Genomic DNA, 57,671 nt, shown 5'->3' with positions numbered 1-57,671 from the left:
GCATCGAGCGAAATCGGGTTGGCGCGGGCCGACGAGCCCGGCAGGCCCGAGGTGCCGCCCTGTCCGCCCAGCGAGGGCGAAAAGCCGATGGCGTCGTTGTTCACGGCCCCGTCGAGCGTGATGTTGTTGTAGCGAAACGACGAGCCCGCGAACGAACCGTTTGAGTTGCGCGGGTCGAGGCGCGTAAAGTCCTGAATGCTACGCGAAATGGTAGGTAGCTGCTGAATAGACTCCTTGCCCACGTTGGTGCCCGCGCCGGTTTTGGTGGCCTGTGTGTTGCCCGTAATCACGACCTCATTCAGCGCCTGCGCCTCGGCGGCCAGCGTAAAGTTGAGGCGCGTAGTGTTGCCCAGCGTCAGGTATATATTGTTGACCGTCTGCGGCTTGTAACCTACGTAAGTTACCGTAACGGAATAAGGTCCGCCGGGGGCCAGGTTGGGGATGCTGAAGCGGCCATCCAGTTCGGTGGCGGTGCCGCGCTTGGTGCCGGTGGGCACGTTGGTAGCCACGACGGTAACGCCGATGAGCTCTTCATTTTTGTCGGAAACGACCTTGCCGCCTATCGACGAGGTCGTAACCTGGGCCGCGCCCAGGCGGGCCAGCAACAGCAGAAAAAACAAGGCGACCAGCCGCGTTGCGGGTTGGCCAGGGGTAAGAGTTCGCATAAGAAGGGGTTAAGCCAATGCTGGTGCAAAGTTCCCCCGGTTAAGTGCCAGCGTTGGTTACCGAATTATTGGTAGTCGGTTATGGAATTGTTGGCGGCTGGTTACTGAATTGTTGGCGCGCCGTTCATCGTGTAACATTGGCATAATGCAAGGGCGCGGCGGCCCCGAGCACCCGCCGGCCGGGTCGCGGGCGGGTAGGGGCGCAGTGGGCCGCGCCATTCGGCCAGTTGAAAGCCGCGTTAAGCCGCCAAATACCCGCGCCCGTCGCCAATGCCCGGCGGGGGGTAGTTTTACCGCTCACCTTTGTATCACCTAACCGCTGCGCCAGTGCCGCCGGTGCCCGCAGCTCTGTTACTATGTTACTCTCCATGACTGGCTTTGGCCAGGCCCACCGCGAAACCGAGCGCTACACCGCCACCATCGAGCTGCGCTCGCTCAATTCCAAAACCCTTGACCTGAGTCTGCGCCTGCCGCGCTTTCTGCAAAACCACGAGCTCGAAATTCGTCAGCAAATCACCAAAGCCCTGCTGCGCGGCAAAGTCAATTTCAGTCTCGACTTCGTGCGCTCGGCCGCCGCGCCGGCCGCCGCCGCCACCTTCAGCCGCGAGGCGCTGCTGGCCGCCTACCGCGAGCTGCAAGCCGTAGCCGAGTCGCTGGGCATCCACCCCGGCGAGGACACGCTGCTGGCCGCCCTGCGCCTGCCCGGCGTAGTGCCCACGGCCTCCGAGCAGGCGCAGGCCGCCCAGGCCGATGCCCCCGACGAGCCCACCTGGGCCGAGCTTCAGCCGCTGTTGACCGAGGCGCTGGCCGCTATGCAGCAGTTCCGGCACGACGAAGGCCAGACCTTGCAGGCCGAGATACTGGGCTACATCGCCACCATCCGGCAGCAGCTGGCGGCCGTGGAGCTGCACGACCCGCAGCGCATCGCGCACGTGCGCCAGCGCCTAGCCGCCCACCTCGCCGAGCTTACCCAGCACGAGCAGTTCAATGCCACGCGCTTCGAGCAGGAGGTACTGTATTATATAGAGAAGCTCGACATCGCCGAGGAGAAAGTGCGCCTGGCCGCGCACCTCAACTACTTCGAGCAGGCCATCGGCCAGCCCGACGAGGCCGTGGGCAAAAAGCTGGGCTTCCTGGCCCAGGAAATTGGCCGCGAAATCAACACGATAGGCTCGAAGGCCAACGATGCCACCGTGCAGCACCTGGTAGTGGGTATGAAGGAAGAGTTGGAGAAGATTAAAGAGCAGCTTAACAATATTTTGTAGGCCGCGAAATATTTTCAAAAATAATTACTGCATCTTTTAGGCTAAGTTTTGTATTAATCCAATAATTAAGGTTTGGCGGGTAGTGTAAAAATTGGCTTGATTCATGAATTAGTTATTTTGATTATTATAGGTAAATTACTTATAGTGTGAATAGTAAATAAAATTGCTGTCGCGTTAAATTTTGATTTTGCCAGTATATAGTACCATTTATTGGCTCGCATTGCGGGTTGGATTTTAGGCGTAACTTCGATTCAACAAAAGCAAGCCCCCTATTTCAGCGCTCACTTTTACCTCTTACTCAGTTATGAAGTCTCTTTTACTAACGCTGCTCGTTTCCTTGTCGGGCCTGCTGATGGCCGCCCGCCCTGCCTCCGAGATTGAGCTGATTAAGAAGCGCGTGCTGAGCGAGCGCGTGGAGGTGCTGATTCCGAAGGGCTTTGAGCTGATGACCGAGCAGCAGATGGATTTCATCTACTCGCACGCCAGCAGCCGCCCCAGCGTGGTCTTCACCAACAACAACCTGGTGACGCTGTCCTTCAACTACTCCGACAACGAGGCCGACCAGGACATGGTGGACGTGTACCAAACCAACTTCTCGAAAACCTACCACAAGCAGTACAAGCAAACCACCTGGTTTGGCGAGGGCGTGAAGGAGGTTTCGGGCCGCAAAGTGGGCTACCTCGAATTTATGAAGCCCGAAATGGGCCACGAGGTGTACACGCTCGTGTTCTTTACCGACGTGCAGGGCAAGCTGCTCATCTGCACCTTCAACTGCGCCGACCGCCAGAAGCCCGAGTGGGAGCCGCTGGCCAAGAAGATTCTGAATTCGCTGAAAGCCAATAGCTAAGCCAAGTAATAAGTGGGGGATACTGGTGACTGATTGTTAGTGAGTTAAATTAAGCTAAACGCAGTGTATAGGTAGTTGTTAGGAAAAAGTAAAACTCCGGAAGCCCCGGCCGATTAGCGGCCGGGGCTTTTTGCTTTCTGCGAAGCATGGCGTGCACTACGCCGCTTTAGGCTAAGGCTGGCGGCCCATCTGCCCATCCAGAAAGTCGCGCACCAGCCCAAATGCCCCCGCAAAACCGGCCAGCGAGAGCGCGGCCGGTTGGTCGTTCACGTCGTGGTAGGCAGTGCTGCCGCCGCGCGTGTAGAGAAAAAACGCGGGCACGCCGGCCTCGGAGAAAGGAAAGTGGTCGGAGTTGGCGGCCCGGCCGCGGGCGGTGAGGCGCGACAGGTAGTGGTGGGCGTCGTTGAGGGCGGTAAGGCGCTGGTAGGCGGGCGCGAATACTCTGCCGTTGACGACGGTGGCGCCCTCTTCGCCAGTGCCGAGTAGGTCGAGATTTACCAGGAACTTGATGCGCGGCAGCGGCACCAGCGGGTGCGCCACGAAGTAGCGCGAGCCCACCAGCCCCGCCTCCTCGGCCCCGAACAGCAAAAACACGACCGAGCAGGCGGGTTGGTTTTCGGGGCGGGCGTAGTGGGCGGCCAGCTCCAGCAGCAGCGCAACGCCGCTGGCATTGTCGTTGGCCCCGGGGAAGTAGGTGGCGCGGCCCATCATGCCCAGGTGGTCGTAGTGCGCCGACACTACCAGGAAGCTGTCGGGCTGAATTTTGCCGCGCACCACGGCGGCGAGGTTCTGGGTCTGGTAGTTGCGCAGGAGCTGGGCGTCGAGCTGAATATCAACCGTTTCGTTTGGAAAAGCCGGGATGGCTGTGCCATGACTGCTTACCTGCTCGGGCTTGTAGACAAGCGGAGTCAGTAGTTCTATCTCCACCCGCTGAAGCTGCTCGCCCGCCAGCGAACCGGTAAGCTTGGGCACACACTTGAGCCAGACTTTAGCTGCATTGAGGTGCTGTTGCAGCGGCAGCGGTAGCGTGCTGAATCGAGCGGCATCGCGGCCGGTTAGTAGCAGGGCTCTATCAGCAAGAGCAATGGCGGCCAAACGCTGCTGGCTGGCCTGGTTGGTGAAGGCAGTGGTATCAAATAGCAGCACGGGTAGCTTTCGGTAATTGCCACCCCCTGAGGCGGGCGCGGCGATGTAGTCGCGCCCGGCTTCACCAAACTGGCGTGCGAGTAATTGCCCTTGTCCGTAATTAAATTTTAGACTCAACTCGCCCGGAAACGTATTCACGTCCAGCCCGAAAGGCTGCGTATAATCGGGCACGAGCGGCTGCACGCCCAGCTGCCGCAGCCGCCCGCGCAGGTAGGTGGCGGCCAGGTGCTCGCCGCCCTGCACGTAGCCGCGGCCGTGCATTTTGGGCGAAGCTAGTTCCTCAATGGTGCGGCGGGCGCGGGTGAGGTCGGGCGCTTGCGCCTGGGCGCGGGGGGCAAAAAAAAGGCTGCTACCGAGGAGTAGCAGCACTAGGAGCAACGGCGTGGCCAGCTGGCGGCGCTGCCACCAGCGCCAGCCGCCGCGCACGAGTAGCAGCGCCAGGGCCGCGCCCACGCTGTCGCCGACCAGGTCGGTCCATTCGGCATTGCGGCCCAGGTGCATGGCGTACTGCGCTACCTCAATGAGGGCCCCAAACACTACGCAGCCCACCAGCACCACCAAGCTGGCGCGCCGCGCCAGCGCAGGCCAGCGCCGCTGCCGGCTCAAGGAAAACCAGCTCAGCGCGGCCAGCACGGCGAACACGCCCGCGTGCGCGGCCGTGTCAAACGACAGGAATTTCCACTCAGGCGTCTCGGGCAGGTTTTTCGACGGGGTGAGGGTGAGCCACAGCATGATGAGCGTCCAGGCGATGGGTAGGGCGGCGTAGGCACGGCGCGGCGCGGGCGAAGTCGTTTGCATAAAAAAGAAAAAAGACCGCACAAAAACGCCATGCCCGCAGCCGGGCATGGCGTTTTCAGGCAAAAGAAAAAACCTAGGCGCCGATGAGCTCGCCGTAGGCTTCGGCCGTCATCAGGCCCTCGATTTCCGACGGGTTGCCGACCGACATCTTGATAATCCAGCCGTCGCCGTAGGGGTCCGAGTTCACGGTTTCGGGGGCGTCGGCCAGCTTGGCGTTCACTTCCAGCACGGTGCCGCTGATGGGGCTGAACAGGTCGGAAACCGTCTTCACGGCCTCTACCGTGCCGAATACGTCGTGCTGGGCAATCTCTTTGTCAACCGTGTCAACGTCCACGTACACGATATCACCAAGCTCACGCTGGGCGTGGTCGGTGATGCCGATGTACGCCACGTCGCCTTCCAGGCGCAGCCATTCGTGGTCCTTGGTGTAGTGCAGAGTGGTAGGGAGCGTCATGTTTAGTTGGATGAGTGGTTTTTTGGATGAGTGAATTCGCCAGGCAGCAAGTGCGCGAATGAAGCCGCCGCAAAAGTACAGCGCAACCGCGCGTAGCACCTATGTTAAAAGCTCCATTCGCTCATCCACTCATCCCAAAACCACTCATCCACTCATCGACCTATTGCAGGCTGTAGCGCAGCTGAATGCCGCCCTCGCTGGTCGAGTTGCGGAAGGCGTTGCTGACGCGGGGCTGGGTGATGGTTTGGGTGAAGTAAAACTGGAGGTTGAGGCGCGAGTTGAGCAGGTAGTCGACGGTGGGGCGCAACTGCACTTGCAGCGAGCCGTTGGTAATCTGCGAGGTAGCGGTGCCCACGTCGCCATTCACCGGGGCCGTGTTGCTGCCCTGGGGCCGCAGGTCGGGGATGGGGTCGGTCGAGTTGAGGATGCTGCGCTGAATGGTAACGTTGTCGCGGATGCTCAAATCGAGGCGGGCTTGCAGGTTGTTTTTGAGGGTGCGCTGCTCGCCGCCTACCCGGAAGGGCAGCTTGAGGCCGGTGGCCGCGTAGCCCAGCCCGATGGTGATGTCGGAGGTGTGCAGCTCGGTTACCTGGGCGTTGGTAGTATTCAGGGCCACGGCGCGGCTGGTGCTGTATTGCAGGCGGCCAGTCACGTTGTTCACGGTCTGGAAGTTGACGCCCAGCAGCGGCGTCAGGCTTTCCAGGAAGCTCACCTGGCCCACCACGTAGTAGGGCACGTACTGCCCGGTAGCGTTGTAAGTGAAGGGTATGCTGCTGTTAAAATCGGGCTCACCGCGCGAATACTGCGTATTCTTGGTATAAGCGCCCAGCGTGTACACCGACGAGTACACGTGGTTGATGGTGAACGAGCGGAACACCTCGCGGATGCCCGGCAAATCGGCAAAGCTGTTGTACTCGATGCGCCAGTTGGGCAGCGGTATCACGCCGAAGGGGTTGAATTTCTTGGCCGTGTAGCCGTCCGACGACTTGCCGTGGTAGGCATCCAGGAAGCTCTGAATCAGCACTTCCTGCGAGTTGTAGCTGTAGAGGCCGGCCGTGGTGTTGGTGTTCGAAGGAGTAGCCGGGTTAGCGGCTTGCAGGCGTTGCTGCACCGCCGCCCGGTTTTGCACGAAGCGCTCGAAGGCCTTGCTGGTTTCGCCGTTGTTGCCCAGGTCGCCAAACATCGTCTTGATGGTAATGGTGGTGGTGCTGAACGTGCCCGTGCCCACTATCTGGGGAGTTATCGGTAGGCTTAGGTTTGGCGATAAGTAGCCGAAGTCGCGGTAGGCCGCCGTGGTCGTATCAATAGCATTGCGGTAGTACGACTCGTCGTTTTTGGTGCGCTGCCAGCGCGCGTCGAGCTGGATGTTGAAGCCCCGGAACGGCTCCAGCGTGGTGCGGGCCGAGATATTATCGGTCAGCAGCGAGCTCAGCGCCGTGTTCAGGTACTGGCTATTGGGGGTGTACCAGTTGCTGGCCACCGCCTGCTGGTACAGCGCTTCGAGGTCGTACTGCCGGCCCAGCACGAAGGGAATGCCGGGGGCTAGCCCATCGAAATTATCGCCCCCAGTGAGCCCGAAAAAGCGGGTTTTGGGCAGGTAGCCCGGTAGCAGCGTGCCGTTGGAGTGGGCGTAGGTGAAGTTGATGGAGCGCGCCGTCATAATGGCGCGCAACGCGGCCTTCACGAAGCGCAGCGGGTCTTTCTTAGCTGTGTCGGGCGCGGCCTCCACCTTGGGTAGGCGCGCGCCCACGGGCGTGCCGGCGGCGGGCAGGGCCGGGCGGGGGCGGGGCTTGGGCTGGGCGTTATTGATGATGTTCAGAAACTTCACTTTGTTGTACAGCTTCACCAGGTCAATCTTGCCGTTGGCCGTAAACTCGGCGTTGTTCTGTATCGTGTTGCCCAGGTTGATAACCACCGTCGAGGTGTCGGTAGGGTCGGGGCTGCCGTCGGGTAGGCGGCGCGGAGTGTAGTTGGGGTTGGGCGTGCGCAGGGCCGTGGAGGCCGCCTGCCAGGTGTAGTGCGCCGCGTAGCGCAGGTCGGCTTGCAGCCAGTCGGTGAGCGGAAACTTGTCAAGCGGCAGCCGGTAGGTGGCCGCAATGGTCTGGTCGAAGTTGGTGGTGCGCCCGCCCAGCAGCAGGTTTTTGCGCAGCAGCTCGCGGTTGGCCTGGGCCACGTCGCTGGTGCCGATAGAGCGGCCCGCGCCCTCATCTACCACGCCGCGGTTGTTGGCCGTGTAGTCGAGAGCCAGCGATTTGAAGATGTCCCAGCGCAGGTCGTACACGCGGTTCACGAAAAACGACTTGTAGAATACGCCCGGAATATCCCGGGTGGTGGGCAGCGTGCCGGGCTCCAGCACGCGCTGCAAAAACCGCTCGTTGTAGCGCCGGTCGAGGTCCATGCGGAACGAAAAGCGCGTGGGCAGCGGCGAGATATTGACTTCTTTGAAAATCTTGAGGTAGGGGTTATCCAGCAGCTTCACGCCGCTGAAGGGCGTGAGGCTGCGCGGCTTGGTCTGGTACACGTAGGCCAGCGCCGCCGTGTACGAGCGCGAGTAGTCGCTCTGGGTGTTGATGTCGGAGTGCTGGCGCTCGGTGATGGCGTAGCTCACGGCCACGTTTTCGATGTCCCAGGGGTGCACCTTGGTTTGGGTGGGGCCGCGCTCCTTGCGCACGTTCAGCACCGAGATGCTGCGGCTGGTGGTGCGGTCTACCACCAGCTTCTGGTATTCGGCCTTGGCCTCCGGGGTCTGAAATTTGCGCAGGCTCTGCTCCAGCTTGGTGTCGGGGTCGAGCGGGTCGTATTGCGGCGTGATGGTCTGGGTGCTGGCCTGCACCAGCACGGGCACCTTCAGGCGCAGGGCCGGGGGCAAGAACTTGTCGACGGCCACCGTGGCGTTGAGGTCGCCGCGCAGCACGTCGCTCGTCGAGCGGGCCTGGGCTTTGTCCTGCAAGCCCCCGAAGCCTACGCCGATAAACGAGCCCGTGGCCGTGATGTTGGCCAGGTCGGCCAGCTTCACGTTCAGGCGGGCGTTGGCGGCCCAGCCGCCCTGGCTTTCAAAGTCAAACACGCGTAGCTCGTCGGCCCACATGCACAAGGTTTTGGCGCGCTTGTCGTCGCCGGGGTTGTCGGTGGTGCCGAGCGGGTTCAGCATGCCAATCATGCAGCCCTGCACCGCCGAAAAGTCGGGGTTGCCCACCACCGTGATGGTGTTGCCGTTGGGCAGCGTCACGGTGTAGGGCTGGTTGAGGCTCGCGGTGCCCGTCGCCAAGGCAATATTACGGGCCGACTTGGCATCGATAAAATCCTGGAACGCCACGTCGATGCGGTTGGCTTCGGGCCATATCTGGTCTACGCCGGTGTCGCCGTTCTTAGTCAGGATGAGCGGCAGCGAATATTGGTAGTAGTTCTGGGTGTAGTCGGTGCCGATGCGGATAAACGCCTGCACGTCCCGGTCCTTGGTGTTGGGGTCCTGCGTGTCGGCGTGCAGGTACATGCGCAGGCGCTTGTAGCGCAGCAGGTTGATGGTGATGTTCTTGTAAGCCGCCTTGGCGTAGCCGTCGGTCAGGTTTTCCACGCACAGGCGCAGGCTCTGCTCGTTTTGCTGGCGCGACACCGACGTGGAGCCGTACTCCACGTCGCGCGTGATGCCCGGCGGCTGCACGTAGGGGATGCCGCCGCCGTTCGACAGGCCGTTTTCTTCCAGGCTCACCGTCGAGATGTTGAAGGCCGTGGCGTCAGTCACCTGCTGGCCCACCGTGAGGGCGGGGTCGGTGATGCGCGTGAGGTAGCGGCGCCACTGGTTGGCCACGAACTGCGGCTGCACCAGGCGCAGCACCACCGGCTGCTGCCAGCCCGTGAGGTACATCCGCATAAAGCGAATGTTCTTGAAGCCGCTGGGCTGGCCCTGCACCGCCGAGGGCTCGCGCACCGGAATGCGGAACTGGTACCACGTCACGTCGTCGCCGTTTATCTTGTTCGTCACCTGGTCGATGACGTAGTTCTGGCCCACGGCCAGGCCGCCCGGCCGCAGGTTCATGGCGTACTCGTAGTAGTTCTCGCTGTCCTGCACTACGTTGTCGCGGTTCAGGTCTTCCTTGTCGGGGTAGGCCGTGGCGCTCAGCTGCGAGCCCTCGGGCGAGTTGCCCTCGTAGTTGTCGTAGTCTTTGTAGCGCCCGATAATCTGGGTATTATTCTGGTCAAACGACGGGTCGAGGTGGTGGCGGAAGTCGTCGCCCGAGGGGTCGGCCAGGGTGCTGAACACGGGTGCGACCCCCGCGTTGGCCGGGGTGTAGAAAGCCTGCTCGTCGATATTTACCAGCCCTTCCAGCCCGATGTCCTGGCTGGCGCGGGCCCCCGGAGCCGCGTTAAAGGCATCGGTCAGGAACTGCTGCGTGGTCACGCGGCCCCATATGGTAGATGCGGTCAGAAGCGCCGGATTAGAGTCGGCGGGCGTCGGCAGGCCGTTTTCAAACTCGTGCTGGTTGCCATCTTTCAGCACGTCCTCGCTCACGTTGCCCAGGTTCAGAATAAGCTGCCCGCCGGTGCTGTTGTCCGTGTAGGGCGGCGTGCCAGCCGGGTTGGCCGTGCCAGGGTCCTTATTCAAGGCATCAGCCAGCCCGTTGGCTCCCTTGATGAAAGGGTCCATCATCCAAAACTCCAGGTACTCAACGTTAGCGTTATCAAAGTCAGTATCGAAGGTGATGGCCCGCGACACGCCCGCGAAGCGCCGCTGCAAGCCCAGCGCTGTGTTGGAGCTGTTGGTAAAACGCCGCCCGTCGCTGCTGACGTCGGGCGAGTAGTTATAAGGCCCGCGCTCGCTGGGGAAGTAGGCCATGTCAAACGAGTACTCGAAGCCGTTGCCGGTCGCGCCCAGGTCTTTGTTAGGGAAAACCTCGTTGCGCTGAATGCCCCGTGTGTAGTGGTTGTTGAGCGTGGCAGTCGAGATGTTGGCCGACACCGCCGAGCCGCCCGTGTAGTAGCTCTGGTCGACGGTGTACCAAGCCAGCTTGCCGCGCTGGAAATTGGTCGCCAGCCCCTGCGTAGCCCCTACAATAGGTGCCGGCGTGGCCGCCAGCCGCCACGCCGGCACCGAGGCCAGCCCGTAGAGCGTGTAGGGCGTGCGGGCATTTTCAAAGTCGTCGATGTAGCTCACGCCGTTTTCGCCGCGCCCGAGCTGTGCCTGGCCCGCGATGAGCTTGGCCACCTCGCCCGTAAATGACACCGTTGAAATCTCCTTGGTCGACACGATGGGCAGCGCATCGACCAGCTTGGTGAGCACCCGGCTGTCCTTGCGGAAGCTCATGTCGGCGCCCAGGATGGTGTTATTGGCCGGCTCGTCGCCCACGTTCACGCGGTTGATGCCGGGGGCCTGGTTTTCCAGAATGTGCATGGCCGTGAAGCCAAACAGCGCGTCCTTGTTCACGGCGTAGTCGAGGCGGGTGCCCAGCAGCTTGCGCGGCTGCACCTGCACCAGGGCATTTTTCTCGAAGGCCACCCGCAGCTCGTTGGCCGCGTTCAGGTAGGCCGTGTTCAGGATTTTAACCTTGGCCTGGTCGTAGAAAACCTGGTAGTCGACGCCCTCCGTCAGCAGCGTGCTGCCCGAGTACACCTTCACCGAGCCCTGCGCCACCCCAATGCCAGGCAGGCTTATCTCATCGGCCCCGGCCGCCCCCTGGAAGCGCCCGCGAATGAAAAACTTGTCTTTGGTCTGGACTTGCTGCGCGTCGCTCTGGGTTTGCGTGTACAGCTCGGGGTACACGTATTTCTGCACCAGCAGCAGCTCGCTGGCCGCGATAGCCGGCGTCACGGGCGGCAGCGGCGGGTTGGTAGTGGCCCCCCGGGGGGTAGTATCAAACTGTTGTTGCAAGTACGAGCCAAACGGCTGCACGCTCGGAAAAATAATCTTGCCCAGCTCGGGGTCGATGGTCACGCCCGGAAAGTAGTCGAAGTTGCCGTCGGCGTTGCGGTCGTTGTTGGCGTTCACGCGGTCGAGCCCCAGCACCTGAATCAGCGGCAGGTTCGTAATGCGGTTGCCCTCCTTCAGCGAAATCAAGTCCACGCCCGTCGCGTCGTCCTTGTAAATAATCTGAAGGTTGAAGTTGTCGCGGTTGAGCTGCGAGGCGTTCAGGGAGTAGATGTTTTTCATCATCAAATCCCAGGTCGGCGAGTTGCCCAGCGTTTGGTACGCTTGGTTCACGTTTTGGAGCGTGGCGCTCACCACGCCCACGCCGGGGTTGGTGGCTTTCAGCAGCTTCAGGAAGATAACCTGGTCGGGCTGCACGCTGCCGTACTCGTTCACGGTTTCGCCCACCGTGTAGGTGCGGCCGTTGTAGATGTACGAGTAGCTCACGCCCAGCACCTGGTCGGGTAGCAGGGCCGTGTTCAGGTTGATGTAGCCGAGCTGGGCGTTGAAGGTGTACTCGCTGGTAGTGAGCTTGCGCGCCCGGATGCGCTCGTAGTCCAGGTTCTTAACCAGGTTCACGGTGCCGGTGCCCCCGCCCAGCGCCAGGTTCAGGTTGCCCAGCGTTTGCTCTATCTGTAGGTTGTCGCGGCTGCTAGTGCCGCTGTTGATAATGCTGTTGTAGAGATAGTTGGCAATATTGCGGGCCGGTGTTTTTACCGTGGGCGCCGTGGCTGGGTTGTAAAGGGCCGTCCGCAAAATGCGCTCCTGGCGCGGCTCGCCCAGGTCTTGCAGGGCCACCACGTTGCGCAGATTGTCGGTGGTGCGGTTGTCGTTGGTCACGTACACCTCGAGGCGGGTGATGGTGATGCCGCTCTGCACCGTGGGCAGGGTGCGCAGGTTCTGGTCGTAGTTGTCGCGGAAGTATTGCGACAAAAAGTAGTGCCGGTCGCGCTCGTACTGGCTGGCTTTCAGCTCGAAGGTGCGGCTCTGGGCACCATTCTGCACCCGCACCTCGTCGGCCGAGCCGCGCAGGGTAGCCGCCACCGCCGTCACGCCCAGCCGCCCAAATTGCAGCTGGGTTTTGATGCCAAACAGGTTCGAGCCGCCTGTTATCAGCGAGTTGTTCAGCGGCATGCTCACGTTGCCGAGGTCCAGCTTGCGCAGGATATCGGTGGGCTGCCCGGCGTAGTCAAACTTCATTTGGTTGTCGAAGTCAAACGCCGCCTTGGTGTCGTAGTTAAACGTGAGCTTGAGCTTGGTGCCCACCGTGCCGCTCAAGTTCAAATTCAGGTTCTGGTCAAAAATAAAGTCGCCCACGCTCTGCTGGCGCAGCGTGAGGGCGGGGTTGCGGTTCACGTTCTGGCGCCAGCCCAGCTTGAGCGTGAGCGCGCCCGCCGGCCGCATGTCGATGTAGCGCCCGCCAAAAATGCGGTCGGCCACCGGCCCCAGGTCGATTTTCGGAATCAGGCGCTGCGCCTGCGCCGAGCCCGGCTGCGCGCCCGGTCCCGCCACGCCGCCCTGGCTCTTCAGGCGGTAGTAGTCGCTGATGGCCTGCCGCTCCTGAAAGCGCAGCAACTCCTCACGCGAGATTTCGGTAGGGTCGCGGTAGTCGACCTCGTTGCCCACCGTTTCGCGCACCTGGTAGCGCTTGCTGCTATCGTCGGGCGTCACGTTCAGCTGCACGCTCTTGGGCAGGGGCAGCACCAGCGGCGAGCGCCGCCGCTGCGGCGAAAAGCGGCTGCCCGCCCGGTCGCGCGTCCGCACCTTGGGGCGGCGGCTGGGGCGGTAGCGGCCCGTATCGGCCGGCACGCCCTGCTGCGGCAACCCCAGGCCGCCCGACCACGTAAACGTCCCAAACGGAGTGCGCGCCCGGCCGGCCGGGCCGGCAGCACCTGCCCACGCGGCCGCCATAAATACCGACGAGACAAACGCCGTCGTCAATATTGTGGCAGGGCTAAGCAGTTTATAACCAGCAGAAAGTAGAGACTTCAAGCAGATGCAAAGGTGCGGCGGCCCCGCGGCCGAGCCGCAGGTTGCCGGGTTTAACTAAGTGAATTTTCAAAGCCTGGGCGACCCTAAAAGCCGCCCAAACCCGGTAAGTGTAGCTGCACGTGCGGCCGATTGCCTAGTGCGACTTGAGGGCAAATTTGATGAGCTCTTCCACGCTCAGGTCGTTGCCGTGCTTGTGCTGAATCTGGTCGAGGGTCTTCTCGGCCGCCGCCCGCGCAAAGCCTAGCATTACCAGGGCCTGCAACGCTTCCTGGCGCTGGGTATTGTGCTGGCGGGCCAGGGGCACGGTGTCCACGCCGGCCTTGGCCAGCAGCTCGTCTTTGCGCAATTTGTCTTTAAGGTCGAGTATGACGCGCTGCGCCGTTTTGGGGCCCACACCTTTAATGCTCTGGATGGCGCGCACGTCCTCGTTCACGATGGCCTGGCGGATTTCGCCCACGCCCATGCTGCTCACCATGATGATGCCCGTGCCCGGCCCGATGCCCGACACCGAAATCAAGTGCAGAAACAGCGCCTTCTCGTTGGGGTCGAGAAAGCCGTACAGCGTCTGCCCATCTTCCTTGATGTGCTGGTAGGTATACACCTTAACCTTCTGGTCTTCAGCGGGCAGCTTGGAATAAGTAGCCAGCGATATTTTAACTTCGTAGCCCACGCCGCCGGTGTCAATAATGGCTTGGGTGGGGTCTTTATAGGCGAGTTTACCGTCGAGGTAGGCAATCATTGAAAGAGGAATTAGGAAGCGCGGGCCGGCCCAAAATGCCCGGTGCAGGCAATTGCCAAATGGGCGGGCGGTTCGCGGCTTTATACTTTCCAAAAATAAGCCCGACCCGCCGAAACTCAAGGCCGCCCGTCAGGTGCCTCCCGGAATCTTACTACGGCGGCGGGTAGCAGCGACGGGCTGGCGTGGCCTGGCTCGCTAGAATACAACTTCACAAGAGCCTAATGAGCGTGAATTTCAGCCTGAACCGGCCGGGCGATGTGTCACCTCAGCCTAGCTCGACCAAACGCGGGGGCAATGCGCGCATTGCCATTCTTTTCAGAAAAGCGCTTGGGCTGAAAGCTCAACCGCCTACCTTTGCCTTGTTTTTAATCGTTCTAAATAAGGTATGCGGAAGTTTTCCCCGTTGTTTTTGCTGTTTTTTCTATTAAATCTGGTTGCCTTCGGGCAGGAAAGCTTGCCGGCCGGCACGGTGCAAGGCACGGTAAAAGACCCCGCTGGCGCGGCGCTGCCCGGCGTGAGCATCGTGGTGGAAGGCACTACCCAGGGCACCACCACCGACGCCGCCGGTCACTATGAATTGCAGCTGGCTGCTGGCCAGACGTATAAGCTGCGGCTGACTTGCGTGGGCTTCGAACCGCACACTCATACTGTGGCGCTGCCCGCCGCCCACGGCCTGCGCGTGGCCTTTACGCTGCAAAGCGCCCACCAAGCCTTGCAGCAGGTGGAGGTGCTGGGCCGCAAGGAAACCACCTACCGCACCAAAGCCACCTTCATCGGCAGTAAGTCGGAAACCGATATCAAGGATTTGCCGCAGTCGGTGGCCTACGCCAGCAAGGAGCTCATCGCCGACCAGGGCCTGATGCGGGTGGGCGAGGTAGTCAAAAATTTCAGCGGCGTCACCCAGTTTTCGTTTTACGACGACATCGTGATTCGGGGCTTTCGCATAAATGGCCAGAGCAATACGCAGCTACTCAACGGCCTGCGCACTAGCACCGGCTTCTGGAAGCAGCCGCTGGCCAACTACCTCGAGCGGGTAGAAGTGCTGAAAGGGCCGTCGTCGGCCTTGTTTGGTAACGCCAGCCCTGGCGGCGTGCTCAACCGCGTCACCAAGAAGCCGCTGGCCGAAAGCCGCAAGTCGCTCAGCTTTTCGCTGGGCAGCTTCCAGAATTTCCGGGCGCTGGCCGACTTCACCGGCCCGCTCAGCAAGGACAGCACCTTGCTCTACCGCCTCAACCTGGGCTACGAAGACGCGCAGTCGTTCCGCGACTTGCAGTTCGACCGCAATATTGTGGTAGCGCCGTCCTTCTCGTTTCTGCCCTCGCCCCGCACCCGGCTCAATTTCGACGTGGTGTACAACAGCTCAAACAGCCGCCTTGACCGGGGCCAAACCACCCGCAAAAACGACCTGTACTCGACGCCCACCTCGCTGTCCCTGGCCACCGGCAACGACTACCTCAACGAGCAAACCTACAATCTCACGGCCTCGCTGAGCCATCAGTTTGCGCCCGGCCTCACGGCCAACGTGGCCTACATCAAAACCGGCTATACCGAAGACCTTTACGAGCACCGCAATGCCAACGTGTACGCCCAAAACGCGGCCGGCCAGGACATTGACAGCAAAGTCGCCATGCAGGTATTTGCCCGCAAGCGCCGCCGCTACATCGACAACCTGTCGGCGTTCGTCAACTACGACCTCACCACCGGGCCAGTGGGTCACCGCTTGGTGCTGGGCTACGACTTCGCCAGCGAAACCCTGCCGCCCGGCGCCTCGCAGCTCACGGCTGGCGGCTACCGCAACGCCGCCAACACCGGCACCATCGCCACTTACGTGGCGGCCAACCGCACCCGCTACCTGCTCGACGCCAGCGGCAACCCCGTGCCCAACGTACCCCATTTCGACCTCACCGACGTGCTGGGCTCGCAGCGGATGCAGGACGACAGCAAGCTCTTCTTCGCGCCCCGCGCCTTCGACCCCACTTACTACCACCTGCACGCTGGCTACGTGCAAGACCAGCTGCGGCTGGGCCGCTTTCAGGCGCTGCTCGGGCTGCGCTACGAGCGCTACACCGACCTGGTGGGCTACAAAACGGCCGCCGAAACCCCCGTGTATCAGCACGCCTTGCTGCCCCGCGCCGGGGTAGTATTCACGGCCAATGACCACGTGAACATCTACGGCACCTACGTGCAGGGCTACAACCCTCAGACGGCCGCCACCATCGCCAACCCCAACGCGGGCGGGCCTTTCAACCCCCTCACCAGCAATATGGTAGAGGTGGGTGCAAAGTCGAGCTGGCTCCAAAATCGCCTCAGCATCACGGCGGCAGCGTACCGCATCGAGCAGCGCAACGTGCTGTACAACGCCAACGATGCCGGCCAGCCCGACCTGCTGCGCCAAGTAGGGGCCGAGGTGTCGAAGGGCGCGGAGGTGGACGTGCTGGGCCAGCTGTCGCTGAACTGGAGCGTTACGGCGTCCTACGCCTACAACGAAGCTAGCATCAGCGAAAGCCCGGTGGCTGCCGAAGTGGGCGCGCAAAAGCCCAACGCCCCGCGCCACCTCGCCAACCTCTGGACGCGCTACTCGCTCGACCAAGGCGCGCTCAGCGGCCTGGGTTTCGGCTTCGGGGCCAACCTGGCCACCGTCCGCACGCTCTCGCTCAATACCGCCCAGACCATACCGGCCTACACTCTGCTCAACGCCGCGCTCTACTACCGCCTGAATCGGGTGAACTTGCAGCTCAACGTCAACAATCTCGCCGACCGCACCTACTGGGTGGGCGGCTACGACTACATCCGGCTGTTTCCGGGCGCGCCGCGCAGTTTTCTGCTCACGCTGGGCTACACGTTCAATTAGCCACAAACGTAAGTCGGGGGCCATAATACGCGGAATATTTGCGTATTATGGCCCCCGATTTGCGTTTAAATAGTGCTTATAGCGCCTTGCCGCCGCGCTGGGCATCGACCACCGCGATGGCCGTCATGTTCACAATCTCGCGCACGCTCGCGCCGAGCTGCAAAATGTGGATGGGCTTGCGCATCCCCATCAGCACCGGCCCGATTACCTCGGCCCCGCCGATTTCCTGGAGCACTTTGTAGGCGATGTTGCCCGACTCTACGTTGGGGAATACCAGCGTGTTGGCGCCCTTCTCGGCCAGCGGCGAGAAGCCGTACTGCTCGCGCAGCAGCTCGGGGTTGAGGGCCACGTTGGCCTGCATTTCGCCGTCGATGAGCAGGTCGGGATATTTGGCTTTGGCTAGGGCCGTGGCGGTCCGCATCTTGTCGGGCAGCACGCCCGAGTTCGAGCCAAAGTTGGAGTAGGAGATGGCCGCGATGCGGGGCTCGGCGTCGAAAAAGCGTACCGCGCGCGCCGTGAGGCCGATAATCCCCACCAGCTCCTCGGCGCTGGGATTGATGTTCACCGTGGTGTCGGCGAAGAAAAACGGCCCGCGGCGGTTCTGGATGATGTACATCGAGGCCACCCGGCTCACGCCCTCAGCCGGCCCGATTACTTGCAGCGCGGGCACGATGCTCTTGCCGTAGTCTTTGGTAAAGCCCGTGATGCAGGCGTCGGCCGCGCCGGTTTCCACCATCATGGCAGCGAAGTAGTTGCGCTCGCGCATCAGGCGCTTGCCCTCGTAGAGCGTGATGCCCCGGCGCTGCCGCTTCTGGTAAAACAGCTCGGCGTACTCGTGGCGCTTGGCGTCATCTTGCAGAATGTCAACGATTTCGCAGCCTTCCAGGTCGATGTTGTTTTCGTGTGCGATGGCCTGGATGCGGTCCACCGGCCCCAGCAAAATAGGGTGAGCGATGTTCTCGTCGCGCACAATCTGCGCGGCCTTGATAATCTTATAGTTATCGGCCTCGGCAAACACCACGCGGCGCGGCCCCGAGCGGGCGGCCGACGTGATGCGGTTCATCAGCTTCTGGTTTACGCCGAGGCGGGCGCGCAGCTCGTCCTCGTAGGCCGCCCAGTCGGTGATGTCGCGGCGGGCTACGCCGCTTGCCATCGCGGCCTTGGCCACGGCCGGCGACAGCGTGGTGATGAGGCGCGGGTCGAGGGGCTTGGGAATGAGGTAGGTACGGCCGAAGGCCAGCGTATTGTCGCCGTAGGCCTTGTTCACCATATCGGGCACGGGCTCTTTGCTGAGCTCGGCCAGGGCGTGCACGGCGGCCAGCTTCATGGCCTCGTTTATCTCGGTAGCGCGCACGTCCAAAGCTCCCCGGAAAATGTAGGGGAAGCCCAGTACGTTGTTGACTTGGTTGGGATGGTCGGAGCGGCCGGTTGCCATGATGAGGTCGGGCCGGGTGCTCATGGCCAGGTCGTAGGCGATTTCGGGGTCGGGGTTGGCCAGCGCGAAGACAATGGGGTTGTCGGCCATCTTCAGCAGCAGCTCGGCGGGCAGCACGTTGGCCGCCGACAGGCCCAGGAATACGTCGGCCCCTTCCAGCGCCTCGGCCATCGTGGTCACGGGCCGCGCGGTGGCAAAGCGCATCTGCATGTCGGCCAGGTTGGTGCGGCCGGCGTTGATAATGCCGTCTTTGTCAAAGACAACCACGTTTTCGAGCTTCACGCCCAGCTCCAGGTACAGCCGCAGGCACGACACGGCCGCCGCGCCCGCGCCGCTCACCACCAGCTTCACCTCGTCCACCTTTTTGCCCACGATTTCGAGCGCGTTCAGCAGCGCGGCCGACGTGATGATGGCCGTGCCGTGCTGGTCGTCGTGCATCAGCGGGATGTTCATCTTGTCGCGCAGTTCCGTTTCGATGCGGAAGCACTCCGGGGCCTTGATGTCCTCCAGATTAATACCGCCAAACGTCGGCTCCAGCGCCTTCACGATGCGAATAAACTCGTCGGGGTCTTCGGCATCAATCTCGATATCGAAGCAGTCGATGCCCGCGAACTTCTTGAACAACACGCCCTTGCCTTCCATCACCGGCTTCGAAGCCGCCGGCCCGATATTGCCCAAACCCAGCACGGCCGTGCCGTTGGAGATAACCGCCACCAGGTTGCCCTTGGCCGTGTACTTGTACACGTCGTCGGGGTTTTTGGCGATGGCTTTGCACGGCTCGGCCACGCCCGGCGAGTAGGCCAGCGCCAAATCGAGCTGGGTGCTCACGGGCTTGGTGGGCACTACCTCGATTTTGCCCTGGGGGCTGAGCTCGTGGTAGTCGAGGGCGTCTTGGGGGTTGATTTTGAGCATGGTGGGAAGCTGAGACCAAACAAAAACGGCCGCGAACCAATCGCGGCCGTTCGGCAAAATTACGTGCTAATCGGTGGGCATTACCCGCCCACTACCAGTTTTTGGCCCAGCTTTACCTGGTCGGAGGCCAAATGATTGAGCCGTTTCAACTCCTCCAAACTCAGCCCAAAGCGCCGCGCTATGCTGAACAGTGTGTCGCCGGGCTGCACCACGTGGGTTGCCAGCTTAGGGCTGTCGGGCAGTGTCTTAGCCTCTGTTTTGGCGCGGCGGGCGGCGGGTGCAGCAGCCACCGGCGTGGCCGTAGCATCGGCCGGGGCCGTGAGGCGCAGCTGCTGGCCGACCATAACGGTTTCGCCACTGAGCTTATTCCAGGCTTTCAATTGCTCCAAACTCACGCCCTGCTCGCGGGCCAGCCGGGTGAGGTTGTCGCCGGGCCGCACGGTGTAGAGGGTAGCCGTGGCTGCTTCCTCCTTAGCCGGGCGCGGCTCGGGTTGGGCGCGGGCGGCCCGTGTTTCAGCAGGCGCGGCCGAGGCTGCCGGCCGCGTCGGGCGGCGGGCGGGCGCAGTTTCTTCCGCATCTACTTCAGCCTTTTCCGGCGCGGGCGTAGCAACAGAAGCTACTCTGGCAGCCAACGTAGCTTTAACCTCGGCCTGCCGGGCGGCCACTACCGCGCTAACCGAGCGGCGCTTGCTTTCGCGAGTAGTAACGGGGCCGGCCGGGACCAACGGAGCCGCTGGGCTCAGGCTAGCCACGGCGGTTTCGGTAGTGGCGCCAGCCTCCGTATTGGTCGAGTCGGCCGGTAGACCCAGGCGGGCGGCGGCAGTAGCCTTGGCCGCAGCTGCCGCTTGCGCGATGGAAAGGCGCTTCTGAGCGGCGGCGCGGGCGGCCATTTGCTTTTGCACGCGGGCCAGTTCTTTAGCCTGGGCCGCCTCCTGGGCAATGCGCAGCTGCGCCTGCTGGGCGTAGCGGGCGTTGGCGGCTTTCAGCTCTTGCCAGGCTGGGTCGTCGTCGGCGGTGCGGCGCAGGGAGGCTACCGTGGTGGGCGGTGGGGTAGGGGCGGTTGGTTGAGCGGGGCGCGGGGCCGGGGCGGTGGGCATAGCCACCAGCACGGTCAGCGCCTTGCCGGGTTTCAGGGGCTGGCCTTTGCGCAGGTTATTCCACTTGCGCAATTGCGTTTGGCTGACTTCGTATTTCTCGGCCACGGTCGCCAGCGTCTGCCCTTTGCGCAGCGTGTAGCTGAGGCGGCGGTAGCGCGGCATGCTGTCGGGCGCGGCCGCCTTTCGGGCAGCGGTGGCCAGCGTAGCATCGGGCCAGGGCTCGATGCCGGGCAGCCGGGCCGGCAGGGGCAGCAGCGGCTGCGGCAGCTCGGCGGCCGGCTGGCAGTAGCCTACCAGCGTCGCGTAGTCAACATCGCCCAAATGCTCGCGGGCCGCGCTTGGGTAGCGCAGCACGTAGGGCCGGTAGCCGGCCGGCAGGCCGGCGTGGCGCAATTCAGGGTTGTAGCGCAGCAAAGCCAGCGAGTCGGCGTAGCCCAGGGCGCGGCTGAGGCGGCGCAAATCAAACGCCTGCCCGCGCAAGGTCAGCGTATCGAGCGGCTCGTAGCGCTGATAGCGCAGCGCGGGGCTGGGCAGGTCGTGCGCCTCGGCGTAGGTCATGGCGTACATGATGGCCGTGAAGGTGGGCACGTAGTTGCGCGTTTCGGCCGGCATGTGCGGGTACATATCCCAGAAGCTACGCTTGCCGGTGCGCTTCATCACGCGCTGCACGTTGCCGGCGCCCCAGTTGTAGGCCGCCAGCACCAGTTCCCAATCGTGAAACATGCCGTAGAGGCCGCGCAGGTATTTGCAGGCCGCCTCGGTCGATTTCTCGGGGTGCATCCGCTCGTCTACCCATTCGTCGCGCTTGAGGCGCATATCGCTGGCCGTGGGCGGCATAAACTGCCAGAGGCCCACCGCGCCTACCTGCGACTTAGCCGTGGGTATCAAAGCCGACTCTACTACCGACAGATATTTCAGCTCATCGGGCAGATTGTACTTGGCCAGGTACTTCTCAAAAATCGGAAAATAAAAATCGCGCCGCTCCAGCACGCGCTGGGTGTAGCCGCGCTGCCGCTCGGTGAAAAGTCGCACGTAGGCCATCACGGCATTATTAAACTGGTGCGGCGCGGCCGTCTCGAAGCAGCTCATGCGGTCGCCCACCAGCTCTTGCAGGGTGGCCGGCGTGTGCAGCCAGGCCCAGCGCACCGAGTCGATTTCAATCTCCAGCGGCTCGGTCGCCAGCGAATCGATGGTAGCGGCGGGCAGGTCAACTACCTGGCGGATGGTGTCTTCCGGCAGGGTCTGCGTGGGCCGGGGCACCTGCTGCGCGGCGGCCGGCAGGGCCCCCAGCGCCAAGCCCCACCTGAGCAATCGGCCCGTCAATTTCCCCCAGAAAGCGGGCCGATTGCCTGGCCCCGGTACTTGGTGCGGTACTTTCATTGAGCTAAGGTAAAATCCATATTCTGAACGGCCTAACCGTTAGCAAGAGTTGCTAAAAAAAATGACTGACTGCGGAGCAGGCAGCTACGCAGTCAGTCATTTTAAGGTTGTGTAACGCCAAGCTCCTGCTTGGCGAGCGAGCGCAGCGAGCAGTTACGTTAGCGGACGCTGGGCGACGTAACCAGACGCCAGCACCAAGCAGGAGCTTGGTGTTACGCCGCAGGCACGGTCGTCAGGGTGTTGGCGAAAGCCAGCAAATCCGCCTCGCGGAACGCGCCGCTCAGCACCTGCACGCCAATCGGCAGCCCTTCGGCATCGGCCCCGGCCGGGATGGAAAGGGCCGGTACGCCCGCCAGCGAGGCCTGCACCGTGAAAATATCGGCCAGGTACATACTCACCGGGTCTTGCTTTTCGCCGATTTTGAAGGCCGTGGTCGGCGTGGTCGGCAGCACCAAGAAGTCGTATTGGCGCAGCAACTCGTCGGTTTTTTCCTTGATGAGCCGGCGCACGCGTTGGGCTTTGGTATAATAAGCGTCGTAGTAGCTGGCGCTCAATACAAACGTGCCCAGCATGATGCGGCGCTGCACCTCGGGGCCGAATCCCTGGGCGCGGGTTTTTTTGTAGAGCGATTCCAGGTCCGTGGCATCGGGGGCGCGATAGCCGTACTTCACGCCGTCGAAGCGCGAGAGGTTGGAGCTAGCCTCGGCCGTAGTGAGGATATAATAGGTCGGAATCATCTCGTCGAGGTACGGGAAGTCCACCGCCTCTACCACATGGCCCTGGTTGCGCAACGTGTCGAGCGTGCTCTCCAGCGCGGCGCGCACTTCGGGCTGCAAGCCCGGCCGGTCGATGGCCTCCTTGAGGTAGCCCACGCGGTAGTGCGCCTGGGGCTCCAGCAGGGCGCTGTAAGCGGGCACGGGCTGCTCGCTGGCGGTGCTGTCCATGCCGTCGGGGCCGGCCATTACTTCGAGCAGGCGGGCGGCATCCTCTACCGAATGGGTGATGGGCCCAATCTGGTCAAACGACGAGGCGAACGCCACCAGCCCGTAGCGCGAAATGCGCGAGTAAGTCGGCTTCAGGCCTATTACGCCGCAAAACGCGGCCGGCTGGCGCACCGAGCCGCCCGTATCGGAGCCAATGGACGCCAGGCACATATCGGCCTGCACTGCCACCGCCGAGGCGCCCGACGAGCCGCCCGGCACCCGGCTCGGGTCCTGCGCGTTGCGCGCCGGGCCGAAAGCTGAGTTCTCATTCGAGCCGCCCATCGCAAACTCGTCGCAGTTCTGGCGGCCGATGAAAATGGCGTCTTCGGCCAGCAGGCGCTGCACGGCCGTGCCGGTGTAAAGCGACTTAAACCCGTCGAGGATGCGGCTGCTGCTTTGCAGCGAGTGGCCCTGGTAGGCCAGCACGTCTTTGAGGCCGATGACCATGCCAGCGAGGCGGCCAGCGGTGCCGTTGGCGAGCTTTTCGTCTACGGCGGCGGCTTGCTGGCGGGCTTCGTCGGCCCATACTTCCAAGAAAACGTTGAGCTCGGCGTTGCGGCGCTCGATGTTATCCAGGTAATACTCAACGAGCTGGCGGCAGGACGTGGTGCCCGCCGCCAGCTCGCGCTGAATTTCCGAAAGGGAAGAATACTGTGGTTTCAATGCTTAGGCGTCAGGTGAAGACTGGTCGAGGCGCGGCTTGGTACCGGGCACGCCGTTCGACGGCGGCAGGGGCGTGTCGTGCGAGTGGGGCACCGGCGCAGCGGCCGGCGAATTTACATCATCATTGGCATTGTACACCGGGGGCACGGGCTCGTAGCTGGTAGTAGCCGGCGGCACGTGGCCGTACTGGGGCTGCTGGTAGGGCGGCTGCGAAGCATCGTAGGGGGCTTGCTGCGGCGGGTACTGGTTGGGGTACTGCTGCTGATTCGCGTACTGATTGGGCCGATTCTGGCCCGCGTTCTCAAACTCGTTGCGAATCTCGCTGCTGGCGTCCTTGAACTCGCGAATGCCTTTGCCAAGGCCGCGCGCCAGTTCGGGAATTTTATTGGCCCCGAAGAAAATGAGAATGACGACCATAATCAAAATCAATTCGGAGCCGCCGATGTCACCTAAAAAAAGCAGGGAAGAAGTCATAACCAGAAAAATGAAAAACTAAAAAATACCAAACTGCCAGCCACCGGCTAGGCAGCCGGGTGGTTCGGGTTGTAGGGCGCGGCCGGGGGCGTGGGCAGCTGGCCGGGCTGGCCCTGGTAGCCGGAGTTCGGCTGGCCGTAGGCCTGGCCGGGCTGCTGCGGCTGGCCGGGCGCCTGGAACGGCGGGCGCGGCTGCTCGGTGCTGGCGTCCTTAAACTCGCGCACGCCCTGGCCTACGCCCCGAAACAGCTCGGGAATGCGCTTGGCACCGAAAAACAGCACCAGTACGAAGATGATGAAGATGATAGTCTTCGGGTTGCTGAGAAACAAAAGCGTGAGAAGCATGGGCGAGTAGAAAGCGGTGGCGAATGAAGAAGGTGATGTTGAAACCAGCTATACGATAAAACCGCCGGCTTGGACTGCCGCAAAGGTACCGGTTCTGCTGGCTTTGCCCGGCCTGGGGCGGTTAGGTAGCCTGGCCAGTCGCTCAGCACACCCAGGGCTAACTGCTTTAGGTGGCCCGGCCGGCGCAACCAACGGATAACAAATAAGTAACCTATAAATAGTGTTGTGAAAATATACTAACAGTCTTTTTGGCCCTATTTATCGAGAAGAAGAGAGATTTCGGCGAAAAAATTCAGGCGTAGCGCGCATATATGACTCAAATATGCCAACTTTGCAGAGGTTAGCAACCTGACACTGTAATCGGCCCATGGCTGATTCAGGAAAGGGAAGTTGGCTAAGTTTGTTTTCATAGCTCAGAAAGACGCCGGGTATTGCCTGGCGTTTTTTTTTGCTAGCTACTTCTTAGCCAGGGCAGTAGGCCGCCGCAATTGCCGGCCCTCCACCGCATAAACCAGTGCTACGAACCCCAGCGAGAGCCCCAAACCCAGCGCGTAGCCCGCACCTTTGGGCATTGCCGCGATGCTGGCTTGCCCGGCCGCTACCAGCGCCGCCGCGCCCAGCAGCCACGCTAGCAGCCGGCCCACGGGGTAGGGCACCGGAAAATGTCGCTCGCCCAGCCACCAGCACAGCGCGGCCATCACGAAGTAGCAGGCCAGCGTGGCCCAGGCACTGCCCATGTAGCCGAGTAGGGGTATCAGCACAAAGTTGAGCGCGATGGTGAGCACCGCCCCGGCCGCCCCGATGTAGGTGCCGTAGTAGGTTTTGTCGGCGAGCTTAAACCACACCGATAAATTGAAATAGACGCCCAAAAACAGGTTGGCCATGAGCACGATGGGCACGATGCCCAGCCCCGTGCGGTACACGGCACTCCGCAGAAAAAGCGGCGCGAGCCAGCTCAAATTCAGGCTAATACCTACGAAAATAAACGCGCAGCACAAGGTAAACCACTTGAGCACCAGCGCAAACGTGGCGGGCGAGTTCTTATCAGTGCTTTGGGCGAAAAAGAACGGCTCGGCCGCGTAGCGAAATGCCTGCGTGACGAGCGACATAAAAATGCTGAGCTTGTAGCAGGCCGAGTATACGCCCGTGGCCCCTTCGGCGCTAAGGCCGGGGTAGAAGCCCGCCGGCAGCCAGGCCGGCAGCATAATGCGGTCGAGCGTCTCGTTTATCATGCCGGCCAGGCCCATCAGCATGAGGGGCAGCGAGTAAGCCAGTACGGGGCGCAAAAACCTCAAATAAGGCCAGCGGAAGCGAAAATCGGATAGCTCGCGCCACAGCAGCAGTAGCGTGAGGGCCGAGGCGGCGAGGTTAGAAAGGAAAATGTAGCCGATGCCCAGGCTGGGGTGATACACGGCCGCCACCAGCGGCTTGAGGCTGGCCAGTAGGCTACCGGGCGCGCTCGCCAGCACCGACGGGCACAGCGCAATAAAAAACAAATTAAGCACCACCGTGGCCACGATATTGACCAAGCGAATGGCGGCAAACTTGCGGGCTTTGTTCTCCAGTCGCAGCCGGGCAAAGGGCAGCGCCGCAATGGCATCGAGCCCCAAAACGAGCGCCAGCCACACGGCATAAATGCCGTTGCTGGGCGGCCGGTGCAGCAGCGCCATCAGCGGGCGCACCAGCACCACCAGTAGCCCGGTCAGCAGCACGCTGCTGACAATGAGCAAGCTCAGTACGCGGCTGTAGAGCTCGCGGCGGTCTTCGCCGGGGCGGTTGGCAAAGCGTAAATAGGTAGTTTCCAGGCCATAGGTAAACACTACGTTCAGAAACGATACGTAGGCGTAGAGGCTGGTCATGATGCCAAACTCGGCCGGCAGCAGGTGTGCCGTGTACACCGGCGTGAGCAGGTAGCTGAGCATCCGCCCCACTATGCTGCTCACACCATAAACCGCCGCCTGCGAGGCCAGCTTTTTCGCAATACTCATTAGGTCGAAAACAAAAGCTGCGGAAGCGCGCCGCGAGGACCGGCTGATGCCGCCCCTTCCGCTCGTGCGCTTCCGCAGTTTTCAATAAAGTTATTTTCCGGTAAAATTCGCCGCCCGTTTTTCCAAAAAGGCCGTCGTTCCTTCGCGGAAATCGGCAGTGCCAAACGCCTCGCCGAAGGCCTCGGCCTCGGCCGTGTAGCCGGCCTCGCCGCCTTGGTCGAAGTAGGTGTTAACGCAGGCGATGGAGAGGGCCACGGCCACGGGTGCTTTGCTTAGTATTTTGGTTAATAAGGCTTTGCTGAAGTCGAGTAGCTCAGCCTGCGGCACTACGTGGTTGGCCAAACCCAGGCGCAGGGCCTCGTCGGCCTTTACTTGGTCGGCGGTGAGTAGCAGCTCCAGGGCCTTGCCCTTGCCCACTAGCTGCACCAGCCGCTGGGTGCCGCCATAGCCGGGCAGCAAGCCCAGGTTGACTTCGGGCTGGCCAAAGCGGGCGTTTTCCGAGGCTACCCGGATGTGGCAAGCCATGGCCAGCTCGCAGCCGCCGCCCAGCGCAAAGCCATTCACGGCCGCTACCACGGGCTTGGGGCTGGTTTCAAACTGCCGAAATACCGCTTGTCCTTTGGCCGAGGCCTCCTGCGCGCCCGGCCCGTCGAGCTGGGCCAGCTCCGCAATGTCGGCCCCGGCCACAAACGCCTTCTCGCCGCTGCCCGTGAGCAGAATGCCACGCACGGCCGCATCCTGCCGCGCCGCGGCAATGGCTTGGCCCAACTCGGCGATGGTAGCCGCGTTCAGGGCGTTGAGCTTGGTAGGCCGGTTGACGGTGAGGGTGAGGATGCCAGTGGCCGCATCCAGGTCGTAAAGCAGATTCTCGAAGGTAGGAGCCATAAGAAAAGAGGGGTAGCGTAATACTGCGCCAAAGGTACGGCCAGGCCAATGGCGGCTGCCTTCATAGAGTAGTAGCGAGCGGGCAGTGTTAGCCCGAGGCCTCCCCTCAACAGTCAGCAATAGGATATTGCCTATCTATTGTAGTATAATTGAGGCTACTTAGCGGTGGCGCGGCGCAGCTTGGGTTGCTATAGGCAGCCTTGCTACCGCTTCGGGCCTGCTTGCTTACACCCTTTCACATTTTTCTTTCTTTCCCCATGAGTATTGTTTCGGAGTTTAAGGAATTCATTTCCAAGGGCAATGTTCTCGATTTGGCGGTCGGTGTTATTATCGGCGCGGCGTTCGGCAAGATTGTGTCGTCGCTGACCGATGATATTATTATGCCTCTGATAGGCTTGGCTACGCCTAATTTGGACAACTACACCAAAATGATGCTTGGCCCAATGAAAATCGGTTTGTTTCTTGGCGCGGTGCTCAATTTTTTCATCATCGCTTTCTGCGTATTCCTGATTGTGAAGGCTGCCAACCGCTTCAAGCGCCCGGCCCCGGTAGTAGCGCCGCCCGCGCCCGTAGCTTCCAAAGAAGAAGTGCTGCTAACTGAAATCCGCGACGCGCTACGCGCCCGCAACTAAGCCAGCTCGAAAGTGCCCTATCTTAGTTGCCCGGCGTCCCGCTCGCCTAGCCGGGCCTGGAACTTAGCACCCCGGGCGGGCAGTTGGGGGCTTATCTTCAGCGTCATTTCATTTTCTCTTTTTTCCGCGTGAAAAATATCGTTTCTGCCACGCTGCTACTTGGGGTGGCCAGCCTGCTCTCTACTCCTGAAGCTCAGGCGCAAAGCCGCAAGGAAAAGCGCGCCGCCGCTATCCTCACGCAGGCGCAACCTACCAAAGAGAAAACGCCCGAGGAAGTGGCCCAGGAGCAGCAGCTCCGCATTCTGGAGGCCCGCGCCGGCAACACCAGCTTTGGTGATGGCAACGGCGGGGCGTTTCGCCAGCTCGATAAGAACAGCGGCGGCTTTACAGTGCGCAAGTTCAAGTCGCTGCGCGGCCAAGAGAATAAGCGCGGCGAAGGCCACCAAGCCCCCGGCATCGACCCCAAAGGTGAGCCCCTAACCCAGCGCAAGCACAAGAAGAATTTCTTCTCGTTGTAGACCGCAGATTCAAACGGATTTGTAGGATGTAACGGATAGGCCTGCTGCGCAGGCTGACTAACTGTTTGAGGTTTGGTTGTGATAGGATAGCAAACAAGAAAGGCCACCCATTTGGGTGGCCTTTCTTGTTCCTGCTTTGATTCAATACGATGACTAACGCTCTTGATAGCCAGCCTGCGCAGCAGGCGTATCCGTTACATCCTACAAATCCGTTTGAATCTGCGATTAGAGCTTGCGCTTGATTTCCTGTTCCTCGAAGCCCTCAATGTTGTCGCCCTCTTGCAGGTCGTTGAAGCCTTTGATGGAGATACCGCATTCGTAGCCTTGGCGCACCTCCGACACGTCGTCTTTGAAGCGCTTGAGGTCCTGAATGTCGCCGGTGTATTGCACGATGCCGTTGCGCACCACCCGCACTTTGGTTTTGCGAGTCAGCGTGCCTTCCGTCATCATACAGCCGGCGATGGTGCCGACTTTGGTGATGTTGAACACCTGGCGTACCTCGGCGTTGGCGGTTACTACCTCGTGCAGGGTCGGGGCCAACATGCCTTCCATGGCGTCTTTTACCTCGTTGATGGCGTTGTAAATGATGCTGTAGAGGCGAATGTCAATCTGCTCCTGCTCGGCAAGGCGGCGCGCGCTCTGCGACGGGCGAACCTGGAAACCGATAATGATGGCGTCGGAAGCCGAAGCCAGCAGTACGTCGCTTTCCGAGATGGCACCCACGCCTTTGGTCAGGATGTTCACCTTCACTTCGGGCGTGCTCAGCTTCAGCAGCGAGTCGGAGAGTGCTTCTACCGAGCCGTCCACGTCACCTTTCACCAAGATGTTGAGCTCCTTAAACGAGCCGATAGCCAGGCGGCGACCAATCTCGTCGAGGGTGATGTGCTTCTTGGTGCGGATGCTTTGCTCGCGGGCCAGCTGCTGGCGCTGAGTGGCCAGTTCGCGGGCTTCGCGCTCGGTTTCCATCACCTGGATGCGGTCGCCGGCCTGCGGGGCACCCGTGAGGCCGAGCACCTGCACCGGGGTAGCCGGGCCGGCAAGCTTCTTCTTCTTACCGCGGTAGTCGGTCATGGCCTTTACGCGGCCGTAGTGCGGGCCAGCCAACACTACATCGCCCACGTTCAGGGTGCCGGTTTGCACCAGCACGGTGGTTACGTAGCCGCGGCCTTTGTCCAGCTCGGCTTCGATAACGGTGCCGATGGCGTTGCGGTCGGGGTTAGCGGTAAGCTCCAGCAGTTCAGCCTCAAGCAGCACTTTCTCAAGCAGCTCCTCTACGCCGAGGCCCGACTTAGCCGAAACCTCCTGGCTCTGGTATTTACCGCCCCATTCTTCCACCAGGATGTTCATCTGCGAAAGCTCTTCGCGGATTTTCTCCGGGTTGGCCGTGGGCTTGTCCACCTTGTTGAGGGCGATAATAATCGGCACCCCAGCCGCTTGCGCGTGGTTGATGGCTTCCTTGGTTTGCGGCATCACTGAGTCGTCGGCCGCTACCACGATAATGGCAATGTCCGTCACCTTGGCACCACGGGCACGCATGGCCGTAAAGGCTTCGTGACCAGGCGTATCAAGGAAGGTGATGGGCGAGCCCGATTTAGTCGTAACCTCGTAGGCACCAATGTGCTGCGTAATACCGCCGGCTTCGCCTTTGGCCACGCTCGCACTCCGGATGTAGTCAAGCAGCGACGTTTTGCCGTGGTCGACGTGGCCCATGATGGTCACGATAGGCGCACGTGGCTGCAAGTCCTCGGGGGCATCGCTCATGTCGATGGCTTCCTCGTCTTCTTCGGCCGACAGGAACTCCACGTCGTAGCCAAACTCGTCGGCAATCACCGTGATGGCTTCGGCGTCGAGGCGCTGATTAATCGACACGAACATGCCCATGCTCAGGCACACGCGGATTACCTCGTTCACGTTCACGTCCATGAGGGACGCAAAGTCGTTGGCCGAAATAAACTCGGTGATTTTGAGCGTCTTGGCATCAAGCTCGTTCTGGGCACGCAGGGCTTCGCGCTCTTCGGCGGCCATACCCCGCTTGTCGCGGCGGTACTTGGCGCGGTTGGCAGCAGCGTTGTTTTTGCCGCCGCTCAGCTTGGCCAGCGTAGCCTTGATTTGCTCCTGAATCTGCTTATCGTTCTGCTCGGGTGTGAGCGGCACCTGCGGCGTGCGGGGTGCGTTCTGGCCGGGGCGGTTGCCTTGGCCGGGGCGATTGCCACCTTGGCCTTGGCCGCCGGGGCGGTTGCCACCCTGGCCCTGGCCACCACCGGGGCGGTTACCCTGGTAGCCACCACCTTGCTGGCCCGTGCCAGTGCCCGTGTTGGCACCGCCGCCCGGCTGGCCGGGAGCGGGCAAACGCTGACGCTTCTTCTGGTTGTTATTATTGTTGCCAACGCCGCTCTTGCGAACATCGGACGACGCCACCGGGCGCGCGCCACGGCCACCCGGCCCACGGCGGCTAGAGTCTACCGGCAACTGGATTTTGCCCAGCACCGTCAGACCTTTCAGCTGGTCGGCCTTGGCCGTAATCGTGCCTTCCTCGGCGGCCGGGGCCGAAGCTTCCGGTGCAGCAGGTGCCGAAGCCTCAGGAGCAGCGGTAGGAGCTGGCGTCGCCGTTGGGGCCGCCGCTACCGGAGCAGCAGCAGCCGGCGCAGGAGCCGGGGTGTACGAGGGCTTGGCCGGAGCCTGGGCCACGGGCGCGGTGGCCGGCGCTGGCGTAGCGGTTATCGGCGCGGGCTTGGCTGCTGGGGTAGCTTGTGCCGGGGCAGCGGCTACCGGAGCCGGCTGGGCTTCGGGCTTGGGTTGTGCTGCCGGCGCGGGCTGCGCAGCTGGCGTAGCAGCTACGGGCGCGGGAGCCGGCGTCGGCTGGGCCGGACGCGGCGGTACCACGCGGCCCTTGCTATCGAGCTCAATCTTACCCAATACCTTCAGGCCCGGCGTTTTAGGCGCTTCGGCAGCGGGAGCGGGCAAAGGCGTAGTAGCTACCGGCGCAGGCGCAGGGGTAGCTGCTGGGACAGGAGCCGGCGCGGCGGCCGGGGTTACGGCTGGCTGGGCTACGGCAGCAGGAGCAGCCTGCGGCGCAGCGGGCACTGGTGCCGCCTGAGGCGTAGCAGCTGGCGCGGCAGCCACTGGCTGCGCTACTGGGGCCGGAGCTGCCGGCTTAGGAGCAGGCGCGGCGGGCTTGGCTGCCGCGGCTTGCGCCTGGGCGTTGAGCTCGCTTTGGCGGCGCGCCTGGGTGTGGCGCTGCGCTTCCTGCTTGTCCTGAGCCGAGGCGGCGAATTCTTTTTCTAGGAGAGCCACCTGCTCGCCGGTGAGCTTGGTGGTGGGCTTGTTTTCGACTGCAATGCCCTTGCGGGCAAGGGTCTCGACTGCCCGGTCGATACCAATATTCAGGTCTTTGGCTGCCTGTAAAAGCCGTTTCGGGGTTGCTTCCGCCATTCTATGAAGTTGCGAACGATACGTTCTGGAGTGCAAAGGTAAAGATTAAATCTGGCCAGCAGGCTATAAATCAAGCCTGCTGGCTTGATTTAATAAGTTACCTGCGGGCAGCTGGCCCCGGCCCTCATTGGGCGGCCGGAGCGCTGTCGGGGTTGGCCGGAGCGGCGGGTGCCGCTTCGTCGGTAGTAGCAGCGGCCCGCGGAGCCGTTTCCTCGGTGGGGAGGTCGTCGTCATCCGCAAATTCCTGGCGGATAATACGGTACACGTCGTCTACCGTTTCTTCCTCCAGCTCGGTGCGGCGCACGATATCGTCTTTCTTGACGGCCAGTACGGCGCGGCCGGTGTCGAGGCCGATTTTCTTGAGCTCGGCGATAATCCAAGGCTCGATTTCGTCGCTGAACTCGTCGAGCGAGATGTCTTCCTCGTAGTCAGTGGCTTCGCGGAAGACGTCGATTTCCATGCCTACCAGCCGCGAGGCCAGCTTGATGTTGGCCCCGCCCCGGCCGATGGCCAAACTCACCTGGTCGGGCTTCATGAACACGGAAACGCGGCCCGTTTGTTCACTGATTTTCATCGAGCCAACCTTAGCCGGGCTCAGCGCCCGCGAGATGAACAGCTCCAGGTTGTCGGTGTAATTGATGATGTCGATGTTCTCGTTCATCAGCTCGCGCACCACGGGGTGAATGCGGCTACCCTTCATGCCCACGCACGCGCCCACCGGGTCGATGCGCTCGTCGTAGCTTTCTACGGCTACTTTGGCGCGCTCGCCGGGCTCGCGCACCACGTTTTTGATGGTGATGAGGCCGTCGAAAATCTCGGGTACTTCCTGCTCAAACAAGCGCTCCAAGAAGGCGGGCGCGGCGCGGCTCAGAATAACCTTGGGCGTGCCATTTACCACATCTACGCGGTGAACCACAGCGCGCACGGTGTCGCCCTTGCGGTAGCGGTCCTTGGGGATTTGCTCGGCCTTGGGCAGCACCAGCTCGTTTTCGTCCTTGTCTAGGATAAGCGCCTCGCGGCTCCACACCTGGTACACTTCGCCGGTGATGATTTCACCGACCAAGTCCTTGTATTTCTGGTACAAGTTGTCGCGCTCCATGTCCTTCACGCGCTGAATCAGCGTCTGGCGGGCCAGTAGCACGGCGCGGCGGCCGAAGTCGTCAATCTTAATCGGCTCGGCCACCGACTCGCCAATCTCGAAATCGGGCTCAATCTTCTGAGCCTCGGCCAGCGGAATTTTGTCCAGGTCCCAGATGTCCTCCGAGTCGTCGTCCACGATTTCGCGGTTGCGCCAGATTTCAAGGTCGCCGTTGTCGGGGTTGATAATCACGTCGAAGTTCGAGTCGTCCTCAAACTTCTTCTTAATCATCGTCCGAAACACGTCGTCGAGAATCGACATCATCGTGGGCCGGTCGATGTTGCGGCTCTTGGCGAACTCCTGAAAGTTCTCGATGAGCATCCGGGCGTTGAGGTCGGCCGCCGCGGCGGCTACTTCCTGCGGGCTGGGGCCTGCTGCTTTTTTAGCCATGAGAGGTGAATTGCTGAATGGTTGGATGGTCGGATTGTCGAATGGCTAACTTGCTGACTGAGATGCTAACAACGAGCTGCGAGCTACAGCTTAGCAATTCAACCATTCACCAATTCGACAGTTCAACCTTACTTAAACGATATAACAACCTTGGCCTCCTTAATGTCCCCGAACGGGAAAAAGGCGGCGGGCAGGGTCGTCTTCTTGGTTTTTACTTTGATAACTTCCGTCAGCTCAATGCCTTCGTCGGTCACGGCCGTGAGTGGGCCGGTTTTCTCGGTGCCGTCTTGCAGCTTCAGCGCCAGGCTGCGGCCGATGTGGCGCGGGTACTGGCGCGGGTCGGTGAGCGGCTGGTCGGCCCCCGGCGAGGTTACTTCGAGCGAGTAGGCGGCCTCCTCGCCGTAAATCTCCTCCATGCCGCGGTTGAGACGGCGCGTGATGGTCACAATTTCGTCGATGCCCAGGCCGTTGGGCCCGTCGAGCGTGACGGTGATTTTGGGCAGCACCGAGTCGGACACGGTGAGGCTAACCACGAACAGCCCCGTCTCGCCGATGGCCTCGGTGAGCAGCTGCTGAATGCGTTGGCGGTCAAATTGAGCCATAATAGGCGGGGTGTAGGGCAAAAAAAGAGGGGACTGCGCGTCCCCTCTTTTCAGATTAGATACCAATTCTGGTGCAAAGATACGAATATTTTGAGGGCATTGCAAGTACCGTAAGCTTTAGCTTGCGAGCGAGCGTAGCGAGCATCTGCGTCTGTTAACGTTCGCTTACGCACTGCTCGCTGCGCTCGCTCGCAAGCTAAAGCTTACGGTACACACGCTCAATACCCCACCGAGGCATCGTCGCCGCGCGGGTCGGCTCCGCCCTCCAACTGCCCGCCGGGCAGCACCCGGATGGCATCGAGCCGCCCCCAGCCGGCGCGGGGCCTGGGGTTGAAGCCTTTTTCCTGCAAGGTTTGCTCGGCGGCGGGGGTGAGGGCGCCGGCTTCTACATCGAGCTGGTCAGGTAGCCACTGGTGGTGCAGGCGCGGGGCGGCCACGGCCTGCTGGGCGTTGCCGCCATAGTCTACTACGTTGAGGATGGACTGCAAGACGCTGGTAATGATGGTGCTGCCGCCCGGTGAGCCCGTCACGAGGGCCAGCTTGCCGCCTTTGGTGAGGATGGTGGGCGTCATGCTGCTGAGCATCCGCTTGCCGGGCGCGATAGCGTTGGCGGTGCCGCCTACCAGGCCGTAGGAGTTGGGCACGCCGGGCTTGGCGGAGAAGTCATCCATCTCATTATTAAGCAGAAAGCCCGCGCCGGCCACGATTACCTTGCTGCCGTAGGCCCCGTTGAGAGTGGTGGTGCAGCTCACGGCGTTGCCTTCGGCGTCTACCACGTCGTAGTGGGTGGTTTGGGGGCTTTCGTAGCCGGGCAGGCCGGGGCCGGCGGCCACCTGGGCGCTGGGCGTAGCCCGGCCATCGGCCGGGATGGTGCTAGCCCGCTGTTTGTTATAGGCCGCAGCCAGTAGCTGCGCCACCGGTACCTTGCCAAAATCTGGGTCGCCGAGGTAGGTGGCGCGGTCGGCGTAGGCGCGGCGCTCGGCCTCGGTGATGAGGGCCACGGCGGCGGGCGTGTGGTAGCCCATTTTGGCGAGGTCGTGCGGCTCCAGCATTTGCAAAATTTGCAGCAGGGCCACGCCGCCGCTGCTGGGCGGCGGCATCGTGATGACTTCGTAGCCGCGGTACTGGCCTTTGAGCGGCGTGCGCCACTTGGGCTGGTAGCCGTCGAGGTCGGCCTGGGTGATGAGGCCGTTGCTGGCACGCATTTCTCCCAGCATCAACTCGGCCGTGAGCCCCTCATAGAAGCCAGCCCGGCCTTGCTCCTGAATGCGCTGTAGAGTCATGCCTAGCGCCGGCTGTTGCAACAGGTCGCCGGCGTGCCATAGCGAGTCGGCCCGTTCGACGTGTTCGGTGCGGCCGGTTGCCCCGTAGTCTACCACGGTAGTAGGGTGGTCACGAACGAAGTCCGCCACCGAGCCAGGATTATAGCGCACAAAGGCATAGTGGTTCTGATTAAGTCCCGCCGCCTCTTTTTCGGTGAGCTTTACTCCGCCTGCCAGTTTCACGGCTGGCTCTACCAGCTTGGCCCAGGGCAGCTTGCCGAATTTCTTATGTAATTCAACCATGCCCGCTACCGTGCCCGGCGTACCTACCGATAGCACGCCGGCCGTGCTTAGATTGGGCACTACATTGCCCTGCTTATCCAGATACATATCGCGGCTGGCAGCGGCCGGCGCGGTTTCCCGAAAATCCAGCGCGCCCACCGCCCCTCCTTTCCCCCGGTATACGAGGAAGCCGCCGCCGCCGATATTGCCCGCCGACGGATGCACCACGGCCAGCGCAAACTGCACGGCCACGGCCGCGTCGTAGGCGTTGCCGCCCTGCTGCATGATGTCGCGGCCGACCTGCGAGGCCAGCGGGTGGGCCGATACTACCAGCGCGTGGCGGGCTACGACGGGCGCGGCGGCGGGCGGTAGTTGGTCGCGGGTGGCGGGGGCGGAAGGGGCTTTGGCGGGGCGGGCATGGGTGGCGCGCTGCCCTAGCGCGGGGCCGGCCAGCGTGGCCGCCATCAAACCAAGTCCCAGAAAACGAGTAACTGCTTGCATCCTGCAAAATAGGCACCGCCGCCCGGCTATCGGGCGGCTGCCTACCTTTGGGCACCCCAATTTTCCCTTCGCCCCATGTCTGCCGACGCCTTAGTTACTGCCCCGGCCCCGGCCGCCCCCGCCCTGATTCTCACCCAGGAAGACACCTGGCTCCAGCCCTTCGAGCCGGTGCTGCTGGCCCGCCAGCAGCGGCTGGCCGACCGCCTTGCCATCATCACCAAGGAATACGGCTCGCTCAGCAAATTCGCCACCGCGCACCAGCGCCTAGGCCTGCACTACGATGCCAAGCGCCGCGGCTACGTGGTGCGCGAGTGGGCGCCCGGCGCCGAGGCCGTGAGCCTAGTCGGCGACTTCAACTACTGGAACCGTCAGGCCGACCCGCTCACCAAAGACGAGACTACCGGCGTGTGGGAAGGCTTCGTGGCCGACGACGAAAGCGGCCGCCGCCCGGCCGCCAACTCGCGCTATAAGCTGCACGTGGTGGCCCACGGCCAGGGCAAGGACCGCCTGCCCGCCTACCTGCGCCGCGCCGTGCAGGATGAGGAAAGCAAAGACTTTTCGGCCCAGCTGTGGGTGCCCTCAACGCCCTTCGAGTGGACCGACAAAACCTTCCGCGTAGCCAACGCCACCAAGGGCCAGCCGCTTATCTACGAGGCGCACGTGGGCATGGCCCAGGAGGAAGGCCGCGTGGGCACCTACCGCGAGTTTGCCGACCTCATTTTGCCGCGCATCCAGGCCGAGGGCTACAATACCATTCAGCTGATGGCCATCCTGGAGCACCCGTACTACGGCTCGTTTGGCTACCACGTGGCCAATTTCTTTGCGCCCAGCTCGCGCTTCGGCACGCCCGAAGACTTGAAATATTTGGTAAACGAAGCTCATAATCGTGGCCTCGTGGTGCTACTCGACCTTGTGCATTCGCACGCCGTGAAAAACGAGGCCGAGGGCCTGGCCGACTTCGACGGCTCGGGCAACCTGTACTTCCACAAAGGCGAGCGCGGCAACCACCCCGGCTGGGACTCCAAGCTTTTTGACTACGGCCGGCCCGAGGTGCAGCAGTTTTTGCTCAGCAACCTGCGCTACTGGCTCGAAGAATTTCACTTCGACGGCTTTCGCTTCGATGGCGTGACCTCGATGCTCTACCACCACCACGGCGAGGGCCACGCCTTCGGCGGCTATGACAGCTACTTCGGCCCCGATGCCGACGACGACGCCATTCTGTACCTCATGCTGGCCAGCACGCTGGTGCGCGAAATCAAGAAGTCGGCCCTGCTGATTGCCGAGGACATGAGCGGCCTGCCCGGTTTGTGCCGGCCCATTGCCGAGGGCGGCGTGGGCTTCGACTACCGCCTGGCCATGGGCGTGCCCGATTTCTGGATTAAAACCCTCAAGCACAAGCGCGACGAAGACTGGGACCTCGGCGAGCTCTGGCATCAGCTCGTGAACCGCCGCCAGGGTGAAAAAACCGTGGCCTATGCCGAAAGCCACGACCAGGCCCTGGTAGGCGATAAAACCTTGTCGCACTGGCTCTACGACGGAGCCATCTACACCAACATGGGCGTGCTCGACGGCAACATGCAGGCCGCCCGCGCCACGGCGCTGCACAAGCTCATCCGACTCATCACGATGAGCGCGGGCGGCGAAGCCTACCTCAATTTCATGGGCAATGAGTTTGGCCACCCCGAATGGGTGGACTTCCCCCGCGCCGGCAACGACTGGAGCTACCACTTCGCCCGCCGCCAGTGGAGCCTGGCCGACAACCCCGACCTGCGTTTTTCGCAGCTACTGGCTTTCGATAAAGCCATGCTGCAACTAGCTCGCGAGCGCCAGCTGCTCATCAAAGGCCCGGCCGCACTGCTCAACATCGACCATGGCAACAAGGTCATCGCCTTCGAGCGGGCCGGGCTGGTGTTCGTCTTCAATTTCAACCCCACCGAAAGCTTCTTCGGCTACGGCATTCCGGTGCCCAAGGCCGGCCGCTACCGCCTCGCCCTGCACTCCGACCGCGGCGCGTTCGGCGGCTTCGAGCGGCTCGATGAAAGCGTGGTGTACGATACCGTGGGTGGCGGTGGCACCGCCGAAGCCCCGCGCCTCAGCCTCTACCTGCCCAACCGCACGGCGCTCGTGCTGGTGGCTGGTAAATAGCCGTCCGGCCGAGTTTTTGGCGCATTAGCGCGCGCCGCTGAATAGCCTCCGCTTCTCCCGCCTGTCGGTGGGGGAGGTGGAGGTTTTTTGTAGAAATACCAGTGGCGGCCAGCAGCGCCTACAGCTGGCTATGCGCGCGCCCGGCTGCGGGCTTAAAGAAATATCGGCTTAGACCGATGCGAAGCTTAGCGGGTAGCTATCAAGGGGTATTGGTAGGGTAAGGCAGGGGTTAAGGAGAGGTAAGGCGCTGAGCTACTGACCGATTATTTTGCCGGTCAGGATGGCGGCTATACTTTTAGCCATCAGTATTTCCATTCCCCTACATCTTCTGCTCACGCATGAAAAAACCGTTTACTAGTGTTCTAAAGCTATTGACGCTGGCTTTGGCCTGCGGCGCTGGCCCCGCCTGGGGGCAGACGACCTATACCCCGGTCGCCCTCACGGGGTTTACCCACGACATCATCGCCAACGGGGCGGGCGCGGTGAGCGCCAGCACTACCGCTGACATCGACGGGGCTGCGGCTACCGGCGGCACCGGCTACTGCCTCATGGCACAAGACTATGTGGGGCCCACCGGCCAGGTGCCCAACACCCCCACCTACCCGGCCACTACCCACCCAGCGCTCGAAACCTCGGGGCTGATTACCAGCGCCCTGAACAGCGCCATTACCTACCAGTTGGCCTCGTACTCGGCCAACAACGCGCTGCGCCTGTTCGGCGCGGGGGCCACTGGCACGCTGAGCTTTGCCACGCCGCGCGCGGCCAACGAACTGTACGTAATTGGCACGTCGGGCAATGCGGCTAGCGTGCTCACTGTCACCGTCAACTTCGCCGATGGTACTACGCAGGTATTTACCAATCAGACCATTGCCGACTGGTTTGCCACGGGCCAAACCAACGTGGTGCGCGAGCGCCTGGGCCGCGTGAGCCGGGGCGACAACTCGGTGCAGTACACCGGCTCGCCGGCCGGGCCACGCTTCTACCAGCTGCGGCTGGCGCTCGATGCGGCCAACATCGCCAAGAACATCACGGGCATCACGTTTCTGAAAGCCGCGGCGGCCGGCAATACCGTGCTGCTCGCCGCGACGGCTGGTAGCACGCCGGCGTGCGCGGCGGCGCCCACTGGCCTCACCACGGCGGCCACTACCACCAGCGGCGGCACTACTACGCTCACAACGGCCTGCGCTTCTACCAGCATCTACTTGTCGCTGACTGGCCTAGCGGTGCAAACGGGCTATACCTTCCAGTGGCAGTCGTCGCCGGACGGCACTACCTGGACCAACATCGCGGGCGCCACCAGTGCTACTTACACCGCCACGGGCCAAACGGCCGCTACCTCGTACCGCGCCCAAGTGGGCTGCGCCGCCGCGGGCACCACGCTGGCTACCTCGGCCCCCGTGCAACTAGCCCAGAGCCCCTTTTTCAATTGCTACTGCACGCCCGTAACCTCGGGCACCGGCAGCGATGGCATCACCAACGTGACGCTCGGCACCCTCGTTAGCAATTCGTCGGCTACCAATACGTCGCCTTACTACACCGATTATTCGGCCGCGCAAACCGCTGGCACGCTAGCTATTCCGACCGTATTCAGCGGCGGCACGGCTACCGTTTCCGTCACGATGGGCTCCGACTCGCGGCAATTCAGCGGGGTGTGGGTGGATTTTGACCACAACGGCACCTTCGATAGCGGCGAGTTTTTCACGCTCGGCACCAATGCGGGGGCCAGCGGCACGTCGGTTATTCCGATTGCCATTCCGGCCACGGTCCTCACGGGCCAAACCAAGATGCGGGTGCGCGGCGGCAACGACGTAGCGCTGCTGAATACGCAGTCGTGCACGGCGGCCAGCAGCACCTCCAACTACGGCGAGGTAGAAGACTACCTACTCAACATCGCGGCCCCGGCGGCCTGCACCGGCACCCCGCCGGCCATCACGGTTACGTCGTCGGCCACTACGGCTTGCGCGGGCGGCACCATTACCCTCACGGCGGCGGGCGTGGCCGCGGGCACCACTGGCCTCAACTACCAGTGGCAAAGCAAGCCGGCTACCGGCACCACTTTTGCCAACCTGGGCACCGCCCAAACCGGCAACACCTACACCGTGGCCAGCCAAACGGCCGCCACCGACTACCGCGTGGTCGTGACTTGCACCGCCAGCACCCAGTCGGCCACTTCGAATACGGTATCGGTGGCCCAAACGCCCTTCGCCAACTGCTACTGCGCAGTTATCAGCACGGGTACCAATGAGTACATCAAGAGCGTAACGCTGCCCGGCGCGCCCGGCTTCACCAACGCTACCGGCGCCAACTCGACCAACGGCTACGGCGACTTCACCACCAACACCGCCTACACTACTACCCTGAACCGCGGCGCCACCACCAACCTCAGCATCACGGTGCGCTCGAACAACACCGGCTCGCAGGGCGGCCTGTGGGTTGACTACGACCAGAATGGCGTGTTCGACGCCAGCGAATACACGCTGGTTGGCAACTCCAGCCTCACCGGCACCGACGTGGTGTTCCCGGTAGCGCTGGTAGTGCCCGCCACGGCGCTAGCCGGCCCCACCCGCCTGCGCGTGCGCTGGCGCAATGGCGCCCTCACCGCTGCCGATGCCTGCACCACCAATACCGCCACCGGCTGCACCACCGGCTGCAACTGGTACGGCGAAACAGAGGACTACCTCGTCACCATTTCGGCCACGCCGCTGGCCACCACGGCGGGTGCGTCGGCCGCCCGGATAGCCTTATTCCCTAACCCCACGCAGGCCGCTACCACGCTCAGCGGGGCTGAGGCCGGCGCTACGGTGCAGGTGCTCGACGTGCTGGGCCGCGCCGTGCTGTCGGTACGCGCCGATGCCACCGGCAAGGCTACCCTGTCGCTACCCACCAGCCTCGCCAAAGGCGTGTACGTGGTGCGCGCCGGTCAGCAGTCGGCTCGCCTGGTGCTGGAGTAGTTGATTTTAAGTGAATGTAAAAGGCCGCCGGATGCTTCATCCGGCGGCTTTTTTGGCTTTGAGGCTGTTTAGGGAATCAGTGATACAGCTGTCATGCAGCGCGCAGCGAAGCATCTCGTGTGCTGACGTTTGCAAACGTTATTGATTACTGCGCCACGCGAGATGCTTCGCTGCGCGCTGCATGACCAGATAGGCTCACGATACTACCCGTTGCCGGTGTCGCGCTTGCGACCCACGCTGAGGCGGTACACGGTTTCGGTGAGGCGCTTGGCGCGGGCCTCGGGGCTGCGGCCGCCTTTGAGGTAGCGCACGTAGGCGCGCTGGTCGGGCTTGTCGAGCTTTTTGAAGAACGCCTGGGCGGCGGCGTTTTCGGCGAGGGCGGCGGCCAGGTCTTCGGGCAGGTCTACTACGCGCTCTTCGCGGTCGTGGCGCAGGGCCACGTGCAGCACATCGCCCACGGTTTTGCCCACGGCGCGGCGCACCTCGCGGGGTATCACCAGGGCGTGGTAGCCATCGCCGATGGCCGTGAGCTCGCCCCGGTACGGGAAGCCGTCGATGGCCGTGGCCACGGGCAGCGTTTCCTTGGTGCCGTAGGTGTCGGCCACCGAAAAAGGCGCTACCACGAATACGTCGCCGGTGCGCGGGTCGTCTTCGAGCGCCGCGTCAAATTCCTGTTCAAAGTCCGTCATGGGGCGCAAAAGTACGGGTACTACCCGTCATGCTAAGCGGAGCTGAAGCATCTCTGCCGCTTCGTGGTTAAACCGTAGTGGTTAGTTCACCGATAGAGATGCTTCGACTCCGCTCCGCTGCGCGCAGCATGACGGACGGATGCAACCAGAAATTACTCCCTCACCACCCCGCCCAGGGCCAGCGCCACGGCCGCCGCGTCGGCGGCCGGCACGGCGCGCACGCGGTGGGCAGGCAAGGCCAACTCGTGGCGCAGGCGCTGGGCCAGGGCGGGCGTTTCGGTGAGGATGAGGTCGGCGCGGTGCAAGGCCTGGCGCTGAATTTCGGCCACCCAGCCGGCGGCCAGGTCAATGAGCTCATCGTCGGCGGCCGCGAGCTGGGCCAGGTGCAGCACCAGCGGCTGGCCGCTGCGGTGGCGCAGCTCCTGGGCGGCCAGCCAGGTAGGCCAGGCCGGCGCATAAATAACACCGAATGGCTGCTCGGCCAGCGCCTGCGACACGGCCCGGCGCGCGTACTGGATAATCTGAAAATTGAGGTCGGGCGCGTCGAACGGCCGGCCGGCCGGGTGCAGTGCGCCCGAAGTGGCAGCCGAAACTGCTGCAACTCCGGGCGCTGGCAGCAGTGACGTTTCGGCTTCTACTGGCGTAGACGCAGTGGCTTCAGCGGGCGCGGCAAGCTGGGCAGGCTTGGCTTGCACCGGGCTGACATCAACGGCGAAATCGCTCGAGGGGTCGGACGCTTCTTCGCCGAGCTCGGTAGTCGAGGCTTCGATGCCCAGTAGCGGCTGGTCGGCACTGGCTGCGGGCGTGGCATCTGCCTCGGCGTCGGGGGCGGCGGGCAGCTCGGCGGGCGGGTAAACTGGTAGCGACCTAATAGCCGGCGAGTCATCTGGCGCCTGAGTCAGTCCGCCGCCGGGCAGTTCTGGCTCGCGTAGCGCGCCCAACGCCGAGGCCGCGCTACCCGCGCCCGCCAGGTAGGCGGCTGCCACGGCCGAGTGACCAGCTTCTGAGGTAGCCGGGGCGCTCAGACTATGTGCCGAGTTGCCGGTATAAGGCGCGGCGGGCGTGGCGGCCACGCCTGCCCACACCAGCATCGGCTCAACCAACGTGGCGCGGGTAAAATGCAGTATGCGAACCTCCTGCCACACTAGCGCCGGCTTGACTAGCGCGGCCGTCGTGGCAGCGGGTAGGGAAGGGGCAACAGCTTCAGCGGTGGCGGGCAGCGGGTTTGTATCGGGTGCTTCAGTGGCGGCTGGGGTTGTTGGGGACGGCGCTTCTTCGGCTGCTTCGGTAGCTGGGGCTGCTGGCTCGCCGTTGGTGGCGGTGGCTCCTTCTGCCTGGTAGTTGTTCTCGGTGGGGTGAGCTTGGTGCGCGTTGGTCGTGGCCTCTGCCGCTTCGGCAACTGGGTATTTTTCTTCGGTAGCGACTACTTCGGCTGGCAGCTCGGGAGCCAGCAGTTCCAGGCTGGAGGCGAGGGGCAGGTATTCTTCCGTCGTGAGCGCGGCCGTGGCGGGGCCGGCCGGCACCAGCACCGCCACCGAGGCCACGGCCGGCGCGGCGGTTTCGGGGGCTTCTACCAGCACGCGGGCGGCGGGCGTGGTTTCATCCCAGGCTAAAACCAGGACGGCAACGGGAGGGGTGGCGGGCAAACTCATGGGCAGGGAATACGCCCACGAATAACGGGGCCAGGTGCCGTAGGTTGGTTGCAAAATCCAAAAAATAACCTCCACGCCACGGCGCTAAACTGGTTTCAGCTTGTCTTTTTGCAAGTTGATAAGCTGCGCAAAAGCTAAATTATCGGCCGTACTTTCGGGCGGTAGCCTTTTCTTATCGCCCTAGCCGGGCGTGCGGCCCCCTGCCGCGCGCCGCCCCGTTTTATGCCCAATTTTCTCCAGGAAAATAACTACATGCTCAACGACCTGGCCGCCCACGGCCAGCGCGAGCAGCGGCCCGGCCCCGTGGCGCACGCCGCCCAAACCACTGATTTCAGCTTCACCTTCACCACCCAAAACGGTACCCGCCTGCTGCTGCACGCCGTGGCCGATGGCATCCTGCGCTTTCGCTACCTGCCGCCCGGCGCCCCGGCCGAGCCCGATTTCAGCTACGCCCTGCCCGGCCCTGACGAGCCGTATCCTACGCGCCCATCCGTGCCTACTTTCTTGAATTTCAAGGAGGAAGCCGACCAATACCGCCTCGCCACGGCGCAGCTCGTGTGCGTGGTCGAAAAGGCCACGCTGCGCACCCGCGTGCTCGACCACGCGGGCACCGTGCTGAGCGCCGACGAAAAGGGCTTTCACTGGCGCTACGACGACGACACCGGCAACGACCACGTGCAGCTAAGCCACCACGTGCCCGCTGGGGCGGCCTACTACGGCCTCGGCGACAAGCCCACCAGCCTCAACCTGCGCGGGCAGCGCCTCGTGAACTGGGGCTCCGACACCTACGGCTATGAGCGCGGCCGCGACCCGCTGTACAAGAACATCCCGTTTTACTACGTGCTGCACCAGGGCCGGGCGCACGGCATTTTCTTCGATAATACCTTCAAAGCGCACTTCGACTTCGCGGCCGAGCGGCCCGACGCTACCTCTTTCGGGGCCGAGGGCGGCGAGCTGAACTACTATTTTATCGCCGGGCCGGCGCTGCTCGACGTGGCCGAGGCCTACACCTGCCTCACCGGGCCGCCGCCGCTGCCGCCGCTGTGGGCGCTGGGCTACCACCAATGCAAGTGGAGCTACTTCCCCGACAGCAACCTGCGCGAGATAGCGCAGGGCCTGCGCGCGCGCCGCATTCCGTGCGATGCCATGTACCTCGATATTGACTACATGGATGGCTACCGCTGCTTTACCTGGCACCCCGAGCACTTCCCCGAGCCCCGGCGGCTGGTGCGCGAGCTGGCCGAGGATGGGTTTAAGCTGGTGGTGATTATCGACCCCGGCATCAAAATCGACCCCGATTATGCCGTGTATCAAGAGGGAGTAGAAAACGACTACTTCTGCCGCCGGGCCGATGGGCCGCTGATGCGCGGCTCGGTGTGGCCCGGCCCGTGCCACTTTCCCGACTACACCCGGCCCGAGGTGCGGGCGTGGTGGGCCGGCCTGTTTGAGGGCCTGATGCAGGACGTGGGCGTGCGCGGCATCTGGACTGACATGAACGAGCCGGCCGTGTTCGAGCGCGGCACCTTCCCCGACGACGTGCGCTTTGGCTACGACGGGCAGCCGGGCTCGCACCGCAAGGCCCACAACATCTACGGCATGCAGATGGCCCGCGCCACGGCGGCAGGCGCGGCGCGCTTCGGCCACCCCAACCGGCCGTTTGCCATCACGCGCAGCACCTACGCGGGCGGGCAGCGACACGCCTGCGTGTGGACCGGCGACAACGTGGCCACCTGGGAGCATCTGGCGCTGGCCAATGTGCAGTGCCAGCGCCTCAGCATCAGCGGCTTCAGCTTCGCGGGCTCCGATATTGGCGGCTTTATCGGCACGCCGGGCGGCGAGCTGTATGCCCGCTGGGTGGCGCTGGGAGCTTTTCACCCATTTTTCCGCACCCACAGCAGCGGCGACCACGGCGACCAAGAGCCTTGGAGCTTTGGCGAGCCGTTTACGAGCTTGGCGCGGCAGTTTATCGAGCTGCGCTACCAGCTGCTGCCCTACGTGTACACGGCCTTCTGGCAGTACAGCACGCGCGGCACGCCCATGCTGCGCCCGCTCACCTTCCTCGACCAGCACGACCCCGAAACCTACCTGCGCCAGGCTGAATTTGGCTTTGGCGATAATCTATTAGTCTGCCCCGTGACGCAGGCCGGGGCCGAAGGCCGCTGGCTGTATTTGCCTCGGGGCGAGTGGTATTACTACTGGGACGACGCGCCCACGGCTGGCGGCCGCGAAGTGTGGGCCGCCGCCGACCTCACCCGCATTCCGCTCTACGTGCGGGCCGGGGCCGTGCTGCCCATGCAGCCCGTGCTGCAATACGTGGGCGAAAAGCCAGTAGAGGAACTCACGCTGCACGTCTATTTCAAAAACGGCACCCACCAAAGCGTGCTATACGACGACGGCGGCGAGGGCTACGGCTACCAGCAGGGCCAGCAGTCGGTGCGCCGCTTTACGGTGGTAGGCGATGAAAATTCGCTGCTAATCAGCCAGGAAATCGAAGGCGACTACCAACCCAGCTACGCCACCTACCGCGTGGTAATGCACGGGTTGCCCGCTGCCATTGGGACCGCTACTGCCGATGGGCAACCACAGGTGCTAGTTGAGTATTTTGCCCCCGCCGCTCCCACGCTGGTGATAGCAGTAAATTTCGAGGAAATATGCATTGAACTCACAGGAAGCAACAGTCATGATTTGAAATAGTGATTGTCTTCTAGTCATGCACTTTACAAATAAGTATAGATTGAGGTCAGAATAGCAGTAATATTCCGTTAGTTCAAAGAGCTACCGGGACCATCAAAAAAGGCGCGGCAGAAACTGCCGCGCCTTGCGCTTTTGGGATGAGTAGAAACTACTTACGCCAAGTTGTTAGAAGCCACTTTAGCCGTCAAAAACTCGCGGTTCAGAATAGCGATGTTCTCCAGCGAAATGCCCACCGGGCACTCGGCCGCGCACGAACCGATGTTAGAGCAGGCACCGAAGCCTTCGATGTCCATCTGGGCCACCATGTTTTCTACGCGGGTCTGGGCTTCTACCTTGCCCTGCGGCAGTAGCGCGAGCTGCGATACCTTGGCCGATACGAAGAGCATGGCCGAGGCATTTTTGCAAGCTGCCACGCACGCGCCGCAGCCGATGCAGGTAGCCGCCTCAAAGGCGCGGTCGGCAATTTCTTTCGGAATCGGAATCTCGTTGCCGTCGGGCGCGCCGCCGGTGTTCACGCTCACGTAGCCACCGGCCTGAATGATGCGGTCGAGGGCCGAGCGGTCTACGCTCAAGTCCTTGTTGACCGGGAACGAGGTGGCGCGCCAGGGCTCGATGGTGATGGTGTCGCCATCCGAAAACTTGCGCATGTGCAGCTGGCAGGTGGTCGTGCCTTTCTCGGGGCCGTGCGAACGGCCGTTGATGAATAGGTCGCACGAGCCGCAGATGCCTTCACGGCAGTCGTGGTCGAAGGCCACCGGGTCTTGCCCTTGGTGCAGCAAGTCCTCGTTGAGCACGTCGAGCATTTCCAGGAACGACATATCGGGCGAAATGTCTTTTACCTGGTAGTCTACCATGCGTCCTTCCGTCTGGCGGTTGGGCTGGCGCCACACTTGCAGCGTCAGGTTCATGGGTTTAGCGTTGGGGTTACTTCCAGCCATTATAGTAAAACGTCATGCTGAACGCAGTGAAGCATCTCGCTCGCGCCGTGGTGATAGTAGGTAATTACTGCTGCCCGCGAGATGCTTCACTGCGTTCAGCATGACAATCAAGTTATTATTTGTAGCTGCGCTGAGTCAGCTTCACGTTTTCGAACACCAGCTCTTCCTTGTTGAGGCGCTCGGGCTGGTTTTCGCCCATGTACTCCCAGGCAGCTACGTAGGCGTACTCATCGTCGCGGCGCATGGCCTCGCCATCTTCGGTGGCGTATTCCTCGCGGAAGTGGCCGCCGCAGCTTTCGTTCCGGTCGAGGGCGTCGTCTACCATCAGCTCGCCGAGCTCGATGAAGTCGGCCACGCGGCCGGCTTTCTCCAGCGCCTGGTTCATCTCCTCGCCGGTGCCTACCACTTTCACGTCGCTCCAGAACTCCTTGCGCAGCTTGGCGATTTCGCCTTTGGCGTAACGCAAGCCTTCAGCATTGCGGGCCATGCCGCAATACTCCCACATGAGATGGCCGAGCTTTTTGTGGAATTCATCGGGCGTGCGGTTGCCTTTGATGGCGAGCAGCTGCTCGACGCGGGCCTGCACGCCGGCCTTCGCCTCAGCAAAAGCCGGGTGGTCGGTGGTCACCGGCTTGGGGGCCGTGTTGGCCAGGTAGTCGCCGATGGTGTACGGAATCACGAAGTAGCCGTCGGCTAGGCCCTGCATCAGGGCCGAAGCGCCGAGGCGGTTGGCACCGTGGTCCGAGAAGTTGCACTCGCCCGTGGCGTAGAGGCCGGGGATGGTGGTTTGCAGGTTGTAGTCAACCCACAGGCCGCCCATGGTGTAGTGCACCGCCGGGTAAATCCGCATTGGCAGCTTGTAGGGGTTTTCATCGGTAATCTTTTCGTACATCTCGAAAAGGTTGCCGTACTTCTGGCTTACCGCTTCGGCGCTGGTGCGCTTGATAACGTCGGCAAAGTCGAGGTACACGGCCAGGCCCGTCGAGCCCACGCCGCGGCCTTCGTCGCACATTTGCTTGGCATTGCGCGAGGCCACGTCGCGCGGCACGAGGTTACCAAAGGCGGGATACTTGCGCTCTAGGAAGTAGTCGCGGTCGTCTTCTTTGATGTCGGTCGCCGTGATTTCGCCTTTGCGCAGGCGCTCGGCCATCTCCTTGGTCTTGGGCACCCACACGCGGCCGTCGTTGCGCAGCGACTCCGACATCAGCGTCAGCTTCGACTGGTAGTCGCCCGATACCGGGATGCAGGTGGGGTGAATCTGGGTAAAGCAGGGGTTGGCGAAGAACGCACCCTTCTTGTGCGCGCGCCACGGAGCCGTCACGTTGCAGTACATGGCGTTGGTGCTCAGGTAGAACACGTTGCCGTAGCCGCCGGTGGCCAGCACCACGGCGTGGGCCGCGTGCGTTTCTACCTCGCCCGTGATGAGGTTGCGCGTGATGATGCCGCGGGCCCGCTTTTCCAGCTTGCCGTTGACCTCTTCGTCAACCACCACCACGTCGAGCATTTCCGAGCGGGTGTACATTTTCACTTTGCCGTAGGCTACCTGCCGGCTCAGAGCCGAGTAGGCACCCAGTAGCAGCTGCTGCCCGGTCTGGCCGCGGGCGTAGAACGTGCGCGATACCTGCGCGCCGCCAAACGAGCGGTTGGCCAGCAGCCCGCCGTACTCGCGGGCGAAGGGCACACCCTGGGCCACGCACTGGTCGATGATGTTCACCGACACCTGCGCCAGGCGGTACACGTTGGCTTCGCGGGCGCGGTAGTCGCCGCCCTTGATGGTGTCGTAGAACAAACGGAACACCGAGTCGCCGTCGTTCTGGTAGTTCTTGGCAGCGTTGATGCCGCCCTGCGCCGCGATGGAGTGCGCCCGGCGCGGCGAGTCGTGGTAAGTGAAGGCCTTTACGTTGTAGCCCAGCTCGGCGAGCGAGGCGGCGGCGGCCGCGCCGGCCAGGCCGGTGCCCACCACTATCACGTCGTACTTCCGCTTGTTGGCCGGGTTTACGAGCTTAACGTTGAACTTGTGCTTGTCCCACTTCTCGGCTAGGGGGCCGGCGGGCGCTTTGGAGTTCAGTACCATATCTTAATTGGGTGGTTAGGTAGTCGAAGGGATAGGTGGTCAAGTAGCAAGCAACTTACCGAAAAGCCTGCCTACCCAACTGCCTACTAGCGTAACACTTAGTTGAAAGCCAGCGTGAGGTGCTTCACCGTGAGCGCCACGCCGTCTTTCAGCGCGCCTTGCTCGTTGGTGAAGAAGTAGAAATACAGCGGCATCGAAGCGAAGCCGGCCGAAACCACGACAGCGAAAGCGTAGCCAAAGTTCTTGATGAGCGGCATGTATTTGCGGTGGTTCAGGCCCAGCGTCTGGAAGCCCGAGCGGAAGCCGTGCCACAGGTGGTAGCCCAGGCTGGCCTGCGCCGCCACGTACAGCACCACATACCAAAGCTGGTGAAACGACGTTACCACTACTTTGTAGAGGTTGTCGTTGTGGTTGATGTCCGGGTCGGGCGTGCCGAAGCGGGCGCGCCAGAAGAAATTGTAGAGGTGGACAATCAGGAAAACCAGGATGATAGAGCCCAGAATGCCCATGTTGCGCGAGGTCCACTCCGAATTTTGCTTGGCTTCCCACTTGGCGTAGCCGTGCGTGCGGGCCTTCTTGTTGCGCAGCGTCAGCATCAGCGCCTCGTAGATGTGGAAGCCGAAGCCCAGCACCAGACCCCACTCCACGGTGCGGATGATGGGGTTGTGGCCCATGAAGTGCGAGTACACGTTGAACGCGACCCCGTCGTCGTTTTTGAAGAGCTGGAGGTTGCCCACCAGGTGTACTACCAGGAAGGTGCAGAGAAACAAGCCCGTCAGGGACATGATAATCTTGCGGCCGATGCTGCTAGTGAAGGTTTTGGTAAACCAATTCATACAATTATTAACAAAGAAAGAACTTACTTAATCCGCCCAAAGGTAGCGCCGGGCGGGGTGCCTCCCAAGCGCGGCCGCCCGGCGGCGTGCTATTTAGAATGGTTAAATATTGCATTAATCCCGACTTGCGGCCGGGCATGAATCAATATAGCGCCGTTGCCGTTAAGCCTGAAACTTCCCACCCACAACTAACTTCTGCAAAAAAGGTTGTTCTGCTAGCCGCCTGGCTATGAAGGAATCACCCGCAACGCGCTTACTTTAGTTTTATGAAAATTCTTTCCTCTGCGAAGCCTCCGCGCCGGCCCGGCGCGTGGCTGTTGGGTTTGCTACTGCTGGCGCTGGGCTGGCTGGTTCCGGCCACGGCCCACGCCACCCACCTGCGGGCTGGTGACATTCAGGCTAAGGTGGATACTACGCCTACGCGCAATCCCAACCGCATTTTCTTTAAGCTGACGCTCTACCGCGACCCTACCCAGGCGCAGCAGCCCAACGCCACGCTCTACTTCGGCGATGGTACCAACTCGGGGCCGGTAGCTAAAACCAGCGAGGTAACGCTAACGAATAACGTCGCACGGTTGAATACCAGCGTCTTGACGTTCTACTTCGACCACACCTACCCCGGCGGAGGTATCTACAACGTGTCGTTTGTGGAAGCCAACCGGGTGGCCAACGTGGTGAACATGGTGGGCTCGGTAGGGCAGACGTTCTACCTCAATACCACCATCTCGACGCTGCCGGGCATCGGCTTCAACCACCTGCCGGTGCTGAAAGCGCCCGCCATCGACATCGCGGCGGCGGGCCAGGTGTTTTTGCACAACCCGGCCGCCTTCGATGCCGACGGCGATTCGCTGGGCTTCCGCATCACGGAAAGCCGGCAGGTAATCAATTACCCCAGCAACCCGCCGGCCAACTACACGCCCGTGCCCAGTATCACGACTGGGTTCCAATTCCCTAACAACCCGAGCATTTTCGTAAACGGTCCGCCTTTGACGGTACCCTTCCAAGGTGCGCCGGGCGGGGCCCCGGCTACATTCTCAATAGATAGAAATGGGCAGCTAACTTGGAACGCCCCCGTGCGGCTGGGCGTGTACAACGTGGCAATAGTAGTGGAAGAATGGCGGCGCACGGCCTTGGCCCCGGCCTATAAGATAGGGGAGGTAGTGCGCGACATGCAGATAAACGTAGAGGCGACCAACAACCTGCCGCCCATCATTACCATTCCGCGAGATACTTGCGTAGTAGCTGGCTCGCAGATTATCAAGAACGTGACGGCCGTGGATGGCAACAGCGCGGCCTCGCCGGCCACGGCGGTGCAGCTGTTCGCCTACGGCGGCATGCTGCCCTCGGCCACCGGCTCATTTACCCAAAGCACGCAGGGACCGCCCCGCGCCGTGGGCACCTTCCGCTGGACGCCTAACTGCACCAATGTGGCGGCGCTACCCTACCTGGTTGTGTTTAAGGCGCAGGACACGCCCCGCGCCCCCGACCCGCCTCTGATTGACGAGAAGACCTGGCGCATCACCGTAATCGGGCCTGCGCCGACCAACCTGCAAGCCGCACCCAACGGCAGCGGGGCCATCTTGCTGAGCTGGAATCCTTATGGCTGCCAAACCACCAGCGTGGCCGGGCAACTACCAACCATCCGCATTTACCGGCGCGAAGGCTGTTTCCCGTACACGCCCAGCGCCTGCGAAACGGGCATTCCGGCCGGGGCGGGCTATCAGCTCATCGGCAGTGTGCCGGCCAACGTGACAGCCTTCAACGATACCAACGGCGGGGCTGGCTTGGTGCGGGGCCGCACGTATTCGTACCGCATCTATGCGGAATTTCCGCTGCCGGGGGGCGGCTCCAGCATCGTGTCCAACGAGGCGTGCATCACGTTGGGCGGGCGCTCGGCGCAGATTACCAACGTGGACGTGCTGAGCACCAGCCCTACCGGCCAGATTTCGGTGAAGTGGACCAAGCCGCTGCCCAGCACCGGCACTAGCTTCAACGCGCCGCTGGGCTACCGCCTCAGCCGTAGCGCCACGGGCGCGGCCCCCTTCACGCTGGTAGCGACCAAAACCAGCCTGACCGACACTACCTACGTCGACAACGTGAACACGCAGGCCGCGCAGTACACCTACCAGCTGGTGTTCTTCAGCGCGGCTACCAACCAGCCGGGCAGCCCCGAAACTACCGAAACTGCCCCGCTGGCCAGCAGCGTGCGCTTGAGCTTGGTGCCCAACGGCCTCACCAACACCAACGCCCTCACCTGGGCCTACCAGGTACCCTGGGACAATACCAAGCAGCCTACCCGCATTTTCCGCCGCACGGGTACTACCGGGGCCTACGCCCAAATTGCGACCGTAACGGGCGGCACGGCCAGCGGCAGCTATACCGACCAGGACCCCACGCTGGTGCGCGGCCAAACGTATTGCTACTACGTGCAAACCAATGGCCAGTACGCCACGCCGGTGAACTCGCTCAACCAGCTCATTTACACTAACCTTATTAACAACAGCCAGGAGCAGTGCGCGGCCCTCATCCCCACGCCCTGCACGCCGGTGCTCACGCTGGCCCCTACCAACTGCGACAGTCTGGCAGGGCTGAACCTGGGCTCGAACTTCCCGCTGCAAAACCAGCGCTACCAGAACCGCCTGCGCTGGACGGTGGGCAACACGCCCACCGGGTGCAGCACCGATATCGCCTACTTCCGCCTGTTCTACCGCACCACGGCCGATGGCCCGCTGGCGCTGCTCGACTCGGTGGCCGGCACGCAGTTTACCTACCTGCACCGCAACCTGACCAACGGCGCGGGCTGCTACGCCGTGCAGGCCGTGAGCCCGAGCGGCGTGCGTAGCGCCGTCAGCAACATTGCCTGCCAGGATGAGTGCGTGTTCTTCATCCTGCCCAACATCTTCACCCCCAACAACGACGTGCAGGGCCTGAACGAGAAGTTCCGCCCCAAAACCAGCAGCCCCATCACCCGCACCCATATCCAGATTTTCAACCGCTGGGGCCGCAAGGTGTACGAAAGCGACCAGGACCCCTACATCAACTGGGATGGCGGCGGGGCCTACGGCGAAGCCGGCAGCGCCACCAAAGCCTCGGATGGCGTGTACTACTACCTGGCCGAGGTCGAGTTTGCCGACTTTGCCCGCACCAAGCGCACCTTCAAGGGCTGGGTAGAAATAGTGCGCTAGCCCTACCCAATAGCGTTTTCAGAGAAAGCCGCCCCAGACAGGGGCGGCTTTTTTTGCGCTAAGTTTGCCCGCGAAAGGGCAGATTTTGCTGCCCGACTAGCCAGGGTTTTACCTGAAAACCATTTGGCCAGACTCAAAACTCCTAACTCAAAACTCTCCACTCCCTTGACACCTTCCGACCCCACCGCTGGCGCTACGGCCGTTGTTTTTCCGGGCCAGGGCAGCCAGTTTCCGGGCATGGCCCGCGAGCTGTTTGACCAAAGCGAAGCCGCCCGCGCTCTGCTCACGCAGGCCAACGACATTCTGGGCTTCAGCCTGACGGACATCATGTTCAGCGGCACCGAAGCCGATTTGCGCCGCACCGACGTCACGCAGCCCGCCGTGTTCGTGCATTCGGTGGCGCAGTTTATGGCCCAGCGCGAGGTGCAGCCCGCCATGGTGGCCGGGCACTCGCTGGGCGAGTTTTCGGCGTTGGTGGCGGCTGGCGTGCTATCCTTTGCCGATGCGCTGCCACTGGTGGCCCGCCGCGCCCAGGCCATGCAAGCCGCCTGCGACGAGCAGCCCGGCACAATGGCCGCCATCCTGGGTTTGGCCGACGACGTGGTGGAGCGCGTGTGCCAGGAAATCTCGGCTGGCGGCGACGTAGTAGTGGCCGCCAACTACAACTGCCCCGGCCAGCTCGTTATTTCTGGCTCTGTCGAAGGCATTAATAAAGCCTGCGAGGCCCTGAAAGCCGCCGGCGCCAAGCGTGCCCTGCCGCTGCCCGTGGGCGGCGCCTTCCACTCGCCCCTGATGCAGTCGGCCCAGGCCGCGCTGGCCGAGGCCATCGAAAAAACGACCTTCCAGCCCGCCCGCTGCCCCGTGTACCAGAACGTGGACGCCGCCCCCCACACCGACCCCGCTGCGATTAAAGCCAACCTGCTGGCCCAGCTCACGGCCCCCGTGCGCTGGACCCAGAGCGTGCAGGCCATGGCCAAAGACGGCGCTACTACCTTCCTGGAGTGCGGCCCCGGCAAGGTGCTGCAAGGCCTGGTGAAGAAAATCGAGCCTGCGGCCACGGCCGGCCTGCTGGCCTAGCAACGCAACCGACAACGCGCTTGTCGGCAGCCCACCGGGCGGCGTAGCCCAACGCATCGGCGGGGCGACTCTGGCTGAGTCGCCCCGCCGATGCGTTTAGTGCGCTTGGCTACCGCAGTTGTGGTATCGCTGGGCCGCTCGCCCAGTTGAATTCTGCGCAGGATACTATTCTGTTGCTCAGGCCGTGCAACGGAGGGCAGCCCCGCCGCGTCACTCGCCCGAAGACCTTAACTCACCGGCCGAAAGCCCTACCGCCGCCTCGATGCAAAAAATACTTACGCTCATTGTGGTGCGCTGGTGGTCGAGCGCCCGCTACTGCCCGATACGGGCTGACTGAAGGAGTGCCGCTGGCTTGCGATAGCGGCCTTGGTGCGCTACGTACCGGTGCCCTTTACCAGTTAGTATAGCCTGTTTCAGCTACTTTTGCACGGCTACCACTGGGTTTTGGCGGCCAATTAATTCGCGGGTCAAACCTGCTTTTTTAACTTGATGCCGCCCTCCCTAGCCACTGGGTAGTAACAGGTATCTTACTAATTAGTAAGTTTTAAGCAATACTTTTTTTGAATAACTAGGCAGTCCATTTCCTGGCAGGCTCCAAAGGACTGCTTTCGCGAGGCAGCATTTCTTACCTGACTTCTTGCTTTGCAGGCAGCAAGTCGGTCAGTCTCTACATTTCTTACTTCATGCAAGCTTTTCGTAAAAAAAACAACATTGTAGGCTGGCTGGTGTTCGCCATTGCCCTGGCCACCTACCTGCTCACGCTGGAGCCCACGGCCTCGTTCTGGGACTGCGGCGAGTTCATCGCCTGCTCCTACAAGCTGCTGGTGCCGCACCCGCCGGGCGCGCCCACCTTCCTGCTGCTGGGCCGCCTCATGTCGCTCTTCAGCTTCGGCGACGTCACCAAGGTAGCGGTGCTCGTCAATGCCCTGTCGGCCTTGAGCAGCGCGTTCACGGTGCTGTTTTTGTTTTGGATTATCACCCGGCTGGGGCGCAAGCTGCTGCTGGCGCGGGGCGAGTTTGAAGTCGAAACGCCCGCCCCGACCGGCGGCCAAACGCTGCTCATCCTGGGTGCGGGCGCTATTGGGGCGCTCAGCTTCGCGTTTTCCGACTCGTTCTGGTTTAATGCCGTGGAGGGCGAGGTGTACGCCATGTCGAGCCTCTGCACGGCCGTGGTGGTTTGGATAATGATGAAGTGGGAAGAGTACGCCGACGAGGCCGACTCCGACAAGTGGCTCATCCTCATTGCCTACGCCATCGGCCTCAGCATCGGCGTTCACTTGCTGAACCTGCTGGCCGTGCCGGCACTGGCTTTCATCTACTACTACCGCCGCGCGGCCAAGCCCAATCTGGTGGGCGGCATTATTACGCTGGTGGTCAGCCTCATCATCGTGGGCTCGGTGCTGGTGGGCATCATTCCGGGCCTGCCCACGCTGGCGGGCTGGTTCGAGGTGTTCTTTATCAATAATGTCAGCCTGCCCTACGGCGCGGGGCTGATTATCTTCCTGCTGCTATCCGGTGGGCTCATCTGGTTCGGCTTCCGGGTGTCGTACCGCCGCCGCAGCCAACTGCTGAACACGGCCATGCTGTGCTTCGTGTTCATCTTGATTGGCTACTCGACCTACCTCGTGGTACCGATTCGGGCGTCGTTCCTGCCCACCATCAACGAGAACAACCCCAACGACGTGCTCTCCTTCGTGAGCTACCTCAAGCGCGAGCAGTACGGCTCGCGCCCGCTCATTTACGGCCCGCAGTTCACGGCCGACGTGGCCCGCGACGAGGAAGGCCGGCCGGTTACGCTGCCCGCCAGCCCGCGCTACGTGCGCGAAAATGGCAAATACAAAGAGGTGCCGACCCAGGGCGAATACGCCTACGACTCGAAGGACAAGGTGCTGCTGCCGCGCATCTACAGCCCCGACCCGGCCCACATCGAGGAGTATAAGAAGTGGGGCGTGGACATCCGCAGCTACACCGACCCGCAAACCAACCAGCAGGTGTACTACCCCATTTCGGCGGCCGACAACTGGGGCTTCCTCTTCAAGTACCAGATGGGCCACATGTTCTGGCGCTACTTCGGCTGGAACTACATCGGCCGCGAGTCCGACATTCAGCAGGCCGGCGTGGTCACGCCTATGAGCGCCTCGGTTAATTCGCTGCCGCCGCGCATTGGCCAGAGCTTCGCGCACAATAACTTCTTTGCCATCCCGCTCATTCTGGGGCTCATTGGCTTATTCTTTCAAGTGTACAAGCGCGGCAACGACGCGCTGGTAGTGGGCCTGTTGTTCCTGTTTACGGGCCTGGCCATCATCGTGTACCTCAACCAGCCGCCGCTGGAGCCGCGCGAGCGCGACTACACCTTCACGGGGGCCACGTTCGCGTTTGCCATCTGGATAGGGCTGGGCGTGCTGGGCATTGCCGAGCTCATCAAGTCGGCCGTGCAGGCTGATGGGGCGCGGGCCACGGTAGCTATTTTGCTGGGCGTGCTTGCGCCGGGCATCATGGCGGCGCAGGGCTGGGACGACCACAACCGCTCGGGCCGCTACAACTCGGTGGACTCGGCCAAGAACCTGCTCAATAGCTGCGCGCCGAACGCCATTCTGTTCACCAACGGCGACAACGACACCTTCCCGCTCTGGTACGCCCAGGAGGTAGAAGGCGTGCGAACCGACGTGCGCGTAGCCGTGCTCTCGTACCTGAACACCGACTGGTACATCCAGCAGATGAAGCGCCGCGCTTACCTCTCGCAGCCGCTGCCCATCTCGATGAGCGACGCCAACTACATGCAGGGCAACAACGACATCCTGTACTACAACCCCAACGCGGCGGTGAAGGAGCTTGACCTCAAGCAGTTCATCAGCCTGCTGGGCCAGAACAGCCCGCTGCTGCGCCAGCAGTACGGCGAGGGCGGCCCCGAGGTATCGACCTTCCCGACCAGCCAGTTTTACCTGCCCGTGGATACCACGGCGGTGAAATCGCTCGGCATCATCCCCGAAGACCGCAAAAACCAGCTTGTCGACCGCCTCGACTGGAGCATGGGCAAGCGCGCCATCGAGAAGAAAAACCTGGTGATTCTGGATATGATAGCCACCAACAACTGGAAGCGGCCCATCTACTTCAGCTCCACGGTGGCCCCGCAGGACTACATGAACCTGCAACCCTACTTCCAGCTCGAAGGCATGGCCTACCGCCTGCTGCCCCTCAAAGACCCCAACTACAGCCCCCGCGGCAATGAAGGCTACGTGGAGAAATCCATCTGCTACGACGACCTGATGAAGAAATTCGCGTACCGCGGCCTCGACAACGCCAACATTTTCTACGACGAAAACAACCTGCGCTTCCCGGCCAACTACCGCGATAAGTTTGCCCGCCTGGCCGACGCCTACGTGGCCGCCGGCGACCTCGCCAAGGCTAAGGAAGTAGCCAACAAGTGCCTGGCCGTGATGCCCGACGAGGCCATCCCCTATGACTACTACACGCCGCAACTGGTGCCCGCGCTCTACGCCGTGGGCGAAAAGGACAAGGCTAACGCCATCCTCGACAAGCTCACCGCCCGCAGCATCCAGATACTGAGCTACTACCAGACGCACGACGGTGCCCTGTTCGACGATGCCCAGCGCGCCTACCTGCTTACGCTGCAAAGCGTGGCCCAGGCCTCGCAGCAAATCGGCGACCAGGCCCGCTACCAGAAGGCAATGGCCGTGCTCAGCCCGTATCTGGGCCAGCAAGGCCAGTAGCAAGCCTAGGCACCGGGCAGTAGCGAACGTGGTGTTCTCGGCTGCCTTTGAGCTAGTCTTCCGGCCAGCCGGGAGCTAGCTCAAAGGCAGCAAACCCGCAGCCCCAGTGGGGCGGCCCCGCC

The 57,671-nt window shown here is 62.4% G+C and carries 32 protein-coding genes (1 of these 32 running past the window's edge); 11 read left to right on the top strand and 21 right to left on the bottom strand.

Going from position 1 to position 57,671, the window contains the following annotated elements:
* Nucleotides 1-665: the 5' end (the start) of a TonB-dependent receptor gene (locus VFO93_RS20175; RefSeq protein ID WP_325136197.1), read on the bottom strand. Its footprint begins 2,734 nt before the window's first position; only the first 665 of its 3,399 coding nucleotides appear in the window; its start codon is at nucleotides 663-665; its stop codon lies off the left edge, out of view.
* A gap of 368 nt (nucleotides 666-1,033) precedes the next feature.
* On the opposite strand from VFO93_RS20175, the gene VFO93_RS20170 reads away from it, so the two are divergent.
* Both VFO93_RS20170 and VFO93_RS20165 read left to right on the top strand, forming a co-directional pair.
* A complete protein-coding gene (locus tag VFO93_RS20170) occupies nucleotides 1,034-1,930 on the top strand; it encodes a YicC/YloC family endoribonuclease (RefSeq protein WP_325136196.1) in 897 nt (298 codons plus the stop codon).
* 304 nt (nucleotides 1,931-2,234) lie between these two features.
* The gene (locus VFO93_RS20165) at nucleotides 2,235-2,777 is read left to right on the top strand and encodes a hypothetical protein (protein WP_325136195.1); all 543 of its coding nucleotides are present in this window, start codon (nucleotides 2,235-2,237) and stop codon (nucleotides 2,775-2,777) included.
* A 171-nt stretch (nucleotides 2,778-2,948) separates the two neighbouring features.
* Here VFO93_RS20165 and VFO93_RS20160 read toward each other — a convergent pair whose 3' ends face one another.
* From VFO93_RS20160 to ruvA, 4 genes are all read right to left on the bottom strand, one after another.
* Nucleotides 2,949-4,721, bottom strand: a complete 1,773-nt coding sequence (locus tag VFO93_RS20160; RefSeq protein ID WP_325136194.1) for a VanZ family protein — start codon at nucleotides 4,719-4,721, stop codon at nucleotides 2,949-2,951.
* 73 nt (nucleotides 4,722-4,794) lie between these two features.
* A complete protein-coding gene (gene gcvH / locus VFO93_RS20155) occupies nucleotides 4,795-5,175 on the bottom strand; it encodes a glycine cleavage system protein GcvH (RefSeq protein WP_325136193.1) in 381 nt (126 codons plus the stop codon).
* A gap of 160 nt (nucleotides 5,176-5,335) precedes the next feature.
* Complete coding sequence (gene sprA, locus VFO93_RS20150) at nucleotides 5,336-12,988, bottom strand: cell surface protein SprA (protein ID WP_325136192.1); 7,653 nt, start codon at nucleotides 12,986-12,988, stop codon at nucleotides 5,336-5,338.
* Between the two features lie 214 nt (nucleotides 12,989-13,202).
* Nucleotides 13,203-13,808 (bottom strand): Holliday junction branch migration protein RuvA, encoded by a 606-nt coding sequence (gene ruvA, locus VFO93_RS20145; protein ID WP_325136191.1) that lies wholly within the window; start codon nucleotides 13,806-13,808, stop codon nucleotides 13,203-13,205.
* A gap of 385 nt (nucleotides 13,809-14,193) precedes the next feature.
* Between ruvA and VFO93_RS20140 the strand changes: the two genes are divergently transcribed.
* Complete coding sequence (locus tag VFO93_RS20140; protein ID WP_325136190.1) at nucleotides 14,194-16,659, top strand: TonB-dependent receptor; 2,466 nt, start codon at nucleotides 14,194-14,196, stop codon at nucleotides 16,657-16,659.
* 76 nt (nucleotides 16,660-16,735) lie between these two features.
* On the opposite strand, the gene VFO93_RS20135 is transcribed toward VFO93_RS20140, so the two are convergent.
* The 7 genes from VFO93_RS20135 to VFO93_RS20105 form a co-directional block, all read right to left on the bottom strand.
* Complete coding sequence (locus tag VFO93_RS20135) at nucleotides 16,736-19,006, bottom strand: NADP-dependent malic enzyme (protein WP_325136189.1); 2,271 nt, start codon at nucleotides 19,004-19,006, stop codon at nucleotides 16,736-16,738.
* An 80-nt stretch (nucleotides 19,007-19,086) separates the two neighbouring features.
* Entirely contained in the window at nucleotides 19,087-21,399 is a 2,313-nt protein-coding gene (locus tag VFO93_RS20130) for a LysM peptidoglycan-binding domain-containing protein (protein ID WP_325136188.1), read from the bottom strand.
* Between the two features lie 296 nt (nucleotides 21,400-21,695).
* Nucleotides 21,696-23,129 carry an Asp-tRNA(Asn)/Glu-tRNA(Gln) amidotransferase subunit GatA gene (gene gatA, locus VFO93_RS20125; RefSeq protein ID WP_325136187.1) on the bottom strand — a complete coding sequence of 478 codons (1,434 nt, stop codon included), beginning with the start codon at nucleotides 23,127-23,129 and terminating at the stop codon, nucleotides 21,696-21,698.
* Between the two features lie 3 nt (nucleotides 23,130-23,132).
* Nucleotides 23,133-23,603: a twin-arginine translocase TatA/TatE family subunit gene (gene tatA / locus VFO93_RS20120; RefSeq protein WP_325136186.1), complete on the bottom strand. Its 471-nt coding sequence runs from the start codon at nucleotides 23,601-23,603 to the stop codon at nucleotides 23,133-23,135.
* Nucleotides 23,604-23,650: 47 nt separating this feature from the next.
* Nucleotides 23,651-23,947, bottom strand: coding sequence for a twin-arginine translocase TatA/TatE family subunit (locus VFO93_RS22415; protein WP_414653606.1), 297 nt, complete (start codon nucleotides 23,945-23,947; stop codon nucleotides 23,651-23,653).
* Nucleotides 23,948-24,402: 455 nt separating this feature from the next.
* Complete coding sequence (locus VFO93_RS20110; RefSeq protein WP_325136185.1) at nucleotides 24,403-25,935, bottom strand: oligosaccharide flippase family protein; 1,533 nt, start codon at nucleotides 25,933-25,935, stop codon at nucleotides 24,403-24,405.
* Between the two features lie 90 nt (nucleotides 25,936-26,025).
* Nucleotides 26,026-26,820, bottom strand: a complete 795-nt coding sequence (locus tag VFO93_RS20105) for an enoyl-CoA hydratase-related protein (RefSeq protein WP_325136184.1) — start codon at nucleotides 26,818-26,820, stop codon at nucleotides 26,026-26,028.
* Between the two features lie 257 nt (nucleotides 26,821-27,077).
* Between VFO93_RS20105 and mscL the strand changes: the two genes are divergently transcribed.
* Together mscL and VFO93_RS20095 are read left to right on the top strand one after the other, a co-directional pair.
* Nucleotides 27,078-27,452 carry a large conductance mechanosensitive channel protein MscL gene (gene mscL, locus VFO93_RS20100; protein ID WP_325136183.1) on the top strand — a complete coding sequence of 125 codons (375 nt, stop codon included), beginning with the start codon at nucleotides 27,078-27,080 and terminating at the stop codon, nucleotides 27,450-27,452.
* A 128-nt stretch (nucleotides 27,453-27,580) separates the two neighbouring features.
* The gene (locus VFO93_RS20095) at nucleotides 27,581-27,970 is read left to right on the top strand and encodes a hypothetical protein (RefSeq protein ID WP_325136182.1); all 390 of its coding nucleotides are present in this window, start codon (nucleotides 27,581-27,583) and stop codon (nucleotides 27,968-27,970) included.
* 225 nt (nucleotides 27,971-28,195) lie between these two features.
* Here VFO93_RS20095 and infB read toward each other — a convergent pair whose 3' ends face one another.
* The 4 genes from infB to ggt all read right to left on the bottom strand — a co-directional run bounded on the left by infB (nucleotide 28,196) and on the right by ggt (nucleotide 35,577).
* A complete protein-coding gene (gene infB / locus VFO93_RS20090; RefSeq protein ID WP_325136181.1) occupies nucleotides 28,196-31,402 on the bottom strand; it encodes a translation initiation factor IF-2 in 3,207 nt (1,068 codons plus the stop codon).
* 124 nt (nucleotides 31,403-31,526) lie between these two features.
* Complete coding sequence (gene nusA, locus VFO93_RS20085; RefSeq protein ID WP_325136180.1) at nucleotides 31,527-32,930, bottom strand: transcription termination factor NusA; 1,404 nt, start codon at nucleotides 32,928-32,930, stop codon at nucleotides 31,527-31,529.
* A 128-nt stretch (nucleotides 32,931-33,058) separates the two neighbouring features.
* Nucleotides 33,059-33,532 carry a ribosome maturation factor gene (rimP, locus tag VFO93_RS20080; protein ID WP_325136179.1) on the bottom strand — a complete coding sequence of 158 codons (474 nt, stop codon included), beginning with the start codon at nucleotides 33,530-33,532 and terminating at the stop codon, nucleotides 33,059-33,061.
* Nucleotides 33,533-33,750: 218 nt separating this feature from the next.
* On the bottom strand, nucleotides 33,751-35,577 hold the full coding sequence (ggt, locus tag VFO93_RS20075; RefSeq protein ID WP_325136178.1) for a gamma-glutamyltransferase: 1,827 nt from the start codon (nucleotides 35,575-35,577) through the stop codon (nucleotides 33,751-33,753).
* Between the two features lie 75 nt (nucleotides 35,578-35,652).
* Between ggt and VFO93_RS20070 the strand changes: the two genes are divergently transcribed.
* Together VFO93_RS20070 and VFO93_RS20065 are read left to right on the top strand one after the other, a co-directional pair.
* Nucleotides 35,653-37,722: an alpha amylase C-terminal domain-containing protein gene (locus tag VFO93_RS20070; RefSeq protein ID WP_325136177.1), complete on the top strand. Its 2,070-nt coding sequence runs from the start codon at nucleotides 35,653-35,655 to the stop codon at nucleotides 37,720-37,722.
* A 338-nt stretch (nucleotides 37,723-38,060) separates the two neighbouring features.
* A complete protein-coding gene (locus tag VFO93_RS20065) occupies nucleotides 38,061-40,673 on the top strand; it encodes a GEVED domain-containing protein (protein WP_325136176.1) in 2,613 nt (870 codons plus the stop codon).
* Nucleotides 40,674-40,876: 203 nt separating this feature from the next.
* On the opposite strand, the gene VFO93_RS20060 is transcribed toward VFO93_RS20065, so the two are convergent.
* Together VFO93_RS20060 and VFO93_RS20055 are read right to left on the bottom strand one after the other, a co-directional pair.
* Nucleotides 40,877-41,362, bottom strand: a complete 486-nt coding sequence (locus tag VFO93_RS20060; RefSeq protein WP_325136175.1) for a YdeI/OmpD-associated family protein — start codon at nucleotides 41,360-41,362, stop codon at nucleotides 40,877-40,879.
* A 152-nt stretch (nucleotides 41,363-41,514) separates the two neighbouring features.
* On the bottom strand, nucleotides 41,515-43,014 hold the full coding sequence (locus VFO93_RS20055; RefSeq protein ID WP_325136174.1) for a glycosyltransferase family 4 protein: 1,500 nt from the start codon (nucleotides 43,012-43,014) through the stop codon (nucleotides 41,515-41,517).
* A 222-nt stretch (nucleotides 43,015-43,236) separates the two neighbouring features.
* On the opposite strand from VFO93_RS20055, the gene VFO93_RS20050 reads away from it, so the two are divergent.
* Nucleotides 43,237-45,708 (top strand): TIM-barrel domain-containing protein, encoded by a 2,472-nt coding sequence (locus VFO93_RS20050; protein ID WP_325136173.1) that lies wholly within the window; start codon nucleotides 43,237-43,239, stop codon nucleotides 45,706-45,708.
* A 152-nt stretch (nucleotides 45,709-45,860) separates the two neighbouring features.
* Here the strand turns inward: VFO93_RS20050 and VFO93_RS20045 are convergent, their stop codons facing one another.
* The 3 genes from VFO93_RS20045 to VFO93_RS20035 all read right to left on the bottom strand — a co-directional run bounded on the left by VFO93_RS20045 (nucleotide 45,861) and on the right by VFO93_RS20035 (nucleotide 49,556).
* Entirely contained in the window at nucleotides 45,861-46,616 is a 756-nt protein-coding gene (locus VFO93_RS20045; protein WP_325136213.1) for a succinate dehydrogenase/fumarate reductase iron-sulfur subunit, read from the bottom strand.
* Nucleotides 46,617-46,761: 145 nt separating this feature from the next.
* Nucleotides 46,762-48,720 (bottom strand): fumarate reductase/succinate dehydrogenase flavoprotein subunit, encoded by a 1,959-nt coding sequence (locus VFO93_RS20040; RefSeq protein WP_325136172.1) that lies wholly within the window; start codon nucleotides 48,718-48,720, stop codon nucleotides 46,762-46,764.
* 98 nt (nucleotides 48,721-48,818) lie between these two features.
* The gene (locus tag VFO93_RS20035; RefSeq protein WP_325136171.1) at nucleotides 48,819-49,556 is read right to left on the bottom strand and encodes a succinate dehydrogenase cytochrome b subunit; all 738 of its coding nucleotides are present in this window, start codon (nucleotides 49,554-49,556) and stop codon (nucleotides 48,819-48,821) included.
* A gap of 266 nt (nucleotides 49,557-49,822) precedes the next feature.
* Here VFO93_RS20035 and VFO93_RS20030 point away from each other — a divergent pair, with 266 nt between their 5' ends.
* The 3 genes from VFO93_RS20030 (at nucleotide 49,823) to VFO93_RS20020 (ending at nucleotide 57,549) form a co-directional block, all read left to right on the top strand.
* Nucleotides 49,823-52,741, top strand: a complete 2,919-nt coding sequence (locus VFO93_RS20030; protein WP_325136170.1) for a gliding motility-associated C-terminal domain-containing protein — start codon at nucleotides 49,823-49,825, stop codon at nucleotides 52,739-52,741.
* Between the two features lie 165 nt (nucleotides 52,742-52,906).
* Nucleotides 52,907-53,818 carry an ACP S-malonyltransferase gene (fabD, locus tag VFO93_RS20025; protein WP_325136169.1) on the top strand — a complete coding sequence of 304 codons (912 nt, stop codon included), beginning with the start codon at nucleotides 52,907-52,909 and terminating at the stop codon, nucleotides 53,816-53,818.
* A 683-nt stretch (nucleotides 53,819-54,501) separates the two neighbouring features.
* Nucleotides 54,502-57,549: a protein O-mannosyl-transferase family gene (locus tag VFO93_RS20020; RefSeq protein ID WP_325136168.1), complete on the top strand. Its 3,048-nt coding sequence runs from the start codon at nucleotides 54,502-54,504 to the stop codon at nucleotides 57,547-57,549.
* The last annotated feature ends 122 nt before the right edge of the window (nucleotides 57,550-57,671 follow it).

The organism is Hymenobacter sp., assembly GCF_035709525.1.
Taxonomy (GTDB): domain Bacteria; phylum Bacteroidota; class Bacteroidia; order Cytophagales; family Hymenobacteraceae; genus Hymenobacter.
The sequence above is the reverse complement of the archived record's forward strand: the minus strand, read 5'-3'. Positions and strand labels throughout refer to the sequence as shown.

What these genes read in the sequence shown, in the direction of transcription:
- VFO93_RS20020 (WP_325136168.1), top strand. Translation starts at nt 54,502, where the DNA reads ATGCAAGCTTTTCGTAAAAAAAACAACATTGTAGGCTGGCTGGTGTTC.
- VFO93_RS20140 (WP_325136190.1), top strand. Translation starts at nt 14,194, where the DNA reads ATGCGGAAGTTTTCCCCGTTGTTTTTGCTGTTTTTTCTATTAAATCTG.
- ruvA (WP_325136191.1), bottom strand. Translation starts at nt 13,808, where the DNA reads ATGATTGCCTACCTCGACGGTAAACTCGCCTATAAAGACCCCACCCAA.
- VFO93_RS20030 (WP_325136170.1), top strand. Translation starts at nt 49,823, where the DNA reads ATGAAAATTCTTTCCTCTGCGAAGCCTCCGCGCCGGCCCGGCGCGTGG.
- infB (WP_325136181.1), bottom strand. Translation starts at nt 31,402, where the DNA reads ATGGCGGAAGCAACCCCGAAACGGCTTTTACAGGCAGCCAAAGACCTG.
- VFO93_RS20070 (WP_325136177.1), top strand. Translation starts at nt 35,653, where the DNA reads ATGTCTGCCGACGCCTTAGTTACTGCCCCGGCCCCGGCCGCCCCCGCC.
- VFO93_RS20165 (WP_325136195.1), top strand. Translation starts at nt 2,235, where the DNA reads ATGAAGTCTCTTTTACTAACGCTGCTCGTTTCCTTGTCGGGCCTGCTG.
- mscL (WP_325136183.1), top strand. Translation starts at nt 27,078, where the DNA reads ATGAGTATTGTTTCGGAGTTTAAGGAATTCATTTCCAAGGGCAATGTT.
- VFO93_RS20050 (WP_325136173.1), top strand. Translation starts at nt 43,237, where the DNA reads ATGCCCAATTTTCTCCAGGAAAATAACTACATGCTCAACGACCTGGCC.
- tatA (WP_325136186.1), bottom strand. Translation starts at nt 23,603, where the DNA reads ATGACTTCTTCCCTGCTTTTTTTAGGTGACATCGGCGGCTCCGAATTG.
- VFO93_RS20170 (WP_325136196.1), top strand. Translation starts at nt 1,034, where the DNA reads ATGACTGGCTTTGGCCAGGCCCACCGCGAAACCGAGCGCTACACCGCC.
- VFO93_RS20065 (WP_325136176.1), top strand. Translation starts at nt 38,061, where the DNA reads ATGAAAAAACCGTTTACTAGTGTTCTAAAGCTATTGACGCTGGCTTTG.
- VFO93_RS20045 (WP_325136213.1), bottom strand. Translation starts at nt 46,616, where the DNA reads ATGAACCTGACGCTGCAAGTGTGGCGCCAGCCCAACCGCCAGACGGAA.
- VFO93_RS20040 (WP_325136172.1), bottom strand. Translation starts at nt 48,720, where the DNA reads ATGGTACTGAACTCCAAAGCGCCCGCCGGCCCCCTAGCCGAGAAGTGG.
- VFO93_RS20110 (WP_325136185.1), bottom strand. Translation starts at nt 25,935, where the DNA reads ATGAGTATTGCGAAAAAGCTGGCCTCGCAGGCGGCGGTTTATGGTGTG.
- VFO93_RS22415 (WP_414653606.1), bottom strand. Translation starts at nt 23,947, where the DNA reads ATGCTTCTCACGCTTTTGTTTCTCAGCAACCCGAAGACTATCATCTTC.
- sprA (WP_325136192.1), bottom strand. Translation starts at nt 12,988, where the DNA reads ATGGCGGCCGCGTGGGCAGGTGCTGCCGGCCCGGCCGGCCGGGCGCGC.
- VFO93_RS20135 (WP_325136189.1), bottom strand. Translation starts at nt 19,006, where the DNA reads ATGCTCAAAATCAACCCCCAAGACGCCCTCGACTACCACGAGCTCAGC.
- VFO93_RS20055 (WP_325136174.1), bottom strand. Translation starts at nt 43,014, where the DNA reads ATGAGTTTGCCCGCCACCCCTCCCGTTGCCGTCCTGGTTTTAGCCTGG.
- nusA (WP_325136180.1), bottom strand. Translation starts at nt 32,930, where the DNA reads ATGGCTAAAAAAGCAGCAGGCCCCAGCCCGCAGGAAGTAGCCGCCGCG.
- rimP (WP_325136179.1), bottom strand. Translation starts at nt 33,532, where the DNA reads ATGGCTCAATTTGACCGCCAACGCATTCAGCAGCTGCTCACCGAGGCC.
- VFO93_RS20060 (WP_325136175.1), bottom strand. Translation starts at nt 41,362, where the DNA reads ATGACGGACTTTGAACAGGAATTTGACGCGGCGCTCGAAGACGACCCG.
- VFO93_RS20160 (WP_325136194.1), bottom strand. Translation starts at nt 4,721, where the DNA reads ATGCAAACGACTTCGCCCGCGCCGCGCCGTGCCTACGCCGCCCTACCC.
- ggt (WP_325136178.1), bottom strand. Translation starts at nt 35,577, where the DNA reads ATGCAAGCAGTTACTCGTTTTCTGGGACTTGGTTTGATGGCGGCCACG.
- gcvH (WP_325136193.1), bottom strand. Translation starts at nt 5,175, where the DNA reads ATGACGCTCCCTACCACTCTGCACTACACCAAGGACCACGAATGGCTG.
- VFO93_RS20035 (WP_325136171.1), bottom strand. Translation starts at nt 49,556, where the DNA reads ATGAATTGGTTTACCAAAACCTTCACTAGCAGCATCGGCCGCAAGATT.
- VFO93_RS20105 (WP_325136184.1), bottom strand. Translation starts at nt 26,820, where the DNA reads ATGGCTCCTACCTTCGAGAATCTGCTTTACGACCTGGATGCGGCCACT.